Genomic DNA, 55,125 nt, shown 5'->3' on the forward strand with positions numbered 1-55,125 from the left:
CAGCGCGAGCGTCGCGTCGTCGGGCGAGGTGATCACGCTGAGCGGCCCGAGCCGCTGCAGGAACTCGGCCAGCGTATAGGTGCTTTCGCCGGTCTCGTCTTCGCGCAGGCCGTCGCTGATCCAGATCACACTGGCGCTGTCGGGCAGGCGGGCCTGCAGCAGCGCCTGCACCAACGACGCGCGGTCGCTGACCCAGGCTTTGGGCTGCAGCCCGGCAACGATGGGGCGCAATTCGGCGGCCGGCATCAGCAGCGAAGGCTGCATGGCCTCGCCATTGCCTGGCGCGGCGGTGGTGATCAGCACAGCCGGGCGGCCATTGCGCTCGGCGCCTTCCAGCAGTTCGTCCGCCCGGGCGAGTTTCTCGCGCCAGTGGGGCGCACCGGTCCAGCCGTCGTCGATCACGAGTACCAGCGCCTGACCGTCGCGCGGTGCGACTTGCGGATTCAGGATCGGTTCCGCCAGCGCCAGGATCGCCAGAGCTGCAATCAGCAACCGCAGCAACAGCAGCCACCAGGGTGTATGCGCCGGCGTCTCTTCCTTCGGCTTCAGCAGAAGCAGCAGGCGCAGGGGCGGGAAGGTGACCTGTCTGGGCTGCGGCGGCGTGATGCGCAGCAGCCACCACAGCACCGGCAACCCGATCAGCGCGGCGAGCGCCCAGGGTGTGGCAAAAGCGAGTGCGCCGAGCGATAGCATCGTTAGCGACCCGTCGGGATGAGGGCGCGTTCGCCCTGCAGCGACTGGTAGAGCGACAGCAGCGCGGTCTGGGGGGCGCGGTCAGTGCGATGCTTGATGTGGCGCCAGCCCAGCCGGCGGCAGACCTCGGCCAGTTCGGCCTGATGCGCCGCGAAAGTCGTGCGCCAGTCATCGCCCATGGTTTCGGCGCGTGGCACCAGCAGAGGATACTCGCCCTCAAGCCCCAGGAATCGGGTGCGGCCCTTGTAGGGGAAGTCTTCCTCGGCCGGATCGACCAGACGCAGCACGGTGCCTTTCACGCCCATATCCGAGATCTGACGCAGGCGCGCGGCAATTTCGGGTACCGGATAGAGGAAATCGCCCAGCAGCACGACATGCGCGTAGCGCGGCAACGGCTGGATCGGCGGCAGGCTGGCGTCGGCGGTTTCAAAGCGCGAGCGGATCAGGCGTTCGGCGATGCGCTCCAGCACCATGCGGCCGGACGCTGGCCGCTGCGGATGGCCAAGCAGGGCGACACGTTCGCCACCGCGCAGCAGCAGGCTGGCCAGTGCCAGCAGCAGCAGGTCGCCGCGCTCGTCCTTCTGCTCCATGCCGAGGTCGGATTTCCAGCGCATGGACGGCGAGGGGTCGCGCCAGAGCCAGATGCTTTCGGCGGCCTCCCATTCGTTTTCACGGATGAAAGCGGCCTGGCGCTTGGCGGTCTGGCGCCAGTCGATACGGGTCAGCGAGTCGCCCTGGCTGTAGCGGCGGAACTGCCAGAAAGCGTCGCCGGGTCCGACGCGCCGGCGGCCATGCACGCCCTGCTCGACGGTGGCGGCGACGCGCTCGGCAGCCACCAGCAACGGCGGCAGGAATGCGGCGAAGTGTTCGGCGCGCTGGCGCCGTGCGTTGGCTGTGGTTCCGGCCGCTGACGCTACCGCCATACTGCGTCCGCTTACCGCAGCGGTGCGGTCAGCTTGGCGATGACGTCGGTGACGGTGACGCCTTCGGCGCGGGCGGCGAAGGTCAGCGCCATGCGGTGCCGCAGGATCGGGCCGGCCAAAGCCAGCACGTCGTCGATCGAGGGCGCGAGGCGGCCCTGCAGCAACGCGCGGGCGCGCACCGCCAGCATCAGTGCCTGGCTGGCGCGCGGACCGGGGCCCCAGGCCACCAGATCGGCCAGACCCGGCACGTCGCTTTCCTCCGGCCGGCCGGCACGAACCAGATTGAGGATGGCTTCCACCACGCTTTCGCCGACCGGGATGCGGCGCACCAGGCGCTGGGCGGCCATCAGGTCGGCGGCGCTCAGCACGGTCGGGATCGATTCTTCCGTCGCACCGGTGGTGGCGAACAGCATGCGGCGCTCGGCCTCGCGGTCGGGATAACGCACGTCGATCTGCAGCAGGAAGCGGTCGAGCTGGGCTTCCGGCAGCGGATAGGTGCCTTCCTGCTCCAGCGGGTTCTGCGTCGCCAGCACATGGAAGGGTGCCGGCAGTTCGTGGCGCTGTCCCGCCACCGAAACCTGGCGCTCCTGCATGGCCTGCAGCAGCGCCGACTGCGTGCGCGGGCTGGCGCGGTTGATTTCGTCGGCCATCAGCAGCTGGCAGAAGACCGGACCGGGGATGAAGCGGAACGAGCGGCGCCCGGTCTCGCTTTCCTCCAGCACTTCCGAGCCGACGATGTCGGCCGGCATGAGGTCGGGGGTGAACTGTACCCGGCGGGCATCGAGACCCAGCACCTTGGCCAGCGTCTCGACCAGTTTGGTCTTCGCCAGGCCCGGCACGCCGACCAGCAGGGCATGGCCGCCGGCCAGGAGGGTTATCAGGGTTTCTTCGACAACTTCGCCCTGACCGAAGATCACCCGGCCGACCGCATCGCGGGCGGTAACGAGACGGCCGCCGACCCGTTCGATCTCAGGAAGGATATGTTCGGCGGTATCGCTCAAATTGTGCATGGGAATGAGTATATAGTAGAAGCGAAACGAAAGCCCATATGTCTCCTATGTCCGTCACCGCTTCAAAAGGCCCAAGTCTCAAGGATGTGATCGCCCGGTTCGGCGGCGAGGAGGCTTTGCGCAAAAAACCGCCGGTTCATCTCTGGAACCCGCCGTTTTGCGGCCAGACCGACATGCGGATCGCCCGGAACGGGAGCTGGCATTATATGGGCTCGCCGATTCCGCGCCCCGCCATGGTCAAGCTGTTTGCCAGCATATTGCGGCGCGAAGCGGACGACAGTTACGTTCTGGTGACACCGGCGGAGAAATGCGGCATCCGGGTCGACGATGCGCCCTTCGTTGCCGTCGAGGCGACCGTGGCAGGAGAGGGCGCGGCGCGGCTGATCGCCTTCCGGACCAATGTCGACGATGTCGTGCCGCTGGACGGNNCGCGACCGGCTTGAGGCGTTGATCGCGCGACCGGTCTATTATCAGCTTGTCGAGATGGCGGAGGAACGCAGCATCGACGGCAAGGCCATGCTGGGTGTGGAAAGCGCCGGGCAGTTTTTTGTTTTGGGTGAAATGCCGTGAATGTTGCTGCGCCGTTGATTATCGACAGTACGCCGGCGATGGAACGTCTGCGCGCGCATCTGCAGCCGGTGCCGGCCTTCGATGCGATTCCCCGCGACCATGCGGTGGCGCCGAAAGGCGATTTCCAGCTCAATCCCGGCTTCACGCCGTTCCGTGCCGGGCCGCTGATGCCGGCCGCCGTGCTGGTTCCCGTGGTGGCCTATGATGGCGGCGAGCGCGTGATCCTGACCAAGCGCACGGTGCATCTGTCCAATCATGCCGGCCAGATCAGTTTCCCCGGCGGCCGCGTCGATGCCGAGGATCCGGATGTGATTGCGACCGCACTTCGCGAGACGGAAGAGGAGATCGGCCTCGACCGCAGCCATATCAGCGTGCTGGGCGCGCTCGATGCCTATGTCACGGGCACCGGATTCGCTGTCGTGCCGGTGGTCGGCGTGGTGAAGCCCGGCTTCTCCCTGCATCTAGCGCAGCATGAGGTGGCCGAAGTGTTCGAGGTGCCTTTCGACTTCCTGATGGATTCCCGCAATCACCAGCGGCACAAGGGCGTATTCAACGGCGTCGAGCGCCAGTGGTGGGCCATGCCATATCAGGACTATTACATCTGGGGGGCGACGGCCGGAATGCTGCGCAATCTGCACGACCTTTTACACGGCCAGACCGCGGAGCACGCCAATCCATGAGTCGCCTGATCGTTTACCTGCTGCCGTTGATCCTGCCCTTTCTGCTCTATGGCCTGTACATCTGGCATGTGAAGCGCAGCGGCAAGGATGGGCCGGAAGCGACGCCGTGGTTCTGGCTCGCTGCCATCGGGCTGGTCCTGATGATCCTCAGCTTCGTCGTCTACGGCGCCTTCTTCGAGGAGACGCTCGGCGACTACGCCCCGGCGCGATTCGAGAACGGCCGGATCGTCCCAGGCCGCGTCGGCCAATAGTCCGCTAGACTGTCGCTATGACCCAGCCTGACCGAATCATCCCACCCGACTGGATGACGGCCGCGCCGACCCGCAGCCTGCTGGCGGCGCTTGGCGCCGGCGGCGCCTCGGTGCGTTTCGTCGGCGGCTGCGTGCGCGACGCCATCCTGGGCCTGCGGCCTGCGGATATCGATGTTGCCACCCCGGAAACGCCCGATGCGGTGATCCGGCGGCTGGAGAAGGCGAAGCTGAAGGCGGTGCCGACCGGCATCGAGCACGGCACCGTGACGGCCGTCGTGCCGCCCGCCACCTTCCAGGTCACGACGCTGCGCCAGGATGTCGCCACCGATGGCCGCCATGCCACCGTGGCCTTCGGCACCGACTGGGCGGAAGACGCCGCGCGGCGCGATTTCACCATTAATGCACTCTATGCCGACGCCGAAGGCCGGCTGTACGACTTCACCGATGGCCGCGCCGATCTGGCCGCCGGAATCGTGCGTTTCATCGGCGATCCGGCCCAGCGGGTGGCGGAAGACTATCTGCGCGTGCTGCGCTTCTTCCGCTTCCACGCCCGCTTCGGCAAAGGCGCGCCGGATGCGGTGGCGCTGGCGGCCTGTGCCGCCGCGGTCGACCGGCTCGACCGGCTGTCGGGCGAGCGGATTCGCGACGAGCTGCTGAAGATCCTGATCCTGCCCAATGCCGCCGATGCGCTGGCACTGATGCAGCAGAGCGGCGTACTGGCGGCGGTGCTGCCGCAGGCGCAGCTGGATGTGCCGGCGCTGGCACGCCTGATCCGGCTGCAAGCGGCAGTGGCCAATGCCGGCGGTGCGGATCCCGATCTCTGGCCGCGGCTCGCCCTGTTGCTGGATGGCAACACCGGTGCCGATGCCGTTGCCGACCGTCTGAAGCTGTCTAATGCCCAGCGCCTGCGGCTGGACGGCCTGCTGTCGCTGCCCGCTTTCGATGCCGGCCTGCTGCAGGACGAATCAGCTTTCCGCGCCGCGCTCTATCGTCTGGGGGCTGAGCGCTGCCGCGATGGATTGCTGCTCGCAGATGCCCGTCAGGCAGTGGATGAAGGGGCAGCCATCGCGCACGCCGTTGCGGCGACCAACTGGCAGCGACCGGTTTTTCCGTTGCGCGGCGCCGATATCCTCGCGGCCGGTTTCTCGCCGGGTCCGACGGTCAGCGCATTGCTCAACGAGCTGGAATCCTGGTGGGTGGAGGCCGGCTTTGCGCCTGATCGCGAGGCCTGTCTGCAGCGCCTGCGCGAAAGGGTGCAACTCACCGACAGCGACTGAGCGTCGCAGAATCAAATATCTGAATTTTCAGGATTTTTATCGGGGACTGCGGTCGGAAAAGACCTGTTGCGTGTCCCTAAAAGCGCTTGGGCTCCACGTCGGCGCCGTAAACCCGGCGGCCGACGTGGAGCCCAAGACAACTGTACTCTAAAGCTACCGAAGAGACCTTACTTCTTGGCCTTCTTCTTGGCAGCCTTCTTCTTGGCCTTCGGGGCCTTCTTAGCCTTCACAGCCTTCTTCGCCACCTTCTTCTTAGCGGCCTTTTTCTTCGCAGCCATGAGTTTCTCCTCCATGGATTAGAGTGCGGTTTTCACCGCAACGAAGTTTTCAGGAAAATATTTCCCGAACACGTATATCTGTAGCACAACGCAACAGTATTAACCACTAAATCTTGCGCGCGCTTAAAAAATGGTTAAGTGCGCATTCCGTCGGCGATGTGAATCGCACGCGGCGCATGAACGAGAATGCATTGCTGAAGTAAAACGCACGCGATGATTCCGAAAAATGCGACATTAAAAAAAGCCGCATGGAATCTGGTGTTTTTGCACTCACGGCCATTTCACTTCCGGCGGCATCGACATCAGAATCGCTTCTGTGTTGCCGCCAGTTTTCAGACCGAATGTCGTGCCGCGATCGTAGAGTAAATTGAACTCCACATAGCGTCCGCGACGGACCAGCTGATGCTCTCTTTCGGCCTCCGACCACGACTCATTGAGGTGTTTGCGGGCGATTTTTGGGTATGATTCGAGGAACGATTCGCCGACCGATTTTGTGAAGTCGAAGTCGCGCTCCCAATCGCCGCTATCGAGCTGATCGAAGAAGATGCCGCCGACGCCGCGGGGCTCATTGCGATGCGGCAGGTGGAAATACTCGTCGCACCATGTCTTGAAGCGGGGGTAGTAGGCGGGATCGGAACGGTCGCAGGCACCCTTGAGGGCGGCATGGAATGCGGCGGTGTCGGCTTCGTCGGCCACCATCGGCGTCAGATCGGCGCCGCCGCCGAACCACGCCTTGCTGGTGACCAGGAAGCGCGTGTTCATATGCACCGCTGGCACTTTCGGCGATTGCAGATGCGCCACCAGCGAGATGCCGGAGGCCCAGAAACGCCCGTCCGACGCGGCGCCGGGGATCTGCTTGCGGAACTCTTCGCTGAACTCGCCTTCCACCGTCGACACATTCACGCCGACCTTCTCGAAGACGCGGCCGCGCATCACGCTCATCACGCCGCCGCCGCCGCCCGGCCGATCCCAGGCGGTGCGCACGAAGCGTCCGGCGGTACGGTCGCTCAACTGACCGGTCAGATCGTCCTCGAGCTGTTCGAAGGCGGCGCAGATCCGGTCGCGGAGGGATTCAAACCAGACGCGGGCGCGTTGCTGCCGTTCACTGATCAGGGCGTCGGTCATTCTGATACTCCTTCTCTGCCGTACAGGCGGCGTTACTGACGGCGCGGGAATGCATCGCATTGCCGCAGCGCCTCGCCAAGTACGATGGCGGCGGCCGTGGCGACATTGATCGAGCGTAAATCGGGCCGGATCGGGATCAGCAGCCGCGCGTCGGCGGCGGCATGGACGTAATCGGGTGCGCCCCTGGTCTCGCGGCCGAAAAGAAGGATGTCGTCCGGCGCGAAACGGAAATCCGTATAGGGAATGGCCGCCTTGGTGGTCATCAGTACCAGACGGCCACCGCCAAACTGCCCCGCATGACGCTCATCCTGGAAATGCTGCCAGCTGTCATGACGGTGGATCTCGGCATGTTCCAGGTAATCCATGGCGCTGCGCCGGATCGACTGGACCGAGAAGGGGAAGCCGCAGGGCTCGATGACATGCACCGGGGTTTCAAGGCAGGCGCCGAGGCGCAGAATCGTACCGAGGTTCGGCGGTATGTCGGGTTCAAAAAGGGCGAGCCGCATGGCTGTTCAGACGCGCTTGTGAATCGGGTGTTCCGGCAGAGCCGAGAGGGGGTAGTTTTTTCGCGGTTTCCCGAGGCGATTCCAACCACAAGACCCCTGCGGCAACCTGTCGCATCCGTCGGGCTAAGTGCTGGACTTCGCCAACATATAGTGAGAAATATCCCGACACGTTTCCAAGTCTTATTATCTTCGAGGGATCTATGGCAGGGACAGCGACCCAACCGGCCGGTACGACCGAGCCGACCCGGCGCGACTTTATCGTCGTCGCAGCCGGCGCCTTCGCCGCGGTGGGAGCGGCGGCGGCGGTATGGCCGTTCATTCATCAGATGAACCCGTCGGCCGACGTGCTGGCGCTGTCGAGCACCGAGGTCGATCTGAGCCAGATCGCCGCCGGCCAGAGCATCACCATCCTGTGGCGCGGCAAGCCGGTCTTCGTGCGTCACCGCACCGAGGCCGAGATTGCCCAGGCCCAGAAGGACGACACCGCCGCCCTGCCGGATCCGGCCAAGGACGCCGACCGCGTGAAGAAGCCGGAATGGCTGGTGATGATGGGCGTCTGCACCCATCTCGGCTGCGTGCCGCTCGGTCAGCAGGGCGATTTCGGTGGCTGGTTCTGCCCGTGCCACGGCTCGCACTACGACACTTCGGGTCGTATCCGCAAAGGCCCCGCCCCGGCGAACCTGCCGATTCCGCAGTACGCCTTCCTCACCGATACCCGTATCCGTATCGGCTAAGGCTTAAGGACCAGCACCCATGGCTGACAACAATTCCGGCTTTTTTGCCAACCCCGTCGTCAAGTGGATCGAATACCGTCTGCCGGTGTTCTCCACCCTCGACCACATGGTCGGTACGCAGTATCCGACCCCGAAGAACCTGAACTACTGGTGGAACTTCGGTTCGCTGGCCGGTCTGTGCCTGGTGATTCAGATTGTCACCGGCATCGTTCTGGTGATGCATTATACGCCGCACACCCTGATGGCCTTCGACAGCGTCGAGCATATCATGCGCGACGTGAATTATGGCTGGTTGCTGCGCTACATGCATGCCAACGGCGCCTCGATGTTCTTCATCGTGGTCTATATCCATATCTTCCGCGGCTTGTATTTCGGATCCTACAAGGCGCCGCGCGAAATCCTGTGGTTCCTCGGCCTCATCATCTTCCTGCTGATGATGGCAACCGCGTTCATGGGTTATGTGCTTCCCTGGGGCCAGATGAGCTTCTGGGGCGCCACCGTGATCACCAACCTGTTCTCGGCCATTCCGGTGGTCGGCGAGCCGATCGTGACCTGGCTGTGGGGCGGCTTCGCCGTCGACAACCCGACGCTGAACCGCTTCTTCTCGCTGCATTACCTGCTGCCGTTCGTGATCGTCGGCGTGGTGCTGCTGCATATCCTGGCCCTGCACCAGCATGGCTCGAACAACCCGCTGGGCATCGACACCAAGGGCCCGCAGGACCGCATCCCGTTCCACCCGTACTACACCATCAAGGACGCGGTGGGCGTCGGCGCCTTCCTGATCTTCTTCTGCTTCTTCCTGTTCTACGCGCCGAACTTCCTCGGCCATCCCGACAACTACATCCCGGCCAATCCGCTGGTGACGCCCGCGCATATCGTGCCGGAATGGTACTTCCTGCCGTTCTACGCGATCCTGCGTTCGGTGCCTGACAAGCTCGGCGGCGTGCTGCTGATGTTCGGTGCCATCCTGATCCTGTTCCTGCTACCCTGGCTGGATACCAGCAAGGTGCGGTCGGCCAAGTTCCGTCCGATCTACAAGCAGCTGTTCTGGGTGTTCCTGATCGCCTGCGTCGGCCTGACCTATGCCGGCGGCCTGCCGCCGGAAGGCCTGGCACTGGTGATCGGCCGCGTCTGCACCGTCTATTACTTCGCGCACTTCCTCATCCTGATGCCGCTGGTCGGCTGGTTCGAGAAGCCGCTGAAGCTGCCTGCCTCGATCAGCGAGGCCGTGCTCAAGACCGAGCCCGGCGCTGCCGGCAGCAAAGCTTAAGGGGGATCGGACCATGAAAAAGATGACGATGCGTACGATCCTCGCGGCTGCCCTGACCTTCGGTCTTGCCGTGCCGGCTTTCGCCGCGGGCACCGAAGTGACCCCGCCGACGCAGAACTGGAGCTTCAAGGGCGCCTTCGGCACCTTTGATCGCGCCGAGCTGCAGCGCGGCTATCAGGTCTACAAGGAGGTCTGCGCGGCCTGCCACGCCATGAAGTATGTGGCCTTCCGCAATCTGACCGACCTTGGCTTCACCGCTGCCGAAGTGAAGGCACTGGCTGCCACTTTCGAAGTGAATGACGGCCCGAACGACCAGGGCGAGATGTTCAAGCGTCCCGGCCTGCCGCAGGACAAGTTCCCGTCGCCATTCCCGAACGAGAAGGCAGCGCGCGCCTCCAATGGCGGCGCCTATCCGCCGGACCTGTCACTGGTGGCCAAGATGAAGGACCACCATCGCACTGAAGGCAGCGGTGCAGATTACATCCGCGCCCTGCTAGCCGGTTACAAGGATGCGCCGGCCGGTTTCACTGTGGGCGAGGGTCTGAATTACAACGAGTATTTCCCGGGCCATCAGATCGCGATGCCCAAGCCGCTGAACGACGACCAGGTGACCTATGCCGATGGCACCAAGGCCACTGTCGAGCAGATGGCGCATGACGTTTCCGCCTTCCTGATGTGGGCCGCCGAGCCCAAGCTGGAAGATCGCAAGCGCATGGGCTTCAAGGTGATCGTGTTCCTGATCGTGCTGACCGGCCTGTTCTTCATGGCCAAGAAGCGCATCTGGGCCAAGCTGCACTAAGCCGATACGGCTGGAGACACTGAAAAGGCCGCCGGAAACGGCGGCCTTTTTTGTTGCACCTCTGAGATCGGTTTGCTTAAGTCGCGCGCGGCCCAATACCCCTCGGGAAAATGCGCGCTCCTGTCCGAAAGGATCTGTCATGGCCAAGGCGAAAAAAGCGGTGAAGAAGGCAGCGAAGAAGGCGACGCGCAAGGCCGCACCCAAGCGCAAGCGCGCTGGCAAGCCGGCCACCTCCGCCGTTGCAGTTGCCAGGGCCGCCGCAAGATCGGTCTCGGGCAAGTCGTCTGCCGGGATATCGAAGCCCCATGTCGCAAGAGCCGGCGATCCGGTGCGCATCGGCGTGCTGGGTGGCAGTGGCATCTACGGCATGGCTGGCCTGAAGAATACCAAGTGGCGCAAAGTATCGACGCCCTGGGGCGATCCCTCCGACGAGCTGCTGTTCGGCACGCTGGATGGCGCTGAACTGGTCTTCCTGCCGCGCCACGGCCGCGGTCATGTGCATTCGCCGTCGGAAGTGAACTATCGCGCCAATATCGATGCGCTGAAACGCGTCGGCTGCCAGGATGTGATCTCGGTTTCGGCCTGCGGCTCGTTCAAGGAACAGCTGGCGCCCGGCACCTTCGTCATCGTCGACCAGTTCATCGATCGCACCTTTATGCGGCAGAAAAGCTTCTTCAGCACCGGCATGGTGGCGCATGTCTCCTGCGGCCATCCGGTCTGCAGCCGCCTGGGCGACGCGCTGGAAACCGCCGCCAAGGATGCCGGCATCACCGTGCAGCGCGGCGGCACGTATCTCTGCATGGAAGGGCCGCAATTCTCCACCCAGGCCGAAAGCTTCCTCTACAAGAGCTGGGGTTGCGACGTGATCGGCATGACCAATGCGCCGGAAGCCAAACTCGCCCGCGAGGCCGAGCTTTGCTATGCCTCGGTGGCGATGGTCACGGATTACGACTGCTGGCATCCCGACCATGATCATGTCGATGTCGCTGCCGTGATCCGTGTGCTGCTCGGCAATGCCGAGAAGGGGCAGAACCTGGTGGCCAAGGCCGTGCCGCATCTCAAAAGCCGGCCTGGCCACTGCCCGCAGGGTTGCGACCACGTGCTGGACACCGCGCTGATCACCGCGCCGGAAAAGCGCGACCCGAAAGTGCTGAAGAAACTCGATGCGGTCGCCGGCCGCGTGTTGAAGGCCTAATTCGAAAGGATCAACCTGCCATGCAGGGTATCAAGGAAAAGATTCGCGCCATCCCCGACTATCCCAAGCCGGGCATCATGTTCCGCGACATCACCACGCTGCTGCAGGATGCGCGTGGCTTCCGCAAGACCGTGGATGAAATGGTGCAGCCGCTGGCCGGCACCCGCATCGACAAGGTCGTCGGCATCGAGGCGCGGGGCTTCATCCTGGGGGGCGCCATTGCGCATCAGCTGTCGATTGGCTTCGTGCCAGTGCGCAAGCGCGGCAAGCTGCCCTGGAAAACCAGGTCGCAGGAATACCAGCTCGAATACGGCACCGATGCGATGGAAATCCATGTCGATGCGGTTCAGCCGAATGAGAATATCCTGATCGTTGACGACCTGATCGCCACCGGCGGCACGGCGGAAGCCGCGATCAAGCTGATCCGCGCCCATCAGGGCAATGTGATCGGCTGCTCCTTCATCGTCGATCTGCCCGAACTGGGCGGTCGCAAGAAGCTGGAAGCGCTGGGCGTGCAGGTGCTGTCGCTCTGCGAATTCGACGGACACTGAGCCAGAGGAAGCATAGCGTGGCCCATCACATTACCGGCCTGGACCACACCGTTCATGCGGTCACCGATCTTGAGGCGGCCAAAGCGAACTGGCAGCGGTTGGGTTTCACGCTGACGCCGCGCGGTCGCCATATCGGCTGGGCCACCGGCAACTACTGCATCATGTTTCCGCGCAACTACCATGAACTGCTCGGCATTGCCGAGCCCGGCGGCTACACCGCCGGCGTGGAAGACCTGCTGAAAGCCAAAGGCCCCGGCGTGCATAAAGTGGTGCTTGGGATCGATGATGCCGGGGCTGCGGTGCAGGAGCTGAAGGCTTCGGGTCTCAACCCATCCGAGCCGCAGGATCTCAAGCGCGAACTCGAACTGCCCGAAGGTACGGTGCTGCCGGGCTTCAGCCTGGTACATCTGCCGCCGGAGGCGACGCCGCAGCTCTCGATGTTCCTGTGCCAGCATCTGACACCGGAGCTGTTGCGCAAGCCGGACTGGCTGCTGCATCCCAACGGCGCACAGCAGATCGCCAGCGTGATCGTGGCGGTCGATAACCCGCCGGCACTGGAACTGCCCTATGAGACGCTGGTGGGTGCGGGCGCCGCCGTACGGACGGATCGCATGGTGGCGGTGCGGGCGGGCGAGGAGACCGTGCTGTTCGTGACGCCGGACGACCTCGATACCCTGTTCCCGGATATCGACCATCCGGTACGGCCGACGCCCTATGTGGCCGGCCTGCGGTTCCGCGTGCATAACACCGAGGCGGCAGCGGCCTACTTTAAGGCCGCGGGTGTCGAGCATGCCCGCAGCCTGGACGGCACCGTGCTGGTGCCGGCCTCGGTGGCCGATGGCATCTTCCTGGAATTCAGCAACCGGGCTTAATCAGAGAAGCGCTTCGAAGAAGGCCAGCGTGCGGCGGCGTGCGATGACGGCGGCCGTGGCGTTATAGGTCGCGCGCTGGTCGCAGTTGAAGCCGTGATCGGCATCGTAGACATGCGTCGTGATGCCGGGATGCTTCGCCTTCATCTCGTCGGCCAGGCTGGTCGGGATCATTTTGTCCAGCGCACCGAAATGCAGCAGGCAGGCCGCCTTGGGCGCTTCTGCCTTCAGTTCGTCCCAGGGCCCGCCATAATAGCCGACTGAAGCGGTCAGGCCGGGCAGGGAGGTCGCCATCTTCCAGGTCACGCCACCGCCGTAGCAATAACCGGTGCAACCGACGCGGCCGGCGCTGGCGGCCAGCGCGAGCGCCACGGCACAATCCTGCAGCACGGTATCCCAGGCCATCTTGCCGCGAATATCGCGGCCCTTGGCAATATCGTCGGGGCTGTAGCCGAGATCGACATTGGGCTGCACGCGGTCGAACAGTGCCGGCGCCACGGCATAATAGCCGTCGGCAGCGAAGCCGTCGGTCACCGCCTTGATATGGCCGTTCACGCCGAAGATTTCCTGTATCACCACGACACCGCCCTTAGGCGCGCCTTTGGGTTCGGCGACATAGGCCGCAAGGCGATGGCCGTCGGCGGCGGTCAGGCTGGTCATGGCACCCATCTCAATCTCCTTCACAATCATCTGGTCGAGTTTGCGGCCGACCGCTTTTGCCCGGTGTCAGCATAATGACGACGTTCGATTACGGTGGCATGATCGTCATGAAATCGCAATAAAACAGACATAAACGCTGGCGTCTCCGTCCATGGTTCTCGATCCGCTCGTTGCCGGCCTCGTGCTGCTAGCTGCCCTGCTGCATGCCAGCTGGAATGCCCTGGTCAAATCGGGTTCCGACCGGCAGACCAGCATGGCCTTGCTCGGACTGGCCGGCATGCCGGTCGGGCTGCTGCTGGTGCTGATCAGCGGGCCGATGGCGCAGGAGGCCTGGTTGTGGCTGGTGGCTTCGACACTGGTGCATTGCGTCTATTACACCGGTCTGCTCAAGGCCTACCGCTATGGCGACCTCAGTCAGGTCTATCCGATTGCCCGCGGTCTGGGGCCGCTGACCGTGGCGCTGTGCTCGGGTTTCGTTTTTGGCGAGGTGCTGGCGGCGCGGGAACTGACGGGTGTGGGGATCGTCTCGCTTGGCATCGCCAGCCTGGCCTTTGGCGGTCGTCGTACGCCTCTGGAGAACCGGCATGCGCTGGCTTTCGCTATGCTCACCGGTTTCAGCATCGCGGCCTATACCATCATCGATGCGCGCGGCGTGCGGTCTGCCGGGGATCCGATCGCCTATATCGGCTGGCTCAACATCCTCGAAGGGCCCTGGGTGGCGCTTTATGCCTTCGCCACGCGCGGCAGGGCCTTTGCCGTTGCAGCGCGCACCGACTGGAAGCGGGGAATAGCCGGTGGCGTGATCGCCGCCACGGGCTACGGCATCGCCATATGGGCATTCAGCCATAGTGGCGCCGCCCATGTGGCGGCCTTGCGCGAGATCAGCGTGATTTTTGCCGCCATCATCGGCGCGGTGCTGCTGCGCGAAGGCTTCGGCTGGCGCCGCGTCCTAGCTGCCATACTGGTGGCCGGCGGACTGATCCTGATGAACTGGAAAGGCTAGGCCCGGAAAGCGTCAGCTGGCGGGCGGCGTACGGAAACGCATGATGCCGATGCTGGTGTAGTGCATCACCAGTTCGTCATTCTGATTGAATGCCTCGACCAGGAAACGCGCTGAGCCAATGCCCGGCCGGCTGCGCGACGGCGTCTTGTCGATGCAGGTCATGCGGGCGTGGATGGTATCGCCCGGCCGCACCGGCTTGAGCCAGGACAGATCGTCGAAACCCGGCGAGCCGAGGCTGGCTTCCACCTCGATGGCGGAATCGACGATCAAGCGCATCACGGTGGCGGCAGTATGCCAGCCCGACGCGATCAGCCCGCCGAAAGCGGATTTCTTCGCGGCCTCGGGATCGGTGTGGAAAGGCTGCGGATCGAACTGGCGGGCAAAGGCGACGATCACCTGTTCGGTGAAGGTGTGGCTGCCGATCTCGCGCACGGCGCCGGGTTTGATATCTTCGTAATACTGCATGGCGGTATCTCGATCTGGCCTCAGACGGGACGGCGGGCGTACATGCCCTTGGCCTGCATGGTCAGCACGGTTTCACCCTTCTGGTTCTTCATCTCGTAGCGCGAGGTAACCACGCCGCGGTCGGGTTTGGACCGTGAGGATTTCACGTCGAGTATCTCACCGCGAAGATGCAGGGTGTCGCCCGGGAATACCGGCTTGACCCAGCGCAGCTGGTCGACGCCGGGCGACCCCATGCTGGCGTATTTGCCGATCACGTTGTCGACCAGCATGCGCATCATCATGCCGGCGGTATGCCAGCCGGATGCGCAAAGGCCGCCAAACAGCGACTGCCTGGCGGCCTCCTTGTCGAGATGGAAGGGCTGCGGGTCGTAGTCCCGCGCGAAAGCAATGATCTCGTCTTCGCTCACCGTACGGGGCGGGAATTCCATCGTCTGCCCGACGGCGAAATCTTCCAGATATTTCATCAGATCTCTTAGGTGTTAAACCGGAAGTGCATCACATCGCCATCCTGCACGATGTAGTCCTTGCCTTCCAGCCGCAATTTGCCGGCATCGCGTGCGCCGGCCTCGCCCTTGCCGGCGACGTAATCATTGTACGCAATCGTTTCAGCGCGGATGAAGCCCTTCTCGAAATCGGTGTGGATCACGCCAGCGGCTTCCGGTCCGCGTGCGCCTTTGCGCACGGTCCAGGCACGGGCTTCCTTGGGGCCGACGGTGAAGAACGTCAGCAGGTCGAGCAGGCCGTAGCCGGCACGGATCACGCGGGTCAGACCGGTTTCCTTCAGGCCGAGATCGGCCAGGAAGGCGGTCTTTTCCTCGTCGCTGTCCAGCTGCGCCACCTCTGCCTCGATGGCGGCGGAGATCACCACCATGGCGGCGCCCTCGGCATCGGCCTTGGTCTTCACCCGGGTGGAGAAGGCATTCCCTTCGGCAGCCGACGCTTCTTCGACGTTGCAGACATAGAGCACCGGCTTGGCGGTGATCAGCATCAACTCCTTGTAGAACTTCTTCTCATCCTCAGTGGGCGTTACGGTGCGGGCCGGCTTGCCGTCGCGCAGCGCCACCAGCACCTTTTCCATGACGGCCAGACGCTGCTTCTCTTCCTCGTTGCCCTGCTTGGCGCGCTTGGCAGTCTGCTCGACGCGGCGTTCCAGGCTTTCGAGGTCGGACAGCATCAGCTCGGTCTCGACGGTTTCGGCATCGGCAACCGGATCGACCTTGCCTTCGACATGGGTGATGTCGCCGTCTTCAAAGCAGCGCAGCACATGACAGATCGCGTCCACCTCGCGGATATGGGCAAGGAACTGGTTGCCCAGGCCTTCGCCCTTGGAAGCACCGCGCACTAGGCCGGCGATGTCGACGAAGGTCAGCTGCGTGGAGATGATCTTCTGTGAGCCAGCGATCCCGGCCAGCACGTCGAGGCGCTCATCCGGCACGCCGACCAGGCCGGTATTCGGCTCGATGGTGCAGAAGGGATAATTGGCAGCCTGCGCGGCGGCGGTCTGCGTCAGCGCATTGAACAGCGTCGACTTGCCCACATTAGGCAGGCCGACAATGCCGCATTTGAAACCCATGTTAGGCGTCCTTCACGTCTGTCTTGTTGGTCTTGTCGGGCTTCTCTGTCTTCGGTTTCGGCGGTTGCAGGCGCAGCGCCACCTTGGTCATGAAGCCGGTATCGTCGTTCTTCGCCAGATAGCCGGCCTCTGCGGCCATGGCCTCCAGCAGCGGGTCGAGCCACACGTGCTCGTCCGCATGGAAATTCTGCAGCACATAGCCCAGCACCAGATCCTTGCCGGGATGACCGATGCCGATGCGCAGCCGGCGGTAGTTCGGCCCGATGGCGGCATCGAGCGAGCGCAGCCCGTTATGACCGGCATGGCCGCCGCCGGTCTTCATGCGGATTTTGCCCGCCGCAAGGTCGAGCTCGTCATGCGCCACCACCACCTGCGCCGGTGGCAGCTTGTAGAAATGCGCCGCTTCGCCGACCGACTTGCCCGACAGGTTCATGTAGGTTTGCGGCTTGAGCAGCAGCGTCTTGGTGCCGTCCAGCACGCCCTCGGCGATCTCGCCCTGGAAGCGCTTCCTGAACGGCTGGAAATTGTGACGCTCGGCAATGGCGTCGATGGCCATGAAGCCGACATTGTGGCGCTGACGCCGATGTTCGCCGCCCGGGTTTCCGAGTCCGACAAGAAGCAGCATGGCGGTTCAGCCGGTGGTCAGAGAGAAGAGGGCAGGGGGAGGTTGGCGACGCCATTGCGCCGCCAACCCATGTGTAGCCTCTTGGGCGTTACTTCTTGGCGGCCGGCTTGGCCGCAGCAGCGGCCGGAGCCTTGGCACCCGCCGCCGGAGCAGCAGCACCCGCTGCCGGGGCAGCGGCAGCTTCAGCCTTCGGCGCGGCCTCTTCTTCCTTGGTCGGCGCCGCAACGGTGGCGACCGTGAAGTCGCGATCCTGAATCACTGCCTTGATGCCTTCCGGCAGTTTGAAGGCGGAGATGTGGATCGAGTGGCCGATATCCATGCCTTCGAGGCTGATCGAGATGCTCTCCGGGATGTTGTCCGGCCGAACGAAGAACTCGACCTCATGGCGCACGATATTCAGCACGCCGCCCTTCTTCAGGCCCGGCGACTTTTCCTGCTCGAGGAAGTGCACGGGAATGAAGATGCGGATCTTCGAGTCCTTGCCGATGCGCTGGAAGTCGACATGGACCGGCCGGTCGGTAACCGGATCGAGCTGCACGTCGCGAGCCAGCACGCGTTCGGTCTTGCCGCCGATATCGACGGTGAACAGGCGCGAGAAGAAGCTGCCCTTGTGCATCTCCTTCAGCAGTTCGCGGGATTCGACCGAGATGAGTTCCGGGGTCTGCTTTTCGCCATAGATGACCCCCGGCACACGACCCTTCAGTCGCGTTGCACGGGCGGTCCCCTTGCCGGCCCTCGACCTCGCCTCGGCGGCGATGGTGTTTACTTCACGCATGATTGCGCTCCTTGCTTAGATACGGGTCCGGCACCGTGCCAGGCCCGTTTCCGACGCCGGCCTCCAGGGGTGCCGCGCGCCGAAACTTTGAAACTTGTTCAGTCGAACAGACTGGAGACCGAAGCCTCTTCGCTGATCCGACGCATCGCCTCGCCCACCAGCGGCGCGATCGACACCTGGCGGATATTTCGTGCCAGGCGGACCGCTTCGGTCGCCAGGATGGAATCGGTGATGACNNGCGTAAACCGACTTGGCGCCGTGCTTCTTCAGCGCGTCGGCGGCATTGCACAGCGTGCCGGCGGAATCGACGATGTCGTCGACCAGGATGCAGCGGCGGCCTTCGACGTCGCCGATGATGTTCATCACTTCGGACACGCCGGCCTTTTCGCGGCGCTTGTCGACGATGGCGAGATCGGCGTCCAGACGCTTGGCGATGTTGCGGGCGCGCACCACGCCGCCGACGTCAGGCGACACGACCATCAGGTCATCGCCCTGCAGATGCTGCTTGATGTCGGCGGTCAGTACCGGACCGGCCATCAGATTGTCGGTCGGGATATCGAAGAAACCCTGGATCTGGCCGGCATGCAGGTCGAGCGTCAGTACGCGGTTGGCGCCGGCCGCAGTGATCAGGTTGGCGACCAGCTTGGCGGAAATCGGCGTACGCGGACCGGGTTTGCGGTCCTGGCGGGCGTAGCCGAAATAGGGCAGCACGGCAGTGATGCGGCGGGCCGACGAGCGCTTCAGCGCGTCGATGCAAACCAGCAGCTCCATCAGATGGTCGTTTGCCGGATACGAGGTCGACTGGATCACGAACACGTCTTCGCCGCGGACGTTCTCGTGGATTTCCACGAAAACCTCCATGTCGGAGAAGCGGCGCACGCTGGCTTTGGCAAGCGGAACCGACAGATAAGCCGCAATGGCTTCCGCCAGCGGACGATTGGAGTTACCCGCCAAAACCTTCATGACAATGCTCTGTGTGAGGCCGGAATCGTGGGGAGAAAATCGCGCGGACTATAGCCGCCGCCCTGCCCTCTGTAAACCGCGAAAAATCTAATAAATTCAGGATTTTGCGGGTGGAACGGCAGGTCGGCTGCGCTGCTGCCTCTCCAGGATATCGCTGAGCCCCTGCCAGCCACCCTGGGCGATGATGTGGGCGGTGTTTCCCCAGCTGCCGGCGAGCTGTCCGCGGGGGATGCGGTTGGCCTGCTTCACGTCGCCCAACTGGCTGCCATTGGCGCCCAGCAGCATCCATTCGATGGTCACCCGCTCCGAATCCGGGGTGTCTTGCCAGACATTGACCCGGCAGCCGATCACGTAGTCGGCCCCGGTGGCATCCGGCAGCGGCTGGCGACCGCCCAGGATCAGGATTTCGCGCATCGCCTGGCGCAGCGCGCGGTTGCCGTCGCCCGGTGCACCTTCGCACTCCTTCACCGCCAGCATGATCGGCCTGGCGTCAGTCTGCGCCGCCTCGATCACCGTGGCGTTCAGTTTCTGCGCAATCGCCTCGGCCATGGTGGTGGCGGCCTGTTTCATGGCAACGGCGTCATTCGCAGCCAGTCGCGCCGGCGCGACACCGAGGCTGCGGCTTTCACCGGCCTGCAGGCTGCCGTCGGGCGCCCGGTCTTCCCACGACCAGACAGCGTCGCTGCCGCGCGGCTCCAGCCGCACAGTCAGCAACGAGGTCAGCCGGTTGCGCCCGGTGGCGCTGGCCGGCACGTCCTTCTCGTTCAGCGCTTTGGCCAGCGTTTCGGCAAGTGCTGCATCAGGGCCTTGCGGCAAGCCGGCCACCGGAGGAATGAACAGGCTGGCCTCGCCGATCGGGCGGATCAGCGCATCGGTCGCCTTGGCTCGGCTGTCGGCCTGGAATGGCTGCGGCAGCGGCTGGCAGGCGGCAGCAATGCCGGCAACGAGGATCGGAAGGAGGTGCTTAACCGAAAACACAGCTCACCATCAGGCACAGGATTGCAAAAACCACCAGCATGAACAGATGCGGCATCGTGTCGGCGGTCAGGCTGGTCGTGCGATAGCCGAAACCTGACGGCCGTAATCGGCTTCCTTCAGCAGCGTCATGCGACGATAGCTGAAGAAGCGGTTCGGATCGCTGCAGGTATCGAGCCCCAGATTCTCTGCCACCACGCCGGCCCGCCGCAGACGCTGCATCAGATAGGCCGGCAAATCGAATTGCCAATGGCCGTCGCGTTTGCCGGTGGCAAAGAAAGCTGCATTGCCGGTATCAGCGGCAAGGAATTCATCGCGGAAGGGCGCGCTCACCTCGTAAGATAGCTGCGCTATGCACGGCCCGATGGCGGCCCTGATGCGCTCGCGCTTTGCTCCGAGGGCGATCATCGCCTCAATGGTGGCATCCGTCACGCCGGCCAGTGCGCCGCGCCAGCCGGCATGGCAGGCTCCGATCACGCCGGCCTGCGCATCGGCAAACAGCACCGGCGCACAGTCGGCCGAGAGAATCCCGAGCGCGATGCCGCGCCGTTTCGTCACCAGCCCGTCGGCCCTAGGGCGCAGTGTGATGTCGTAATCGTCGCCGACCACGACGACCTCGCGGCCATGCACCTGATAGAGCGAAACCAGCCCGTCCGGTGCATGCAGATTGGTTGCCACGCGACGGCGGTTCTCCTGCACGGCAGCGGTATCGTCCGACGAGCCGGGGCCGCAATTCAGCGATGCATAGAGCCCGGTCGAGACGCCGCCGTGGCGCGTGAAGAAGCCGTGCGGCAGGCCGGACAGGCCGGCGGCCTGCACGGGCGCGATGGCATCGGCAACAAGAGCGGTCATGCAAAGCCTGCGGGTTGCGGAGACTCCGGCGCCGTGAGCACCAGCGCCTTGAACAGGGTGCCCATCGTCTCCGGAGCGGTCAACCGCCGCAGCGCCTGATCGACATCGCCGGCCTGCGCCGAATTGCCCTGCTTCAGCTTGGCTGCGCGCGCCCGTATGCCGAGCCGATTGAGAAACGCACCCTGGCCAATCGGGCCATGCACAACTGCCCCGGCGCGTTTTGCGGCCAGCGCAAAGGAGCCGAAATCGACATGGGCGGTGAGATCGGCAAGGCCGGGACTCTGCAGCGGATCGGCGTAGGTGTGGCGATACACGGCCTGCAGCGTTTCACCGATTCCGGCGCTGGCATAGCCATAGTCGATGAACAGTGCCGCCCCATTCTGGGCTTTCAGCCGCGCCGCGATCTCGACTGCGACGGCGCGTACCGGCGGGCTCGATTCGACGATGGAGCCCGGTGGCGAATCGCGCAGCACCTGCGGTAGCAGCTCGTCGAAGGGCAATGCGCGCGGGTCGAGCATGAAGCACAGTTCGCCGGTGGTGTCGTCCAGTCCGACACAGCGCTCGTGCCACTGATTGTCGTCGCCGCGCTGGAACTGGCGTACCGGCAGTGCATCGAGGAATTCGTTGGCGATCAGCAGCAGTGGGGCGTCTTTCGGGAGCGCAGCGACCTGTTCGTGCCAGACGGCGCCTTCATCAGCGAGCAGAGTCTGCTGCAGCCCGCGCAGTCGCGCGGAAGCTTCCACCAGTACAGGCTGCAGCGCGCGACGGAAGGCGGGCAGGGCGCGGGCGGCGCGCAACGCATCGCGCATCAGCGTGCCGCGGCCGGGCCCAAGTTCGACGAGATAGCATTTCTCCGGTTCGCCCATGCGCTGCCAGTAGTCGGCTGCCCACAGGCCGAGCAACTCGCCGAACATCTGGCTGATCTCGGGCGCGGTGATGAAATCGCCGTGCAGGCCGATGGCTTCCTGGCTGCGGTAGTAGCCGTGTTCGGGATGCAGCAGGCAGTCGGCCATAAAGGCCGTTATCGTGATCGGACCTTCCGCCGCGATGCGGCGGCGCAGGATGTCGAGCAGCGGTGCGGCCTTTACGCCGCTTTCTGCCGGCGTGCCCACCACACCACTCCGATACCGAACAGCACCATCGGCAGCGAGAGCCACTGGCCCATCGTGGTGCCGCCCACGAGATAGCCGATCTGCGCATCCGGCTCGCGGAACAGTTCGCCGACGATGCGCGCAGTGCCATAGCCGATCAGGAACACACCCGACAGCGTGCCGGGCGCGCGGTCGATCACGCGGCTGTTCCAGCGCACGAGGTTGATCAGCAGCAACAGCAGGATGCCTTCCATGAAGGCCTGGTAAAGCTGGCTCGGATGGCGTGGCAGCGGGCCGCCGGTCGGGAAGACCATGGCATAAGCGAAATCTGGCGCGGCGCGGCCCCAGAGTTCACCATTGATGAAATTGGCGATGCGGCCGAAGAACAGCCCGACCGGCGTGACGCAGGCGATCACATCGGTGAAGGCGAGGAACCGGATTCCGCTCAGCCGGCAATAGGCCAGCATGGCGAAGATGACGCCCAGCATGCCGCCGTGGAAGGACATGCCACCCTGCCAGACGGCGAAGATCTCAACCGGATGATGCAGGTAGTAGCCGAAATTGTAGAACAGCACATAGCCGATCCGGCCGCCCAGCACGACGCCGAGCGTGGCCCAGAGCAGGAAGCCGTCCACCTGTTCCGGCGTGATCTCGCTACCGGGACGCTTGGCAATATTCATCGCCCAGCGCCAGCCGATCACCAGGCCGGCAATGTAGGCCAACGCGTACCAGCGCACGGCAAACGGCCCGATCGCCACCGCGACCGGATCGATCACCGGAAAGGCCAGAACGGGTAAGGTGGTGAACAGCATTACTCTTCCGAGGTGTCGCCCGCGCCGCGGGGGCGCAGGGTCGGGAAGGCGATCACTTCGCGGATGGTCTGCGAATTGGTCAGCAGCATCACGATGCGGTCGATGCCGATGCCAAGGCCGCCCATCGGCATCATGCCGGCGGACTGGGCTTTCAGGAAATCCTCGTCGATGCGGTGCGCCTCGTCGTCGCCGCCGTCGCGCTGGCTCTGCTGATCCTCGAAGCGGGCGCGCTGTTCCTGCGGATCAGCCAGCTCGGAGAAGGCATTGGCGATCTCCCAGGTGTTGCAGAAGGTCTCGAAACGCTCGGCGATGGCCGGNNGTCGGCTGGATCAGGTTCGGCTCGACGAAATGCTCGAAGCAGGCTTCCACCACCTTGCCCCAGCTGGCGGTCGGCGCGATCTCGACGCCGGCCTTCTTCGCGGCCTCGCGCGCGGCGGCATCGTCCAGGCCGTCCAGCCCGATCTTGCCGTGCTCTTCGATGAGGCCGAGCATGGTGGCTCGGCGGAACGGCGGCGTGAAATCGATTTCCTGCTCGCCGAACTTCACCTTGGTGCTGCCGGTGGCGGCAATCGCCGCGTTGGCAATGGTGCGCTCGGTGATGTCCATCATGTCCTGATAATCGGCATAGGCCTGATACAGTTCCATGGTGGTGAATTCGGGGTTGTGGCGCGGCGAAATGCCTTCGTTGCGGAAGCAGCGGTTGATCTCGAACACCTTCTCGCTCAGGCCGCCGATCACCAGCCGCTTGAGATGCAGTTCGGGCGCGATGCGCATATAGAGCGGTATATCCAGCGCGTTGTGATGCGTCTCGAACGGCTTGGCGATGGCGCCGCCGGGGATGCTGTGCAGCATCGGCGTCTCGACTTCGAGGAAACCTTCGCCGTTCAGGAACTGGCGGATCGACTGGATCACGCGGAAACGGGCGCGCAGGGTGGCGCGGCTGTCCTCGTTGCCGATCAGGTCGTATTCGCGATGGCGATAGCGCTGCTCGACATTCTTCAGACCGTGCCACTTCTCCGGCGGCGGCTCCAGCGCCTTGGCCAGCACCACGATCTCGTCGTTGTCCACCGTGATCTCGCCGCGCTTGGTGCGACGTACCTTGCCGCGTACGCCGATGATGTCGCCCAGATCCAGCGCCTTCATGACCGGCGCGAAACGGCCCTGCACGTCATCCTTGCCGGTATAGACCTGCAGCTTCACGGTATCGTCGACCAGGTCGATGAACATGCCGCTGTTGCGGATCGCCATCACGCGGCCAGCCACGGCCACGCTCTCCTCGGTCTTTTCCTCGGCCTGAAGATGCGCGAACTGCTCATGCACCGCGGCATTCTTGTGCGACTTGGGGAATTTCGGCGCCAGATAGGGGTCGAGGCCGAGCTGGCGCAGCTGCTGCAGCTTGGCTTCGCGGTTGGCGCGCTCGCCGCTGGCATCGGTAGCAGTGGGTGAAGTCGTGGTCTGATTGGTCACGGCAAATCGCTTGGCAGGACGGTAAATGTTGCGGCCGGAACCTAGCACCCGGCCCCCGGCTTTCCAACCGCTCGGCCCCCGGCCGGACCCCCGCGGCAAACCTTTCTGTGGATCAAACCGAGTCACGGCGGAGTCGGCAGGGAATAGCTGTGGAAAACGCCGGTGGCGCCGCTTGCGGGCGGCGCTGATGCTGGCCATATCGGATAAGGATTTCCCGCTCGGAGTCGCGCCATGCAGACCGACAATCGCCTGCTCGACGATCTCAGCCGCATCGCCACCGGCGCGCTTGGCACCCTGCAGGGTGTGAAGGGCGAGGTGGAGCAGGCATTTCGCCAGCGGCTGGAACGGGCGCTGGCCGATATGGAACTGGTCAGCCGGGAGGAGTTCGAGGCCGTGAAGGCCATGGCCCAGGCGGCGCGTGAAGAGAATATCCGCCTGTCCGAGCGGCTGGCCGCACTCGAATCCCAGCTGAGCAGCGGATTCGCCGATAAGGGCTAACCTGAGTACGGATCAGGCGAATTTCATGAATTTTTCCTAAATCTGTTCTTGCACCACACATGACCCGCGAATACTCTAAATCTATGGTTCGTTCTGTTTTGCGACACCTAAATGTATGGTCTGCCGAGCCAATGGGGGCATTCTCGGCCAAGGCCGCTGCTGTCGCCGTATGGGGCCAAATTCCCAGCCAGATGAGCCATTCCCGGGACATTCAGCCGAAGACCGGCTGCCGCAAGGGGGAGCGTTAACGCATGCGGACTCTGATCGAAAGCGAGACTTACAGTCGCCTCAATCCGCTCGATCTGGTCGAGCAGATCGTCGGCGAGCATGAATGGCCCTTCGACCGCCAGGGCACGGACGAGCTCACCGTCGGCGTTTCCGGCCGCTACTGCGAACATCAAATGTGGTTCTCCTGGCGCGAGGAACTCGGCGCGCTCAGCTTCACCTGCGCCTTCGATATGAAGGTACCGGTCAATCGCCGCCGCGACCTGCATTCGCTGCTGGCTTATGTGAACGAGAAGGCCCTGATCGGCCATTTCGACTACTGGACCGAAGAAGGCATGGTGGTCTTCCGCCAGGCGCTGCTGCTGCGTGGCGGCCTGGGTGCGACGACCGAGCAGATCGAAGACCTGATGGAAATCGGTCTGTCGGAATGCGAGCGGTTCTACCCGGCCTTCCAGTTCCTCGTCTGGGGCGGGCGTACGCCGGAAGACGCCGTCGCCGCTGCCATGTTCGAGTGCCTGGGCGAGGCCTGACGGTCGCCCGCCACACATCTTTCCACTCTCCGAGGGCGGGTAAAGCGCGAATGCTTCCCCGCCCTTATTGTTTCTGTCACAACAGCGCATCATTCCTGTGTTTCAGCGCATGTCGGGAGGCGACATCATGAAGGGCATTCTGTTGGTGGGTTGCGGCAAGATGGGCAGCGCGATGCTGACCGGCTGGCTGCAGCGCGGCGTCGCGGCGGCCGATGTTGTGGTGGTCGAACCCCATCCGGTGCCCGGCCTGCCGGTCGGTGTGCGTCAGGTGAATGATGCTGCGGCGATCCCGGCCGATTTCGCACCGGCGCTGGTGCTGCTGGCGGTGAAGCCGCAGGTGATGGATACAGTTGCGCCGGCCTATGCACGCTATGCCGCGTCAGGCGCCTGCTTCCTTTCGGTGGCCGCCGGCAAAACCATCGCCACGCTGAACCGCCTGCTGGGCGGCTCGGCCGCTATCGTGCGCAGCATTCCCAACACGCCGGCTGCGGTGGGCGAGGGCATTACCATCGCTTGCGCCAATCCGTCCGTGCGGGCCGAGCAGCGCGCCTTGTGCGAGACGTTGCTCTCGGCCATCGGCGAAGTCGGCTGGGTCGAGGAAGAAGGCTTGATCGATGCTGTCACCGCGGTATCGGGCTCGGGTCCGGCCTATGTGTTCTGGCTGACCGAATGCATGGCTGCGGCGGGAGAAGCCGCTGGCCTGCCCGCCGATCTCGCTGCCCGTCTGGCACGCGCCACGGTGAGCGGGTCGGGCATCCTGATGAAGCACAGCCCGGAAAGCCCGACCCAGCTGCGCAAGAATGTCACCAGTCCCAACGGCACCACCCAGGCGGCGCTGGACGTGTTGATGGCGCCCGACGGCGTCGAACCGCTGATGAAAAAGGCGATCGCCGCCGCCGCCCGCCGCTCGCGGGAACTCGCAGGCTGATTCACGCTTGTTCTTCCCGGACCGGATGCCCAGATTAGCCCGGTCCCAGGCGGAGTTGACCCATGGCAAAGACGACGGGCAAGGCAACCAGGAAATCAGCAGCGGCGGCAAAGGCCGGTGCCAAGGGCGAGCGCGCGGCAGCAGATCCTGTTGCCGTGATGCTGGATCTGGTTGCCGAGCAGGGCTGGCGCGCCGTGACGCTGGGACGCATCGCTCAGGCCAGCGGCCTGCCGCTCAGTGCCCTCTACGGCCAGTATGTCTCCAAGACCGATCTGCTGACTGCCTATGTGCGACGTATTGATCTGGCCATGCTGGCGGCACTCGGGGAACCGGGTCCGGCGCCGGCCGACGCGGCGGCGGTGAAAGACCGCCTGTTCGAGGCCGTGATGGCGCGGTTCGATGCGCTCAATCCGCACAAGGCGGCAATCCGCGTCATGATGCGCGAACTGCCGGGCGATCCGCTGGCGCTGGCCTGTTTCCTCCATCGCGGTCTGCGTCAGGGGCTCGACTGGATGCTGGCGGCAGCCGACCTAGACGCGGGCGGCCTTTCCGGCGCCCTTCGCCGGAAACTGCTCGGCGGCATCTATCTCGATACCCTGCGGGTCTGGCTCAAGGACGACGGAACTGACATGGCCACGACCATGGCCCATCTGGACAAGCGGCTGGAACAGGCTCTGGGGCTCCTGACGGGCCGTGGACCGATCTCGCGGCTGCGGGAAAAATCGACGGCAGCGGCTTGAGCTTGGCGTCATCTAAGTTATTGTTTTTAATAATTGTGCGACGCACAATGATGCGTTGACGCCGAGGGCAGTCGCCGATACCTTGCCCGGCGTTCACCTACGACCGACCCCCGGGGAGCCCGCCATGAGCAAGACCACCGAGAATCCGTTCGCCAGTTTCGACCTCAGCAAGATGTTCGCCGACATGAAGCTGCCGGGCCTCGATCCAGCTGCTCTGGCTGCTGCCCAGCAGAAGAATTTCGAAGCGCTGGCTGCCGCTAATAAGCGCGCCTATGAAGGCTACCAGGCGCTGGCCAAGCGCCAGGGCGAGATTTTCAAGGAGAATATGGAAGAACTCGCCAGCATGCTGAAGGGTGCGACCCCGGGCGCGGCTGCCGACCTCAATCCGACCAAGCAGGCCGAAGTGGTGCGCCAGGCCGCCGAGAAGGCGCTGGCCAATCTGCGCGAGCTGTCCGAGATGCTGGCCAAGACCAACACCGAGGCCTTCGATCTGGTCAACAAGCGCCTGCACGAAAACATGGAAGAGATGCGCAAGCATCTTCCGACTGCGAAGTAAGGCCGCCGTCGCTTCGGCGGCGTGGCGAGGATTTGCCAGACGACCGACGGGCGGAGTAAAACTCCGCCCGTTTTTTATTTGCCGGTTTCCGGATTGGGAGGTTGCGCGATGACCGAGATCGCTTACGACGATTTTCAGAAGGTCGATATTCGTGTCGGCACGGTGATGCGCGCCGAACCTTACCCTGAGGCGCGCAAGCCGGCGATCAAGGTCTGGGTCGATTTCGGCTCACCCTTGGGGTGAAGAAATCCTCGGCCCAGCTGACGAAGCACTACACACCCGAAAGGCTGATCGGCCGCCAAGTGATCGCAGTCGTAAATTTTCCGCCGCGTCAGATCGGTACCTTCAAGTCGGAGATACTGGTACTCGGTCTGCCTGACACGGACGATCAGGTCGTGCTGCTGGCGCCCGATCAGGCAGTGCCGAATGGCGGGCGTCTATACTGACGTTGTGTGTATTGACCCAACCTTGGCCTGAGTCGACAATCCCGGCTCAGGAACCAGCTGATGACAAAAACAATTCGTTTCGCACTCTTTATCCAACTTGCAGTTGCCGGGATGTCGCTGGGCCTTGCCGGTCCGGCGGTTGCGCAGGATCACGACTGCGTCGTGCGGCAGTTCATTCTGACCAACCAGGTGATCAACCTCGAACCACAGGGCGTGATCGAAGCGAATTATCCGATGGGTACCGAGCGGGCCTATGGCTTCGCGCGCCTCGATTGCACGCAGGTGCGCAGCGGTGAGACTTTCTGGTTTCACTGGGTGCGCAACGATCAGGAGGTCGGGCGTTCCAAGGCACGCGTCGATGTCAGCCGTAACTGGCGTATCTGGTCGCAGTCGCGCATTTTTCCTGGCGACTGGGTATTGCAGCTGAAGGATAGCGACGGTCGCCTGCAGGCCGAGCGCCGCTTCACCGTTGCCGAGCCGCCCAAGCCTGCCGAAAACTGAACCAGATCGGCAGTCGCCGACCGGTCGTCAGACCGGCAATCTGATCGTCACCATCAGGCCGCCCATCGACGACTGACCCAGCGCAATCTCGCCACCATGCGCCAGCACGGCGTCGCGCGCGATCGTCAGTCCCAGTCCCACATTACCGCTGCCATGCCGGGCCTGATCGAGCCGGTAGAAGGGGCGGAATACCTTGTGCCGCTCTTTTTCCGGCAGGCCGGGGCCATCATCTTCGATACGGATTTCCACCCGATTTGCCATCCGGGTGACGCTCAGCCGCACGGTATGGCCAAAACGCAACGCATTCTCCACCAGGTTTGACAGGGCGCGCTTGAAGCTCAGCCGGCGCAGCGGCAGCGTCAGACTGCCGTCAGCCTCGATCTGCAATTCGCGGCCGCGCCGGCGTACATCGTCGGCCAGTTCACTGATCAGGTTGCCGAGATTGGTCGGCTCGGCCGGTTGCTCGCTCTGACCGCGTGCAAAGGCCAGATAGGCACCGACCATTTTTTCCATCTCGTCGATGTCGCGCTTCAGTTCGTCGACTTCCGCATCGGACGGCATCAATGACAGCTGCAGTTTCATACGGGTCAGCGGTGTGCGCAGATCGTGGCTCACACCGGCCAGCATCTCGGTGCGTTCGCGGATATGGCGTCGGATGCGGTCGCGCATGGCCAGGAAAGCACGGGCGGCGGCCCGCACTTCCTCGGCACCGGCCGGGCGGAAGTCGGCGATTTCGCGGCCTTTACCGAAAGCATCGGCCGCTTCGGCCAGGCGGCGGATCGGCTTGATCTGGTTGCGCAGGAACAACACTGCGATGCCGAGCAGCACGATGGACGCGGCCGTCATCCAGGCCATGAAGGCATATGTGCTGGTCGAGAAGATACGGTTCTCGGGAGCCGACACGGTCATCAGCGCATCGGGGAGTTTGACGTAGATCACCACGGTGCGATCGCTGCGTTGGGTGTCGATCATATAGGGCTGCGAAACACGTTCGCCGAGCGCCTGGATCAGCATACGGTCGAGGATCGAATAGCGCCGTGGCGGCGGGATGTTGGCGGGAAAATCTGCGCCGGGCTCGAAGCTGATGTCGAGTTCCAGCGACTGGTCCATACGACGCATCAGATCGGACAAGACCGTGGGATCACTGTTGCTCTCCCGCGTCGCGATAACCACGGCGATCTCGCCGGCCAGGCCGAGGCCGAGGCGGCGCGTTACTGCATCCCAGTGGCGTTCGTAGAAGACGTAAGTCAGCAGCGCCTGCAGCACCACGACCGGAGCGACCAGCAGCACCAGCCAGCGCCCGAACAGGCTGCGCGGCAGAAGGCGCTTGAGCGCGGTCATGCGCAGTTATTCAGTCCAGAGCACATAGCCTTCGCCCCAGACGGTTTGCAGGAAGCGCGGATTGCGCGGATCGGCTTCGATCTTGCGACGCAGGCGGGTGATCTGCACGTCGACCGCCCGGCTCTCACCGGTGGTGGCCGGATCGGCCAGCGCCGCGCGCGGCACCGTCTGGCCCGGGCTGCGCGCCAGAATGCGCAGCAGCTGCGCTTCGCCGGTGGTCAGCGGCACCAGCTCGTCGCCGCGTTTCAGCTCGCCGCGCACGGCATCGAAGCTGAACTCGCCGAAACGCGTCGCGATACTGGGCGCGACGGGGGCGGGGCGGGCGGCACGCTTCAGGATCGCATTGATGCGCAGTGTCAGTTCGCGCGGCTCGAAGGGCTTCGGTAGATAATCATCGGCGCCGGTTTCCAGGCCCTTGATGCGGTCTTCCGCCTCGCCGCGCGCGGTCAGCAGGATCACCGGCACGACATTGCCGCGCTTGCGTAGGTCGGCCACAAAATCGAAGCCGTTCTGTCCCGGCATCATGACATCGACGATCAGCAGGTCGAAGCTGATCGAGGTGAGCTTGTCGGCGGCGTCGGCGGCATCTTCCGCGCTGGTGACGCGATAATTCTGGCCGTTGAGGTAGCGCGCCAGCAGGGTGCGGATGCGCTCGTCGTCGTCTACGACGAGGATATGCGGTTCGCCGAGGTCCATCGTGGGTCTGCCTTCAGCGCCGCTGGATCGCGCGCAGGATCGCCGGGCGTTCCTGCGCATCGATCAGGCCGGACAGCACCTTGCGATAGCCGGCGACCGCTTCGGCGCCGGCTTCGCGATAGGCCTCGGCCACCTTGGCCTGCTGCACGGTGGCGATCTGGCGCTCCAGATGCTTGCCCTGGTCGGTCAGGAACAACTGGCGCTGCCGGCGGTCGCGCGTGCCCTGCTGCTGGCGCACGAAGCCGCCTTCGATCAGGGCTGACAGAACGCGCGACAGGCTCTGCTTGGTGATGCGCAGGATCGCCAGCAATTCGGCCACGGTGATGCCGGGATTGCCGCTGATGAAATGCAGCGCCCGGTGATGGGCCCGGCCGAAGCCATAGCGTTCCAGGATCTCGTCCGGGCCGCGGGTAAAGTCGCGATAGGCGTAGAACAACAATTCGATGGCCTGGCGAAGCTCGTCTTCGCGGAGGAACAGGGGATTGGCCAGCGATTTCAGGTCGGTCATGATCGTCTATATGGACCAAAGGGATAGCGGGCTTCAAGCCAACTAGTACAATATCGGCCATATTTACCGCGAACGGGCGGGATATTCGCCGTCGCGAAAACTATGGCAGTAGTGTTGACATATTTTGATCATATTGTTACTTATGTCCCCATCTAAAGGTAATAATAATACCTGTCGCCCTTTCGCCGAGGAGAAGTCTCATGTCCCTGCTTCCGTATGATGACCGCGATGGTCTGATCTGGCTCGATGGCAAGATGGTCCCGTTCCGGGATGCCAAGCTGCATGTGCTGACCCATGGCCTGCATTACGCTTCTGCCGTATTCGAAGGCGAGCGCGCCTATGACGGCGAGGTCTTTCATCTGACCGAACACAGCCAGCGCCTGATCGATTCGGCCAAGCTGCTGGATTTCACGATCCCCTATTCGGTGGACGAGATCGACCGTGCCACCCGCGAGACCGTGGCCGCCAACAAGATGCCGAACTGCTACATCCGTCCGATCGCCTGGCGCGGCTCGGAGATGATGGGCGTTTCGGCGCAGCAGAACAAAATCCATGTCGCCATCGCGGTGTGGGAATGGCCGAGCTACTTCTCGCCGGAAGCCAAGATGAAGGGCCTGCGTCTGCAAATCAGCGACTGGCGCCGCCCGGCACCGAACACGGCGCCGACCAAGGCAAAGGCAGTCGGCCTGTACATGATCTGCACGCTGTCCAAGCACAAGGCCGAACGTGAAGGCTACCAGGATGCGCTGATGCTCGACTGGCGCGGCCAGATCGCCGAAGCGACCGGCGCCAATATCTTCTTCGCCAAGGACGGCAAGCTGCATACGCCGACGCCGGACTGCTTCCTGGACGGCATCACCCGCCGTGCCGTGATTGCGATGGCCAAGGGCCGCGGCATCGAGGTGATCGAGCGTCCGATCCAGCCGGAGGAAATGGCCGGCTTCGACGAATGCTTCCTGACCGGCACGGCGGCGGAAGTGACGCCGGTGTCGGAGATCGGCCCTTACAAGTTCACGCCGGGCAAGATCTGCCAGACGCTGCTGGGCGAATTCGACGTCGCCACGCGCGCAAAAAAGGCGGCCTAAGCCGCCTCCACTTCCCGCCCTCAACGAACGGCCACGTGCTCAGCGCGTGGCCGTTTGCACGACCGGGCAATAGTAATCGTACTGGAAACCGCAGATCTGCTCGTCGCGCTGGATACGCTCGCCGACCAGGCCGCCCAGCAGCATGTCGATGGCTGTCCCGTCGCTGGAGAGCGGCAGCAGCAGCGTCTCGAAGCCGAGCATGCGGCCGCTCGGTGCCACCGTGTATTTGCCGGCGGCATAAGCGGGGCCGCGGCTGTCGAGTGGAATGCTGAAGAAGTTTTCCACCACCACGGCATTTGCGCCGAACAGGTTCTCGTCGACCTGACGGTTGGTGGTCTCGCGGCCCATAGATCCGACGATGCCGGTGCCGACGAGGCGGAACTGGAAGCGTGGATTGCCCGACTGCACGTTGATCAGGGCGACGAAAGGCAGGAAAGGCACCATCTCGTCGGGCTGCAGGTCGGCCCGGGCCGGCAGGCGGCCGAGATAGTTTTCTTTCGCTTCCCAGTAGCCCAGCAGATTGCGCAGCGATTTGCTGCGGATCCGGTCCGGTGCGACCGAAGAGATCACCTCGGTTTGGGGAACATTCGGCTCTGACGACGACATGCTGGGATGATGAACTCGCGAGCGGTGAAACAGAAGAAACTGGACCTTGTCAGGCTATGCTACAGGGCCCGCCTGCGGCAAGGACATGCCACACGTAATAGCAGCAGTAAACCGCAAATTCGAACGCCCAGGCAAACAGCGCCGCTGTCTCAAGTACTACTGTATGTCAGCGATTCCAGCGAGATGCGGCTTCGTCGTCGCTGGCTTTCGCCTCCACCCAACGGCGCTGGCCGCCATGCTCTTCCAGCTTCCAGAAGGGGGCCCTGGTCTTCAGCCAGTCGACCAGGAATGCACTGGCCTCGAAGGCGGCCTGCCGATGGGCAGAAGCCGTGACGACCAGAACAATCCGGTCGCCTGGCAAAAGTTCGCCGTAGCGGTGAATCACAAGGCAGTCATCCAGCGGCCAGCGCCGGCGCGCCTCGGCGACGATGGCTTCCAGCTGGCGCTGGGTCATGCCCGGATATTGCTCCAGCGTCATCCGCTGCACGCCCCGGGCGTCGCTCTGGGTATCGTTTCTGGCGTCGGCGAAGTCGCGCACCAGGCCGGTGAAGGTGACGACGGCACCGATCTGCGTCTGGCCCGCGGCCACGCGTTCCAGTTCGGCGGCAGTGTCGAAATCCTCGCGTTGTACCCTGACAGTCATGGCACGCTTCCGCGCATCAGCCGCCGGTGACCGGCGGGAAAAAAGCGATCTCGTCGCCCGGCCGCACGGCATCGCTCGGCTGGGCATAATCCTGGTTCACGGCGACGCGAACCATGGCCGCATTCGCCAGCGCCGCCTCGTGCTGTTCGCTGCGACCGCGCAGCCAGACGACCAGATCGGCCACCGTGCGGACCTCCGTCGGCGGCGACACGGTTTCCTCTGCCATGCCGACTCTTTCGCGCAGCAGGGCGAAATACAATACGCGCATTCAGTCCCCTCCCTTGGACGGAGTGCGATTGTCGGCCGCCATATGGCGCAGGCCGGTCTGCAGGTAGTCCCAGCCGGTATAGAGCGTCAGCACGGCGGCAATCCACAGGCCGATCTCGCCGAGCAGGCGGGTATGCAGGAAGGCCGGGCCATAGTCGCCGACGATGAGGATGCCGAGCGCGATCAGTTGCATCGTGGTCTTCCACTTGGCGAGTTTCGAGACCGGCACCTTCACGCGCAGCTCGGCGAGGAATTCACGCAAGCCGGTCACGGTGATTTCACGGCACATGATCACCACAGCGGCAAGGCAGGTGATGCGGTCGATGCGCTCGAAGGCAATCAGCATGAGGATGACGGCCGCCACCAGAAGCTTGTCGGCGACCGGATCGAGGAAGCGGCCGAGGTCGGACATCTGGCCCCACTTACGCGCCAGATAACCATCGAACCAGTCTGTGATACCGGCAGCGACGAAGAGGCCGAGCGGGACCCAGGCACTCCAGATGCCCGGCAGGAAGAACGCCGCGCAAATGGCCGGAATCGCCAGGATGCGCGATACGGTCAGGATGTTCGGTAGGCTGTTCAGCATGATGGAGAAGCTATCGCATGAGGCTGGACGGGNNACAGCTTCGCTGATGCCGGGCACGGCTTCCAGATCGGTCAGGCCGGCACGCGACACCGCCTTGGCCGAGCCGAAATGCAGCAGCAGAGCCTTCTTGCGGGCCGCCCCGATTCCCGCGATCTCGTCGAGCGGCGAGCGGATCTGGTCCTTGGCACGCTTGGTACGGTGCGTGCCGATGGCAAAGCGGTGTGCTTCGTCGCGCAGCCGTTGTAGGAAAAACAACACAGGGTGGCGCGGTTCCAGCATGAAGGGCTCGCGGCCGGGCAGGAAGAACTGCTCGCGTCCGGCATTGCGTTCCGGTCCCTTGGCGATGCCGACCACCGGCACATCCTCGACGCCTAGTTCCTGCATCACCTGCATGACGGCCGCGAGCTGACCCTTGCCGCCGTCGATCAGCAGCAGATCGGGCCAGTCGGCGGCATTCTCGTCTTCGGCATCCTCTTTCAGCAGGCGCTGGAAGCGGCGGGTCAGCACCTCGCGCATCATGCCGTAGTCGTCGCCGGGCTCGATATCCTCGCCCTTGATGTTGAATTTGCGATAGGCGTTCTTGCGCAGGCCTTCCGGCCCGGCAACGATCATGCCGCCCACTGCGTGACGCCCCATGATGTGGCTGTTGTCGTAAACCTCGATCCGCTGCGGTGGCGCATCGAGGCCGAACAGGTCGGCCACGCCCTGCAGAAGCTGCTGTTGCGATGCGGCCTCGGCCAGCCGGCGGCGCAGGGCGTCGCGCGCGTTGGTCACCGCATAGTCGACAAGATCGCGCTTGGTGCCGCGCTGCGGCACATGCAGTTCCACCCTGTGACCGCTGTTCTTGCCCAGCGCTTCCTCGATCAGATCGCTATTCTCAACCGGGTCGCTCAGTAGGATCAGGCGCGGTGCCTCGCGCTGGGCATAAAATTGCCCGATGAAGGCATCCAGCACCTCGCTGATCTCGACATCGCGGGTATGGGCGGGGAAATACGAACGGTTGCCGAAATTCTGCCCGGCGCGGAAGAAGAATATCTGGATGCAGACCAGTCCGCCCTCGGCATGTACGGCGATGACATCGGCATTCTCGATGTCGGTGATGTTGATGTCCTGCTTCTGGGTGATATGCGCCAGCGCACGGATGCGGTCGCGCAGTTCGGCGGCGGTTTCGTAGTCCCGCTCGTCAGCAGCGGCTTGCATGCGACCCTGCCAGATATCCAGTACCTGGCGGTTCTTGCCCGACAGGAAGCCTTTCGCCTCGTCCACCACCTTCAAGTAGTCGGGTTCGCTGATACGGCCGACGCAGGGGGCGGTGCAGCGCTTGATCTGGTATTGCAGACAGGGCCGGCTGCGCCCGGCAAATTCGCTGTCGCTGCAGCTGCGCAACGGGAATGCCCGCGACATGGCGTTCAAGGTCACATGCACGGCGCCGGTGGAGGCGAAGGGGCCGAAATAATCGCCCGGGACGTCGCGTGCGCCGCGATGCTTGGTGATCGCCGGATAGGGATGGTCGTGTGCCACCAGGATATAGGGGAAGGATTTGTCGTCCTTCAGCAGCACGTTGAAGGGTGGCTGCACCTGCTTGACCAGGTTGGCTTCCAGCAGCAGCGCTTCCGCCTCGGTATGGGTGGTGGTGACTTCGACCGCACAGACCTGCCGCACCATGCGCTGGATGCGGACCGTCAGACCCTGCAACTTTGTGTAGGAGGTGACGCGCTTGCGCAGCGACCGGGCCTTGCCGATGTAGAGGACGTCGCCGCGCGCATCGAGCATGCGATACACGCCGGGCCCCATCGGCAGCGTCGCAAGATGACGCTGGATCACCGCCGCGCCAATTTCAGCAGGCAGCAGCCCTGTCTGTGGCTCGACGGTGGGGTCTTCACTCATACGCATCACCATACTGACAAAAACCTAATGATTGCACGGTGTTGACAAAAGCATCCCAAGGCTGTGGATAACTGTGTGGGGAAACATTGGCTGAATCGCCGCGTTGTAGCGGGCCGAAAATCAATACACCTCTGCGTAGTGCGCGGCGGTTTTGGGTAATGAACTGACAGATAAAGGGAAAGTCGGGTTATCCACAGAGCAGTGCATTATCAATCCGGTGCTGCGAGTCGCTCCGACTCGGCTGTTGACCCTGTGTACAACCTCGGCGGCAACAGGAAACAGCCTGCAAAGTCAAGCGCTAGTTCGATCGCCCCGAGGGGCGAGGCGTCAGCCCCGGCGGCGTTCGATTTCGACGCCCACGCCGGCGGCTTCGGCAATCGCATCCGGCTTTTCCACCCGCACGCGGGCGCGCAATACGCGCGGATCGCTCAGGCACAGGCCGGCCAGCTTTTCGGCCAGCGTCTCCACGAGGCCGACATGACCTTCGGCCAGCAACGCCTTGGTCCGCTGCACCAGGTTGTCGTAGCAGACCACCTCGCCATAGGAGCGCGGCGGCGCACCCGGCGTCTCGGCCACCCAGAGATCCAGATTGATCAGGATTTTCTGCGGCTTGTCGTCTTCACCGGCATAGACGCCGATCAGGGCGTCCAGCAGCAGGTCGCGCACGAAGACCCGCCGGGCCGGCTGGCTGGCCTCGGCAATTGCGGGAACCGGGATTTCGGCCCAGGCGGCGCGGGCGCGATCATGGATTGTCATGTCAGTCCTCCAGCGCTATCCGGGCGGCGGGCAGGGGTCCGCCGGGCTGCTGCCAAGGCAGATGCTGGCCGCCGTCCAGGGCGATCATCTGGCCCGTCACGGCCGGAGCGTCAAGCAGGAAACCGATGGCTGCGGCAATCTCGCCCGGCTCCGCCCCGCGCTTCAGCGGCGTGCTGTCCCACTGCTTGCGGAACTGCTCCTCGGTCTGGTGCGGGCTGGGCAGCACCGGGCCCGGCCCGATGGCATTGACCCGGATCCGGGGCGCCAGCGCCATGGCCAGCGTCTGGGTCAGGGTCCACAACCCGGCCTTGGAGACTGTGTAGGAGGCGAAATGCGGCGTCAGGCGCCAGACCCGCATGTCGACCATGTTGATGATATTGCCGGGCGTACCGTCAGGCAGCTGCGCGGCGAAAGCCTGGCTCAGGAAGAAGGGCGCTTTCAGGTTGGTGTCGAGATGGCGTTCCCAGCTCTCCTCGGTGGCGGTCTCGATATGGTCGTAATCGAACAGCGAGGCGCTGTTTACCAGCAGTGACAACGGCCCGAGCGCGCTGGAGGCCTGCGCCACCAGCCCGCTGACGGCGGCATGATCGGCCAGATCGGCCTGCACGATGGCCGCATGGCCGCCTGCCTGGGTAATTTCGCGCACCACAGCGTCAGCCTCGTCGCGCGAGCGGTTGCAATGCACGGCGACGCGATAGCCGCGGCCGGCGAGGTGCAGCGCGATGGCGCGGCCGATGCGGCGGCCGGCGCCGGTGACCAGGGCAGTCGGAGCCTGAGCAGAAACGGTCATCAGCGTTTGCTTCCACGATAGGCGCGGCGCGATCCAGCGCGACCGGCAGTGGAGCGCCCGGCCGGACGCGGCACCGTGGCGGCATCTTCCGAGAAGCCGGCCGGCTTGCGATTCTGGATACTGATTTCCAGCTCGTTCATCTCCAGCCGCTTGATCTCGTCGCGCAGACGGGCAGCTTCCTCGAATTCGAGATTGCCGGCCGCGTCCTGCATGCGCTTCTCAAGGTCATCGAGGTGTGCCTTCAGGTTGTTGCCGACCAGATGGCCGCCGCTGGCGGCACCGGCATCGACGGTGAAGTGATCCTGCTCATACACCGACTGCAGGATATCGCCGATCTGCTTCTTCACGCTTTCCGGCGTGATGCCATTCTCTTCGTTATAGGCCTGCTGCTTGGTGCGGCGGCGCGCAGTCTCATCCAGCGCGCGCTGCATGCTGTTGGTGATCTTGTCGGCATAGAGGATGGCGCGGCCCTCGACGTTACGCGCAGCGCGACCGATGGTCTGGATCAGCGAGGTTTCCGAGCGCAGGAAGCCCTCCTTGTCGGCATCCAGGATCGCCACCAGTGCACATTCGGGAATATCCAGGCCCTCGCGCAGCAGGTTGATGCCGATCAGGATGTCGAACACGCCCAACCGCAGGTCGCGCAGAATTTCGATACGCTCCAGCGTTTCGATGTCGGAATGCAGGTAGCGCACCTTGAGGCCGACTTCGGTCATGTATTCGGTGAGGTCTTCCGCCATGCGCTTGGTCAGGGTGGTGACCAGCACGCGATGGCCCTTTTTTACCATCTCCTTGCATTCGGCCAGCAGATCGTCGACCTGATGCTCGACCGGGCGGATTTCGGTCACGGGATCGATCAGGCCGGTCGGGCGGATCACCTGCTCGGAGAAGACGCCGCCGGTGCGTTCCATTTCCCATTTGCCCGGTGTGGCCGAGACGAACACGCTCTGCGGCCGCAGCTGCTCCCATTCCTTGAAACGCAGCGGCCGGTTGTCGATGCAGGACGGCAGGCGGAAGCCGTATTCGGCCAGCGTGGCCTTGCGCCGGAAGTCGCCGCGGAACATGCCGCCGATCTGCGGCACCGTGACATGGCTTTCATCGACGAACAGCAGCGCGTTGTCGGGCAGGTATTCGAACAGGGTCGGCGGCGGTGCGCCGGGCCCGCGACCGGTGAGATAGCGGGAATAATTCTCGATGCCGGCGCAGGCGCCGGTCGCCACCATCATCTCGAGGTCGAAGCTGGTGCGCTGCTCCAGCCGCTGGGCTTCCACCAGCCGGCCCATCTTCATCAGCTGGTCGAGCCGCAGCCGCAGGTCGACCTTGATCTGCTCGATGGCCTGGTTCAGCGTCGGCTTCGGCGTCACATAGTGGCTGTTGGCATACAGCTTCACAGCTTCGACAGTGTCGGTCTTGTGGCCGGTCAGCGGATCGAATTCGACGATGCTTTCCAGCTCGTCGCCGAACAGCGACAGGCGCCAGGCGCGGTCTTCCATATGCGAGGGGAAGATTTCCACGCCATCGCCGCGCACGCGGAAGGCGCCGCGTGCGAAGGCCGTGTCATTGCGGCGGTATTGCAGTTCCACCAGCCGGCGCAGCAGCGTGTCGCGGTCGATGCGGTCGCCGGCCTTCAGGCTCAGCGTCATTTCCGAATAGGTTTCGACCGAGCCGATACCGTAGATGCAGGACACCGAGGCGACGATGATCACGTCGTCGCGTTCGAGCAACGCGCGCGTCGCCGAATGGCGCATGCGGTCGATCTGCTCGTTCACCGACGAGTCTTTCTCGATGTAGGTGTCGCTGCGCGGCACATAGGCTTCGGGCTGGTAGTAGTCGTAATACGAGACGAAGTATTCCACCGCGTTGTTGGGGAAGAAGGACTTCATTTCTCCATAAAGCTGCGCTGCCAGCGTTTTGTTCGGCGCCAGGATCAGGGCCGGGCGTTTCGACCTGGCGATGATCTGCGCCATGGTGAAGGTCTTGCCCGAACCGGTGACCCCGAGCAGCACCTGATCGCGCTCCTGGTTCATCACGCCTTCGGTCAGTTCGGCGATGGCGGTCGGCTGGTCGCCCTTGGGGACATAGGGGGCCTGCAGGTCATAGGCGATACCGCCCTCGCTCTTGTCGGGGCGCGGCGGGCGGTGCGGCACGAAATCCGGGAAATTCGCATCGGCGAAACGGTCCGGATCCTCGATCTGGCGTTCCATGCTCTGAATGACGGGGGGCTGGCTCATGGCTGCCAATATGGGGCGGGATGCGCCTGTCGCCAAGGCGCCGAGGGGCCGGGAATCGGCGCTGAAACCCATCGGATGCCCTGCTGCTGCCACAGTCTGGCAAGACCTTCCGGGCCGTTTGGCCCTCGGGTATACAAGGGCCCGAGGAGATTTCATCCATGACCGTTATCGTTACCGGCGGCGCCGGCTTCATCGGCTCTGCCCTGGTCCGCCGGCTCAATGCGCAGAAGCGCCGGGTCGTCACCATCGACAAGCTGACCTATGCCGGCAACCCGGACAATATTGCGAAGCTGCCGCATCCCGAACTGCACAGTTTCGAGCAGGTGGACATCTGCGACCGCGCAGCCATCAAGCGCATCTATGCCGAGGTGCAGCCGCAGGCGGTCTATCACCTGGCGGCAGAAAGCCATGTCGACCGCTCGATCGACAGCCCGGCGCCGTTCATCGAGACCAATGTGAACGGCAGCCTGGTGCTGCTGGAGGCGGCGCTGGATCACTGGCGCGGTCTGGACGCCACCGCGAAGACCCAGTTCCGCCATCTGCAGGTCTCGACCGACGAAGTCTACGGCGAACTCGGCGCGACCGGGTTCTTCGACGAGAACAGCTCCTACAAACCGAATTCGCCCTATGCCGCCAGCAAGGCCTCGTCCGACCATCTGGCGCGCGCCTTCGGCCGCACCTACGGCCTGCCGGTGATGGTCACCAACTGCGGCAACAACTATGGCCCCTACCAGTTTCCGGAAAAGCTGATCCCGCTCACCGTGCTGAATGCGCTGGAGGGCAAGACCCTGCCGATCTACGGCAAGGGCGAACAGGTGCGCGACTGGATCCATGTCGAGGATCATGCCGCCGCCCTGCAGATGGCGATGGAAAAGGGCCGGGCCGGCGAGACCTATCTGATCGGCTCGCGCGGCGAACAGCGCAACATCGACCTGGTGCACAAGCTTTGCGCCGCGCTGGACGGTCTGGTGCCGCGGCAGGACGGCAGGAGCTATGCGACCCAGATCGCCTTCGTCACCGACCGGCCGGGCCATGACGCCCGCTACGCCATCGACCCGTCCAAGGCCGAACGCGAGTTGGGCTGGAAGCCGGCGCATACGCTGGAGGCCGGCCTTCAGGCGACGCTGCAGTGGTATCTCGACAATTCGGCCTGGTGCCGCCGCGCCACGCAGGCCTACGACCGGGGCCGCATCGGTCTTGGCTAAGCCCGTTACGTCCCATTTCGAGGCCAGTTTCGTCCCGTTGGGAGCCTATTCCGGCCTGTTTGAGCCAGTTAGCGCCTGTTAGAGCCAGCTCCGGCCAGTTTCGTCCTGTTTCATCCCGCATAAGCCCTTGGCATTGCGTACCAAGTCGTTGATTTTCTGATCCACGATGTCCAACAGCGAGGCATTTCCAGCCATGAGATTGTCTCCGTGCATGGCTGGGTATGCGAACAAATGTTCTCTTAATAGGAATAATATCATTTAAGCCAGCAGATTTCAAGGTCATGCTGGAGACTCCGTCGGATCGAACCTGGAAACGAAAACGGCCCGCCGAAGCGGGCCGTCTGCGTCAGGAGCGCGGTTGGGGTGGCTCAGGCCTTGTTGGCGCGCTTTGTCCACCAGTCCTGGATTTCGCCGACGATGCCTTTGCGGAAGGCCATCACCACCACGACAAAGATGAAGCCCTGAATCACCAGCACCCATTCGCCGAAGCCGGCGAGATAGTTCTGCATGGTGATAATCACCGCAGCGCCGACGACCGGGCCGAAGATCGTCCCCATGCCACCGACCAGCGTCATCAGCACGACTTCGCCCGACATCTGCCAGGTCACGTCGGTCAGTGAGGCCAGCTGGAAGACCAGCGCCTTGGTGGCACCGGCGAGGCCGGCCAGCGCGGCCGACAGCACGAAGGCCATCAGCTTGTAATGATCGACGCGGTAGCCGAGCGAGATGGCGCGCGGCTCGTTCTCGCGGATCGCCTTCAGCACCTGGCCGAAGGGCGAGTTCACGGTGCGCCAGATCAGCAGGAAGGCACCGGCAAAGATCGCCAGCACGACATAGTAGAAGGTCAGGTCGTCCTGGATGTTGATCAGGCCGAGGAAATGGCCGCGCGGGATGGCCTGGATGCCGTCCTCGCCGCCGGTGAATTTGGCCTGCAGGCAGTAGAAGAACACCATCTGCGACAGCGCCAGCGTGACCATGGCGAAGTAGATACCCTGGCGGCGGATGGCCAGCAGGCCGGTAACGAGGCCGAGCACGGCGCCGCAGGCGGTGCCGTACAGGATGCCGAGTTCGGGCGAGAAGCCCCAGGCCTTGACCGAGTAGCCGCCGACATAGGCGGCCAGGCCGAAGAACATGGCATGGCCGAAGGACAGCAGACCGACATAGCCGATCAGCAGGTTGAAGGCGCAGGCGAAGAGTGCGAAGCACAGCACCTTCATCAGGAAGACCGGGTAGATCGCAATCGGCGCCACCAGGCCGATGCCGATCAACACGGCAAACGCGATCAGTTCGCGGTTTTTAGCGCCAGCGGATTTCGATGTGACAGTGGCAGTAACGGCAGTGCTCATGGCCTTGTCCTTACTTGGGCGTGCCGAACAGACCGGCAGGCTTCACCATCAGCACAATGGCCATGACGATGAAGATCACGGTGTTGGAGGCTTCCGGATAGAAGACCTTGGTCAGGCCTTCGATGATGCCGAGCCCGAAGCCGGTGATGATTGCGCCAAGGATCGAGCCCATACCGCCGATCACCACCACGGCGAACACGATGATGATCAGGTTGGAGCCCATCAGCGGGCTGACGTTATAGGCGGGCGCGGCCAGCACGCCGGCCAGCGCAGCGAGGCCGACGCCGAAGCCGTAGGTCAGCGTGATCATGCGCGGCACGTTGATGCCGAAGGCCTGCACCAGATCGGGGCGTTCGGTGGCGGCGCGCAGGTAGGAGCCCAGTTTGGTGCGCTCGATCATGAACCAGGTGCCGAAGCAGATCACCAGCGAGGCGACCACAATCCAGGCACGGTAATTGGGCAGGAACATGAAGCTGAGGCGCGTGCCGCCCGGCAGCGGATTGGAATAGGGCAGGCCCGAGGAGCCGAACTGCTTGCGGAAGAAACCCTCGATCATCAGCGCCAGGCCGAAGGTGAGCAGCAGGCCGTAGAGGTGGTCGAGGTGATAGAGGCGCTTGAGCAGCAGCTTCTCCATCACGATGCCGGTGACGCCCACGATGATCGGCGCCAGCACCAGCGCCCCCCAGTAGGGAATGCCGGCCCATTCAAGCAGCATCCAGGCAGCGAAGGCACCCATCATATACTGGGCGCCATGAGTGAAATTGATGACGTTGAGCAGGCCGAAGATCACGGCCAGGCCGAGACTCATCATCGCATAGAAGGCACCATTGATCAGCCCCAGCAGCAGCTGGCCGAACAATGCCTGCGGCGGAATGCCGATTAACTCAAACAACATGCGATAATCCCCCGGAAGTAAATCGAAATGGTGCCGGCCGGTTGCCCGGCCGGCACCTCAGCTCAGGAGCCGATTAGCTCTTCACCAGCTCGCAGCCGCCGTCCTTGAGCGGACGGAAGGCTTCGGCAGCCGGGATGGTCTTCTTGACGGTGACGTAATCCCACGGCTTCTTGGACTCAGCCGGCTTCTTCACCTCGACCAGGTACATGTCGTGCATGTGGCGGCCGTCCTCGCGGATGGTGCCCTTGCCGAACAGCTTGTCTTCGGTCGGCATGCTCTTCATCTTGGCCACGACCTTGGCGCCATCGGCGTCAGACTTCATGGCTTCCACGGCCTTCAAGTAATGGATGACCGACGAGTAGATGCCGGCCTGCACCATGGTCGGATGCTTGCCGCCATTGGCAGCCGCAAACTCCTTGGCGAAGGCGCGGTTCGCGTCGTTCATGTCCCAGTACCAGGCGGTGGTGAAGTTCAGGCCCTGGGCGGTCTTGAGGCCCAGCGCATGAACGTCGGTGATGAACATCAGCATGCCCGCAAGCTTCTGACCGCCTTCGACGATGCCGAATTCAGCCGCCTGCTTGATCGAGTTGATGGTGTCGCCGCCGGCATTGGCGAGACCGACGATCTGCGCCTTCGAGGACTGCGCCTGCAGCAGGAAGGACGAGAAGTCGTTGGTCGACAGCGGGTGACGGACGGCGCCGACCACCGTGCCGCCATTCTTCTTCACGACGTCGCCGGTATCCTTCTCCAGCGCATGGCCGAAGGCATAGTCGGCGGTCAGGAAGTACCAGCTCTTGCCGCCGGTCTGCACGATGGCCTTGCCGGTGCCGTTGGCCAGCGCCCAGGTGTCGTAAGTCCAGTGGATGAAGTTGGCGTTGCAGGCCTTGCCGGTCAGGTCCGAGCTGGCCGGACCGGAGCCGAGGAACACCTTGTTCTTTTCCTTGGCGATCTGGGTGATGGCGAGCGCGACCGACGAGGTCGGCACGTCAACGATGACATCGACGCCATCGACGTCATACCACTGGCGGGCGATGTTCGAGCCGACGTCCGGCTTGTTCTGGTGGTCGGCGAAAACGACTTCCACCTTCAGGCCCTTCTTGGCGGCGCCGTAATCCTCGACCGCCTTCTTGGCAGCCCAGGTGCCGCCCGGACCGGACACGTCGGCATACAGGCCGGACTGGTCGTTCATGACGCCGATCTTGATCGTGCCATTGGTGTACTGCGCGTGGGCGCTACCCGCCGCGAGCAATACGGCCGTCGAGACGGCCAGAGTGTTCAAACGCATCGTTCCCTCCTTGGTTGAACCTGCCTGTTAAACGCCGAGATATGTCTCGAGCTTCTTTGTGCTTGTTGCGATCTGGTCATTGGCGATCATGTCGACCACCTTGCCATGCTCGACGATGTAGTGACGGTCGGCCACGGTGCTGGCGAAGCGGAAATTCTGTTCGACCAGCAGGATCGTATAGCCCTTTTCCTTGAGCAGCCGGATCATCGCACCGATCTGCTGCACGATCACAGGCGCCAGGCCTTCGGTCGGCTCATCCAGCAACAGGAGTGTCGCGCCGGTGCGCAGGATGCGGCCGATCGCCAGCATCTGCTGCTCGCCGCCAGACAGCTTGGTGCCCTGGCTTTTGAGGCGTTCCTTCAGGTTCGGGAAGATCTGGTAGATCTCTTCCAGGCTCATGCCGCCGCCCTTCACCACCGGCGGCAGCGTCAGGTTCTCGTAGACGTTCAAGCTGGAAAAGATGCCGCGCTCTTCGGGGCAGAAGGCCAGCCCCATCTTGGCGATCTTGTTCGACGGCAGCTGAATCAGTTCATCGCTGCCGAATTTCACCGACCCCTTGCGGTTCGGGATCATGCCCATGACCGCTTTCATGGTGGTGGTCTTGCCGGCGCCATTGCGGCCGAGCAGGGTGACGACCTCACCCTTTTTCACGTCGAACTGCATGCCGTGCAGGATATGGCTCTCGCCATACCAGGCATTCAGATCAGAAACGGCCAACTCAGTACCATTATGCATGGCCGGTCCCCATATAAGCTTCAATCACTTCCGGATTCTTCGACACCGTCTCGTAGTTGCCCTCGGCGAGGATTTCGCCACGGCGCAGCACGGTGATCGTATCGGACAATTTGGCGACGACGCTCAGATTATGCTCGACCATCAGTACGGTGCGGTTCTTCGCCACTGTTTTGATCAGGTCGGAAATCTTGTCGATATCCTCATGGCCCATACCGGCCATCGGCTCGTCCAGCAGCATCATTTCCGGCTCGAGCGCCAGCGTGGTGGCGATTTCCAGGGCGCGTTTGCGCCCGTATGGCAACTCCACCGCGGTATGCTTGCGGTATTCGATCAGGCCAACCGCTTTCAGCAGTTCCTCGGCGCGCTCGTTCAGCACATTCAGGCTGGTTTCCGGGCGCCAGAAATGGAAGCTGGTGCCCAGCGGGCGCTGCAGCGCCACGCGCACGTTTTCCAGCAGCGACAGATGCGGGAAAACCGCAGAAATCTGGAAAGAGCGCACCATGCCGCTGCGCGCGATATCGGCCGGCTTCTGGCTGGTGATGTCGCGGCCGTTATAGGTGATCTTGCCGCGGCTCGGGCTGAGGAATTTGGTCAGCAGGTTGAAGCAGGTGGTCTTGCCTGCACCATTGGGACCAATCAGTGCATGGATCGTGTGGCGCCGGACATTCAGATTGACGTCCTTCACCGCAATGAAGCCGGCGAATTCCTTGGTCAGACCTTCGGTCGTGAGAATATAGTCGTCGGCCATTATTTTCCCGAACGCTCGTTAATTTTTGCTCCCTGACGCCCGATGTTCTGGACGCGGTGCAAATCAAACGGGATTCGGGTGGGCTTGTAAATAGCCCTAGACCTACAATGTGTTGCGACAGGTTTAAGTAGATTTTGCCTAACTACGGGGCAGTTCGGTTGCGACGGTATCCGGCGACGCCGGACTGCCTGCCGTCTGGGTTGCTATTCTGGCCCGACGGGCAATCTGATGCTCGCGATAGGACAGGTAGGTGGCGCTGGCGAAGATGACGGTGCCGCCGATCCAGGTCCACATATCGGGCATCTGGCCGAAAAACAAAAAGCCGATGATCGAGGCCCAGATCAGCTTGGTGAAATCCAGCGGCATCAGCGCCGTGGTGTCGCCGTGGCGGAAAGCCTCGGTGAACAGCATATGGCCGGCCGAGCCGCAGGCACCGATCAGGAACATGATGCCGAGCTGCTCCCAGGTCGGCCACTGCCAGACGAACAGGGCGGCGACCAGCGTGATCGGCATCAGGAAGACCACCATGTAGGTGGCGATGGTCAGGCTGGAATCGGTGCGCGCCAGAATCTTGATGTCGAGCATCGAGCCGGCCCAGAGCACGGTTGAGCCGATCACCAGCATCGGACCAAGCCCGATCGGCACCATGCCAGGACGCAGCACCACGAGTGCGCCCAGGAATCCGATCGCCAGAGCGACCATACGGCGAACATGAATCCTCTCGTGCAGCACCAGCACCGCGCCGATCGTCATGAACAGCGGCGCGGTATAGGAAAGGGCCGTCGCCTCGGCCAGCGGCGTGATCGCCAGCGCCGTGAAGAACATCATCATCGATGTACTGTTCAGCGCGCCGCGCAGCGCATGCAAATGCAGCTTGGTGGTTTTGAAGGCGACGAAGCGGCTGCGGACGATTGCCGGCAGCAACACGAGGAAGCCAAAGAGATTGCGGAAAAACGCCACTTCGATCGGCGGCACCTCTTGCGAGGCTTTGGCGACCAAGGCATGCATGACGCAGAAACAGAGGGCTGAACCCGCCATCATCAGCATCGCCTTGGGGGGAGCTGAGACGGAACCAGCAGCGGGGATTTCGGACATCGGACCAGTGTTTCGCTAAAATCGTACCATTCCAGTTTGCCGGGCACAGGAACATTGCAAAAATTGCAACTCTCTCATGCGCTGCCCATCCAGGAGATTCTGGCCGAGGTTCGCGCGAACCTTTCACGGACCAGCAATCTCGTCGTGCAGGCGCCGCCGGGGTCGGGCAAGACAACGCTGCTGCCGCTCTCCCTGCTCGATGAAGCCTGGGCTGGTGCCGGTCGCATCATCGTGCTGGAACCGCGCCGGCTGGCGGCTCGCATGGCAGCCAGGCGCATGGCCGATCTGCTGGGCGAGGCCGTCGGCGAAACGGTCGGCTATCGCGTCCGGCTCGACACCAAAGTTGGCCCGAAGACCCGTATCGAACTCAATACCGATGGTGTGTTCCTGCGCCGGTTGCAGCGCGATCCCGAACTGCAGGGCGTCAGCGCGGTGCTGTTCGACGAATGCCATGAACGCGGCCTCGATTCCGACGCCAGCCTGGCGCTCTGCCTGGAAGCGCAGGCCGCGCTGCGGCCCGATCTGCGGCTGATCGCCATGTCGGCCACGCTGGATGCCGCGCCATTTGCGGCGCTGATGGGCAACTGTCCGGTGACGACCGGCGCCGGTCAAAGCTACCCGGTCGAAACCCACTGGCGCCCGGTCTCGCCGCAGGCCCGGCTCGATGCTGCAGTGGCGGAGCAGATTCAGGACGCGTTGCCGGAAACCGAGGGCGATCTGCTGGTCTTCCTGCCGGGTGTGGCCGAGATCCGGCATGTCGAGCGCCTGCTGGCCGAGGCAAGGCTCGCGCCGAATGTCAGCGTGCTGCCGCTCTACGGCGATCTGCCCGGTCCGCAACAGGACCAGGCGCTGCAACCCAGCCCGCCCGGCCGCCGCAAGATCGTGCTGTCCACGTCGATTGCCGAGAGCTCGCTCACCATCGAGGGCGTGCGCGTGGTGGTCGACAGCGGCTATATGCGCCAGCCGCGCTTCTCGCCCAGCACCGGCATGGCAAAGCTGGAAACCATCCGCGTCAGTCAGGCCTCGGCCGACCAGCGCCGCGGCCGTGCGGGGCGTCTCGGCCCCGGTATCTGCTATCGGCTCTGGGCCGAAGCCGCGCATGGCGGACTGACGAAATTCACCGCGCCGGAAATCGCCGTCACCGACCTGACGCCGCTGGCGCTCGACCTTGCCGCCTGGGGCGTGCGTGACGCCAAAGCCTTGCCCTGGCTCGATCCGCCGCCGGATGGCGCGATGGCCTATGCACAGGATCTGCTGCGCGAGTTGGAGGCGGTCGATGAGGCGGGCGTGATCACGCCGCATGGCAAGGCAATGGCGGAGTTGCCGCTGCATCCGCGGCTGGCGCATATGGTGATCCGCGGTCATGCCCAGGATCTGGGCGGCCTGGCCTGCGCGCTGGCGGCGTTGCTGGGTGAGCGCGACATCGCGCGCGTGCCGCGCAGTACCGCACAAGGGGCGATCCGCGATGCCGATCTGCGCTGGCGGCTGGAAATCGTCGCCGGAGAATCCGAGCGCCATAGCGCCCCGCATGGCTTGCAGGTCGATATGAATGCCGTGCGGCAGATCCGCCAGCTGGCGCGCGACTGGCGGCGGCAGATCGGCGCCGCGCCGCATCAGGGTCCGGTCGACGATGCCGGTCTGCTGGTGGCGCTCGCCTATCCCGACCGGGTCGCGAAAAAGCGCGGTGGTGGCGGCAGCTTCCTGCTCAGCAACGGCCGCGGCGCCAGGCTCGATCCACTCGATGCGCTTAGCCGCGAGGAGTATCTGGCAGTGGCCGAAGTGGATGGCGCGCAGGCCGATGCGCGCGTCTTTCTGGCCGCGCCGATCGACGAGGCGACCATCGAAGCCCAGTTCGGTGCGGCAATTGCCGCGCGCGATGCCGTTGAATGGGATGACCGCAGCGGCGCCGTGCTGGCGCGGCGGCAGCGCCGGCTGGGCGCTCTGGTGTTGCGCGAAAAACCGCTGCCCAATCCGCCCGTCGAAGCCATTCGCGAAGCATTGCTTGAGGCCATCGCCAAACGCGGCCTCGACGTGTTGCCCTGGACACCCGGCCTGCGGCAATGGCAGGCCCGCGTGGCCCTGCTGCGCCAGCATCTCTCCGAGGCCACCGACTGGCCCGATATGAGCGATGCCGCCTTGATCGCGCGGCTTGCAGACTGGCTTGGTCCGTACCTCGACGGTGTCGCAAAACTTTCGCAGTTATCCGGTATCGATCTGCATGCGGCGCTGACCCATCAGCTCGACTACGCGCAGCAGAAGCGGCTGGAGGCCGAAGCGCCGACACATTGGCAGGTGCCGTCGGGTTCCAGCATTCCGCTCGACTATGTGCGGGGCGAGGTGCCGGTGCTGCCGGTGCGGCTGCAGGAGATGTTCGGTTATGCCGATACCCCGGCCATTGCGGGCGGTCGCGTGAAACTGGTGCTACATCTGCTCTCGCCGGCCCGCCGGCCGTTGCAAGTGACTAGCGATCTCGCCGGTTTCTGGCAAACGAGCTATCGCGCAGTGCGGGCAGAGATGCGGGGACAATACCCGAAACACGACTGGCCGGAAAATCCGCTTGCCGCGACGCCGACAGCGCGGGCAAAACCACGGATGCGATGATCAAATCGTTCTGGTGCTTGATTGTGCGCAGGCGCGCTCCGTAGGATCGAGTATGCAGATCGGCCGTCGTCAGGAAGTGCGTATCTTGTACGGCGATCCCGCCCACGGGTCGCGTGCATTGTATCGGCAGGCCATGATCGGCGCGGGTTTCAACAACCTGCGCGAATTCGACACGCTTGAAGGCTTCATCGATCTTGTCGCCGTCGCGCAGCCCGACCTGATCCTGATGGATATCGGTCTGCCGGGCGGCGATGTCGCGCAGCTCGTTTCCGGCCTGCGGCATGGACGGCTCGGCATCAATCCCTATCTGCCGGTGATCCTCACCACCTGGGAGGCCGAACGTTCGGTGGTGCGGCGGCTGGCCGATTCAGGACCGGACGACCTGCTGGTCAAGCCGCTGTCGACCAAGTCCTTGCTCGACCGGCTGGAAGCGGTCGCCATGAACCGCAAGCCCTTCGTGGTGACATCCGATTACATCGGGCCGGATCGCCGCCGCGTCGAAGCACGGCGCGAAAGCAATGTGCCGCTGTTCGACGTGCCCAATCCGATGCGTGCCAAGCTGACCGGCGAGGGTTTCGACGCCCGCATGCTGCAGCAGGCCGTGATGGCCATGAACGAACAGGTCAATCGCCAGCGTTTGCAGGCCTCGGCCTTCCGGATCGCTTTCGTTGCCGCGCAGATCGTGCCGCTCTACAAGGCGCAGACGATGCCGGATGCTCATACGCTGACCATGCTGCGCGACCTGATCGCATCCACTGAGGATATCAGGCAGCGCATCGTCGATACCGATCTGGCGCATGTCGGCCAGCTCTGCGAGCGGCTGCTGATTCCGGCGCGACAGATGTATGAGCGCGGTGAGGATTTCGTCTTCACCCAGGACTGGCAGAAATCCTTCGATCTGCTGAAAACCCTGGGCGATGCGGTGCTGGCGTTCTTCAATCCCGACCGGGATACCGCCGCCCTGGCCGGCGAAGTCGCCCTTGCGATCGACCGCTTCCAGGCGCGCCGGGCAGCGCAGGAAGCCGGACAGTTGCCGCAGGCCTGATCGTCAGGCGACCGTCAGGTCGCGGCTGGCCTTGTAGAGGCCGCCATTGTCGTCGGTCCAGGTGAAGTCCAGGCGGCCGCTCTGGGTGCATTTCAGGAAAAACGACACATACGGATTGGCGGAGACTGCCGGTTCCAGCCGGGCCTCGAAGACCTGCCTGCCATTCAGCGTCACCGTCATCCGGTTGACGATCATGCGCGGGATGATTCTGCCGCCATCATCCTTGCGCTGGCCCGATTCCATCGGATGCGAGATCATCGTCTTGATTTCGATCACGTCGCCACGCTGGATGCCCTGGGGTATCCGGATGCGCGGCCTGATGTCTGTACTCATGCCATCTGCTCCGCGCTCAGTTGCAGCCGCCGATGGTGACCTTGACCTCGCGGGTCGCCACCCAGGCCGAGCCGTCGCTCAGTTCGGCCACCGCGATCACGGTCTGCGATTCCGCCAGGCGCATGCGCAGATGCACTTCCGCCTTGCCGTTGTCGGGGCCGAGCAGGAAGCTGGCAACGCCGGGCAGGGGATTACGCTCGGAGATGATATGGATGGCCCGCACGTGGTCGGTCGGGGTCATCGGGCTGTCGACCGCAACGGCGATCGGCACGCTGTTGCCATTCTCCGCGATCTCGGGAATGTCGATCCGCACCTTGCCGGCTTTGGGCGCGACCTTGACGAGCTCGCTGAGCAGCCTGCGCGCGGTGTCGGGTGTGGCTTCGGCGGCAGCAGGCGCGAATATGCAGGCGGTACCGATGGCAGCGACGGCCTGGCGGCGGCTCAGGCCGTGCTCACGCCTGGCCAGGTGAAGAGGTTCGCTCATGGCAGTGTCTTTCATGCTCCGGCGGCAAGCCTGCCGGCTGCGGGAGGGAAAGTCCATTGCCGGGGCGGCGCTAACGGATTTCTCGTTCTCTGCAGGCATAAAAAACGGCCCGGATCGCTCCGGGCCGTTCGCCTGCGCGTGCAGGGCGCGATCAGTGGTGGATATGCAGCGTCTCGTCCAGGCCGGTCGCGGCCAGCACCTGGAAGCCGCCGTCATAGACCATCTCGATGCCGACATAGACGATGATGGCGACGCCGATATAGCCAAGGATGCGGTACCTGTCGAGCAGGCCGGCAATCGCCTTGGAGGCGACGGCGGTCAGCGCGATCGACAGGACCAGGCCGAAGGCGAGGATATAGGGATACTGGCGCGCGGCACCCGCGACCGCCAACACGTTGTCGAGCGACATCGAGACATCGGCGATGACGATCTGCAGGATCGCATCGCGCATCGACTTCGGCGCCTCCTTGCCTTCGCCGCCGCCCTCGGCGTTATGGGCGCGCAGTTCCTTGAACATCTTGAAGGCGACCCAGAGCAGCAGCAGGCCGCCGAGCAGGATCAGGCCGATGATTGCCATCAGTTCGACCGCCACGGCGGTGAAGGCGAGGCGCAGCACGGTGGCGCCGATAATGCCCCAGAAGATGCCCTTGTTACGCTGCTCGGGTGCCAGGCCGGCAACGGCGAGGCCGATGACGATCGCATTGTCGCCCGACAACACGATGTTGATCATGATGACCTGGAAGAAAGCACTGACTTCGGCAGCGGACAGCGAGAAGCCGAACAGAGAAAAATCCATTGCAACGAACCTTATAGACGGAGAATAAAGATCACGGCGTTTCGGGGCGCGCACTCTAGGGGCAAACACAGATATGCGGTATCTGGTGCGCTTATTTGTTTATGTAAATTTTATTAGTTATGATTTTTTTATACGCAGTGCGGCATGGCTTGGCGGCTGCCGGCGGCTTTGTTACCTATCCGTCATCCCTTTCCAGTATCGTTGGCCATGACCATGGATTCAGCTTTGTTTACATTGGTTTCCGGTAGCAGTCCGCTGCTGGTGAACATTCCTCATGCCGGTCTCGGCCTGAATCCCGGTCTGGCCGGCCGCCTGACACCGTCAGCAGCTCGCCTGGCCGATACCGACTGGCATGTGGAGAAGCTGTATGGCTTCGCGCCCGCACTTGGTGTCGGCCTGATGGCGGCGACTCATTCGCGCTATGTTGTCGACCTGAATCGCGATCCGGACGGCAAGCCGCTCTATCCCGGCGCCGACAATACCGAACTCTGTCCTACGCGCGGCTTCGATGGCGAACCGCTGTATCGCGAGGGCGCGGCGCCGGATGCCGCCGAAGTGGCCCGCCGTGCCGATGCCTACTGGCGGCCATATCATGCCCGGCTGGCGGCTGAACTCGATGCGATCCGCAGCCGCCATGGCTATGCCATCCTGCTCGACGGCCACAGCATCATCAGCGAGGCGCCGCGCTTTTTCGAGGGCAGGCTGCCCGACCTCAATCTCGGCACCGATGAAGGCCGCAGCTGCGATCCGGGACTGGCTGCCGCAGCCTATGGCGTGCTCAGTGGCGCGCGCGGCTTCACGAGTATTCATAATGGCCGCTTCAAGGGCGGCTATATCACACGGCATTACGGCCGCCCTGCCGAACGCGTACATGGCCTGCAACTGGAGATCGCACAAAGCTGTTATATGGACGAGCGCAATCTCGAACACTGGGATGCGCAACGGGCGGCGCCGCTGACCGCGGTGCTGCGGCAGCTGGTGGAGACGTTGCTGCACTGGACTCCGGCCCGGACGAACGGGCCATGAGCGATCAGCCGGCCGGCACGCTGCGGACCATGCGCTATCCGGTGATGCGCTGGCTGGCGCTGACGCTGATTCTCGGCATGCCGCTGGCCGGCGTGATCGGCATCGCCTGGATGAGCGACGCTGTATCGACACGGGCGGCCTGGGCGATCGCGCTGCCGATCCTCGGCATCATCGCGCTGTTTTCCGCCTGGCACACCCTGGCGGCCTGGCGCGTGCTGCGCAGCACCGACGAGATCGCCGGCATGGGGCAGCGCACCACCGGCAGCGACTGGGATGCGCTCACCATGATCGGCGAACTCGGCGTCACGATGGAGCGCCTGCGTCAGACGTTGCTGGATGAAAAAGGCCAGGTGGCGCTGCAGACCACCACGGCAGATGCAATCCTGAATGCGCTGCCCGATCCGGTTCTGCTGCTGGATGGCCAGCGTACGATTGCACGAGCCAATTTCGCCGCGCGCAAATTTTTCGGCAACGACATCGTCGGCAACGACCTGACCGTGGCGCTGCGCCATCCGACCGTGCTGGATGCCGCCGACAGCGTGCTGAGCGGCGAGACCGGTATGGCGGCGGCAGACCTGAATCTGCCGGTGCCGGACGGCCGCAGCTTCTCGGTCCGCGTCGTGGCCCTGCCGGCGGCGCGCGAAGACACCGCGGCGGTGCTGGCGCTGCACGATCTCACCTCGCTGCGCAAGGCCGAGAAAATGCGCGCCGATTTCGTCGCCAATGCCAGCCACGAATTGCGCACGCCGCTGGCGTCTCTGGTCGGTTTCATCGAGACGCTGCTCGGCCCGGCCAAGGACGACGAGCCGGCCCGCATCCGTTTCCTCGGGATCATGCGCGACCAGGCCGGTCGCATGTCGCGCCTGATCCAGGATCTGCTGTCGCTGTCGCAGATCGAGATGCGCGAGCATGACCAGCCGTCCGAGGTGCTGGCGCTGGCCCCGCTGCTGCGCGACGTAGCCGCGGCACTGGAACCGCAGGCCAAAGCCAAGCAGATGCAGATCAGGCTGGATCTGAACGACGCCGTGGCGCCGGTGGCGGGCGCACGCGACGAACTGATGCAGGTGTTCCAGAACCTGATCGACAACGCGATCAAATATGGCCGGGCGGAGACGCAGGTTGAAGTCCGGCTGGGCGAACGGGATGGCGGCTGGATCGAAGTCGGCATCCGCGACCATGGCGACGGCATCCCCCGCGAACACCTGCCGCGCCTCACCGAGCGATTCTACCGCGTCGACTCGGCGCGCAGCCGCGATCTCGGCGGAACGGGACTTGGCCTTGCGATTGTGAAGCACATTATCAAGCGCCACCGCGGTCGGCTTGTCATCGAATCCGAGATGGGAAAAGGCAGCGAATTCATGGTCCGGATGCCCGGGGCAGATCTGTCCCGATAGGCAGGCGGAATTCCGTGAGAAATAGGAGGGAGAAAAAGTTCGCCCTCTACAAATGCTGATAAGGTCCGGGTATCAATTTCTAAATATAAATCGGATTTAAGTATTTATAGAGAAATATATACATGAGAATTGAAGTATTAATGATTGGTATAATCTGAGAATGTAATAAATATCCCAATTATATTCATATTTATTTCTATAGAATTTATAGAGCAGTGGAATAATTATTACTATTTTCTTTTCGGATATTTTCTTTCGATCACAGTGTGACAAAGCTTCACTGTGGCGATTCTCGCAAGTGTCATATTCCTGCAAACTAAGGGTC

58 protein-coding genes and 4 pseudogenes are annotated in these 55,125 nt (G+C 63.6%); 24 read left to right on the forward strand and 38 right to left on the reverse strand.

Annotation, left to right across the window (positions count from 1 at the left end; genetic code table 11):
- The 3 genes from CTR53_RS17750 to CTR53_RS17760 all read right to left on the reverse strand — a co-directional run.
- On the reverse strand, positions 1–693 hold a 693-nt coding region (locus CTR53_RS17750), incomplete at its 3' end, for a BatA domain-containing protein (RefSeq protein WP_290816606.1).
- A gap of 2 nt (positions 694–695) precedes the next feature.
- Positions 696–1,616: a DUF58 domain-containing protein gene (locus CTR53_RS17755; protein ID WP_290816609.1), complete on the reverse strand. Its 921-nt coding sequence runs from the start codon at positions 1,614–1,616 to the stop codon at positions 696–698.
- Positions 1,617–1,627: 11 nt separating this feature from the next.
- Positions 1,628–2,626: a MoxR family ATPase gene (locus CTR53_RS17760; RefSeq protein WP_290816612.1), complete on the reverse strand. Its 999-nt coding sequence runs from the start codon at positions 2,624–2,626 to the stop codon at positions 1,628–1,630.
- Positions 2,627–2,799: 173 nt separating this feature from the next.
- On the opposite strand from CTR53_RS17760, the pseudogene CTR53_RS17765 reads away from it, so the two are divergent.
- The 4 genes and pseudogenes from CTR53_RS17765 (at position 2,800) to CTR53_RS17780 (ending at position 5,404) form a co-directional block, all read left to right on the forward strand.
- Positions 2,800–3,196 (forward strand): annotated as a pseudogene (locus tag CTR53_RS17765) (DUF1285 domain-containing protein).
- Entirely contained in the window at positions 3,193–3,876 is a 684-nt protein-coding gene (locus CTR53_RS17770) for a CoA pyrophosphatase (RefSeq protein ID WP_290816615.1), read from the forward strand. The pseudogene CTR53_RS17765 and the gene CTR53_RS17770 overlap by 4 nt, the downstream one beginning before the upstream one ends.
- Complete coding sequence (locus CTR53_RS17775) at positions 3,873–4,127, forward strand: DUF6111 family protein (protein WP_290816618.1); 255 nt, start codon at positions 3,873–3,875, stop codon at positions 4,125–4,127. The genes CTR53_RS17770 and CTR53_RS17775 overlap by 4 nt, the downstream gene beginning before the upstream one ends.
- Positions 4,128–4,144: 17 nt before the next feature.
- Positions 4,145–5,404 carry a CCA tRNA nucleotidyltransferase gene (locus tag CTR53_RS17780; RefSeq protein ID WP_290816621.1) on the forward strand — a complete coding sequence of 420 codons (1,260 nt, stop codon included), beginning with the start codon at positions 4,145–4,147 and terminating at the stop codon, positions 5,402–5,404.
- A 548-nt stretch (positions 5,405–5,952) separates the two neighbouring features.
- On the opposite strand, the gene hemF is transcribed toward CTR53_RS17780, so the two are convergent.
- Positions 5,953–6,807: an oxygen-dependent coproporphyrinogen oxidase gene (gene hemF, locus CTR53_RS17785; RefSeq protein WP_290816624.1), complete on the reverse strand. Its 855-nt coding sequence runs from the start codon at positions 6,805–6,807 to the stop codon at positions 5,953–5,955.
- A 32-nt stretch (positions 6,808–6,839) separates the two neighbouring features.
- Positions 6,840–7,313 carry a tRNA (cytidine(34)-2'-O)-methyltransferase gene (locus CTR53_RS17790; RefSeq protein ID WP_290816627.1) on the reverse strand — a complete coding sequence of 158 codons (474 nt, stop codon included), beginning with the start codon at positions 7,311–7,313 and terminating at the stop codon, positions 6,840–6,842.
- A 200-nt stretch (positions 7,314–7,513) separates the two neighbouring features.
- Here CTR53_RS17790 and petA point away from each other — a divergent pair, with 200 nt between their 5' ends.
- The 6 genes from petA to CTR53_RS17820 all read left to right on the forward strand — a co-directional run bounded on the left by petA (position 7,514) and on the right by CTR53_RS17820 (position 12,734).
- On the forward strand, positions 7,514–8,047 hold the full coding sequence (gene petA, locus CTR53_RS17795; RefSeq protein ID WP_290816629.1) for a ubiquinol-cytochrome c reductase iron-sulfur subunit: 534 nt from the start codon (positions 7,514–7,516) through the stop codon (positions 8,045–8,047).
- Positions 8,048–8,066: 19 nt separating this feature from the next.
- Positions 8,067–9,317, forward strand: a complete 1,251-nt coding sequence (locus tag CTR53_RS17800) for a cytochrome b/b6 (RefSeq protein WP_290816633.1) — start codon at positions 8,067–8,069, stop codon at positions 9,315–9,317.
- Between the two features lie 13 nt (positions 9,318–9,330).
- A complete protein-coding gene (locus CTR53_RS17805; RefSeq protein WP_290816636.1) occupies positions 9,331–10,116 on the forward strand; it encodes a cytochrome c1 in 786 nt (261 codons plus the stop codon).
- A gap of 139 nt (positions 10,117–10,255) precedes the next feature.
- Positions 10,256–11,311 (forward strand): S-methyl-5'-thioadenosine phosphorylase, encoded by a 1,056-nt coding sequence (locus CTR53_RS17810; protein ID WP_290816639.1) that lies wholly within the window; start codon positions 10,256–10,258, stop codon positions 11,309–11,311.
- A gap of 20 nt (positions 11,312–11,331) precedes the next feature.
- Positions 11,332–11,862 carry an adenine phosphoribosyltransferase gene (locus CTR53_RS17815; RefSeq protein ID WP_290816642.1) on the forward strand — a complete coding sequence of 177 codons (531 nt, stop codon included), beginning with the start codon at positions 11,332–11,334 and terminating at the stop codon, positions 11,860–11,862.
- A 17-nt stretch (positions 11,863–11,879) separates the two neighbouring features.
- A complete protein-coding gene (locus CTR53_RS17820) occupies positions 11,880–12,734 on the forward strand; it encodes a VOC family protein (RefSeq protein ID WP_290816645.1) in 855 nt (284 codons plus the stop codon).
- Here the strand turns inward: CTR53_RS17820 and CTR53_RS17825 are convergent, their stop codons facing one another.
- Positions 12,735–13,400 (reverse strand): dienelactone hydrolase family protein, encoded by a 666-nt coding sequence (locus CTR53_RS17825; protein ID WP_290816648.1) that lies wholly within the window; start codon positions 13,398–13,400, stop codon positions 12,735–12,737. It abuts the gene before it with no gap.
- A gap of 142 nt (positions 13,401–13,542) precedes the next feature.
- On the opposite strand from CTR53_RS17825, the gene CTR53_RS17830 reads away from it, so the two are divergent.
- Positions 13,543–14,394, forward strand: a complete 852-nt coding sequence (locus CTR53_RS17830; protein WP_290816651.1) for a DMT family transporter — start codon at positions 13,543–13,545, stop codon at positions 14,392–14,394.
- Between the two features lie 12 nt (positions 14,395–14,406).
- On the opposite strand, the gene CTR53_RS17835 is transcribed toward CTR53_RS17830, so the two are convergent.
- The 12 genes and pseudogenes from CTR53_RS17835 to CTR53_RS17890 all read right to left on the reverse strand — a co-directional run bounded on the left by CTR53_RS17835 (position 14,407) and on the right by CTR53_RS17890 (position 23,992).
- The gene (locus tag CTR53_RS17835; protein WP_290816654.1) at positions 14,407–14,859 is read right to left on the reverse strand and encodes a MaoC family dehydratase; all 453 of its coding nucleotides are present in this window, start codon (positions 14,857–14,859) and stop codon (positions 14,407–14,409) included.
- Between the two features lie 20 nt (positions 14,860–14,879).
- Positions 14,880–15,323: a MaoC family dehydratase gene (locus CTR53_RS17840; protein WP_290816657.1), complete on the reverse strand. Its 444-nt coding sequence runs from the start codon at positions 15,321–15,323 to the stop codon at positions 14,880–14,882.
- 8 nt (positions 15,324–15,331) lie between these two features.
- Positions 15,332–16,432: a redox-regulated ATPase YchF gene (ychF, locus tag CTR53_RS17845; RefSeq protein WP_290816660.1), complete on the reverse strand. Its 1,101-nt coding sequence runs from the start codon at positions 16,430–16,432 to the stop codon at positions 15,332–15,334.
- A 1-nt stretch (position 16,433) separates the two neighbouring features.
- Positions 16,434–17,057, reverse strand: coding sequence for an aminoacyl-tRNA hydrolase (pth, locus tag CTR53_RS17850; RefSeq protein ID WP_290816663.1), 624 nt, complete (start codon positions 17,055–17,057; stop codon positions 16,434–16,436).
- A gap of 88 nt (positions 17,058–17,145) precedes the next feature.
- On the reverse strand, positions 17,146–17,832 hold the full coding sequence (locus CTR53_RS17855; protein ID WP_290816668.1) for a 50S ribosomal protein L25/general stress protein Ctc: 687 nt from the start codon (positions 17,830–17,832) through the stop codon (positions 17,146–17,148).
- Between the two features lie 98 nt (positions 17,833–17,930).
- Positions 17,931–18,795, reverse strand: a pseudogene (locus CTR53_RS17860) (ribose-phosphate pyrophosphokinase).
- A gap of 96 nt (positions 18,796–18,891) precedes the next feature.
- Positions 18,892–19,773 carry a hypothetical protein gene (locus CTR53_RS17865; RefSeq protein WP_290816671.1) on the reverse strand — a complete coding sequence of 294 codons (882 nt, stop codon included), beginning with the start codon at positions 19,771–19,773 and terminating at the stop codon, positions 18,892–18,894.
- Between the two features lie 66 nt (positions 19,774–19,839).
- A complete protein-coding gene (gene pgeF, locus CTR53_RS17870; protein ID WP_290816674.1) occupies positions 19,840–20,622 on the reverse strand; it encodes a peptidoglycan editing factor PgeF in 783 nt (260 codons plus the stop codon).
- Positions 20,619–21,734 (reverse strand): SAM-dependent methyltransferase, encoded by a 1,116-nt coding sequence (locus CTR53_RS17875; protein WP_290816677.1) that lies wholly within the window; start codon positions 21,732–21,734, stop codon positions 20,619–20,621. The genes pgeF and CTR53_RS17875 overlap by 4 nt, the downstream gene beginning before the upstream one ends.
- Positions 21,707–22,525 carry a prolipoprotein diacylglyceryl transferase gene (gene lgt, locus CTR53_RS17880; protein ID WP_290816683.1) on the reverse strand — a complete coding sequence of 273 codons (819 nt, stop codon included), beginning with the start codon at positions 22,523–22,525 and terminating at the stop codon, positions 21,707–21,709. The genes CTR53_RS17875 and lgt overlap by 28 nt, the downstream gene beginning before the upstream one ends.
- On the reverse strand, positions 22,525–22,836 hold the full coding sequence (locus CTR53_RS17885; protein ID WP_367158999.1) for an amino acid--tRNA ligase-related protein: 312 nt from the start codon (positions 22,834–22,836) through the stop codon (positions 22,525–22,527). The genes lgt and CTR53_RS17885 overlap by 1 nt, the downstream gene beginning before the upstream one ends.
- Entirely contained in the window at positions 22,769–23,992 is a 1,224-nt protein-coding gene (locus CTR53_RS17890; protein WP_290816687.1) for an amino acid--tRNA ligase-related protein, read from the reverse strand. Before CTR53_RS17890 ends, CTR53_RS17885 begins: the two co-directional genes overlap by 68 nt.
- 231 nt (positions 23,993–24,223) lie before the next feature.
- Between CTR53_RS17890 and CTR53_RS17895 the strand changes: the two genes are divergently transcribed.
- The 7 genes and pseudogenes from CTR53_RS17895 to CTR53_RS17925 all read left to right on the forward strand — a co-directional run bounded on the left by CTR53_RS17895 (position 24,224) and on the right by CTR53_RS17925 (position 28,416).
- On the forward strand, positions 24,224–24,490 hold the full coding sequence (locus CTR53_RS17895) for an accessory factor UbiK family protein (protein ID WP_290816690.1): 267 nt from the start codon (positions 24,224–24,226) through the stop codon (positions 24,488–24,490).
- 251 nt (positions 24,491–24,741) lie between these two features.
- Complete coding sequence (locus CTR53_RS17900; RefSeq protein WP_290816691.1) at positions 24,742–25,245, forward strand: YbjN domain-containing protein; 504 nt, start codon at positions 24,742–24,744, stop codon at positions 25,243–25,245.
- 127 nt (positions 25,246–25,372) lie between these two features.
- Complete coding sequence (proC, locus tag CTR53_RS17905) at positions 25,373–26,173, forward strand: pyrroline-5-carboxylate reductase (protein WP_290816693.1); 801 nt, start codon at positions 25,373–25,375, stop codon at positions 26,171–26,173.
- A gap of 62 nt (positions 26,174–26,235) precedes the next feature.
- Positions 26,236–26,913 carry a TetR/AcrR family transcriptional regulator gene (locus CTR53_RS17910; protein WP_290816695.1) on the forward strand — a complete coding sequence of 226 codons (678 nt, stop codon included), beginning with the start codon at positions 26,236–26,238 and terminating at the stop codon, positions 26,911–26,913.
- A gap of 124 nt (positions 26,914–27,037) precedes the next feature.
- Positions 27,038–27,469, forward strand: coding sequence for a phasin family protein (locus CTR53_RS17915; protein ID WP_290816697.1), 432 nt, complete (start codon positions 27,038–27,040; stop codon positions 27,467–27,469).
- A 108-nt stretch (positions 27,470–27,577) separates the two neighbouring features.
- Positions 27,578–27,915 (forward strand): annotated as a pseudogene (locus CTR53_RS17920) (tRNA-binding protein).
- Between the two features lie 60 nt (positions 27,916–27,975).
- A complete protein-coding gene (locus CTR53_RS17925; RefSeq protein ID WP_290816700.1) occupies positions 27,976–28,416 on the forward strand; it encodes a DUF2914 domain-containing protein in 441 nt (146 codons plus the stop codon).
- A gap of 27 nt (positions 28,417–28,443) precedes the next feature.
- Here CTR53_RS17925 and CTR53_RS17930 read toward each other — a convergent pair whose 3' ends face one another.
- The 3 genes from CTR53_RS17930 to CTR53_RS17940 are packed head-to-tail and all read right to left on the reverse strand — an operon-like array spanning position 28,444 to position 30,961.
- Positions 28,444–29,757 carry an ATP-binding protein gene (locus CTR53_RS17930; protein ID WP_290816702.1) on the reverse strand — a complete coding sequence of 438 codons (1,314 nt, stop codon included), beginning with the start codon at positions 29,755–29,757 and terminating at the stop codon, positions 28,444–28,446.
- A gap of 6 nt (positions 29,758–29,763) precedes the next feature.
- Positions 29,764–30,453, reverse strand: coding sequence for a response regulator (locus tag CTR53_RS17935; RefSeq protein WP_290816704.1), 690 nt, complete (start codon positions 30,451–30,453; stop codon positions 29,764–29,766).
- A 13-nt stretch (positions 30,454–30,466) separates the two neighbouring features.
- Complete coding sequence (locus CTR53_RS17940) at positions 30,467–30,961, reverse strand: MarR family transcriptional regulator (RefSeq protein ID WP_290816706.1); 495 nt, start codon at positions 30,959–30,961, stop codon at positions 30,467–30,469.
- A gap of 200 nt (positions 30,962–31,161) precedes the next feature.
- Between CTR53_RS17940 and CTR53_RS17945 the strand changes: the two genes are divergently transcribed.
- Positions 31,162–32,046 (forward strand): branched-chain amino acid aminotransferase, encoded by an 885-nt coding sequence (locus CTR53_RS17945; protein ID WP_290816708.1) that lies wholly within the window; start codon positions 31,162–31,164, stop codon positions 32,044–32,046.
- A 39-nt stretch (positions 32,047–32,085) separates the two neighbouring features.
- Here CTR53_RS17945 and CTR53_RS17950 read toward each other — a convergent pair whose 3' ends face one another.
- From CTR53_RS17950 to uvrB, 8 genes and pseudogenes are all read right to left on the reverse strand, one after another.
- Positions 32,086–32,652 carry a PAS domain-containing protein gene (locus CTR53_RS17950; protein ID WP_290816710.1) on the reverse strand — a complete coding sequence of 189 codons (567 nt, stop codon included), beginning with the start codon at positions 32,650–32,652 and terminating at the stop codon, positions 32,086–32,088.
- A gap of 166 nt (positions 32,653–32,818) precedes the next feature.
- The gene (locus CTR53_RS17955) at positions 32,819–33,295 is read right to left on the reverse strand and encodes a molybdenum cofactor biosynthesis protein MoaE (protein ID WP_290816713.1); all 477 of its coding nucleotides are present in this window, start codon (positions 33,293–33,295) and stop codon (positions 32,819–32,821) included.
- Between the two features lie 16 nt (positions 33,296–33,311).
- Positions 33,312–33,563, reverse strand: coding sequence for a molybdopterin converting factor subunit 1 (gene moaD / locus CTR53_RS17960; protein WP_290816715.1), 252 nt, complete (start codon positions 33,561–33,563; stop codon positions 33,312–33,314).
- Positions 33,564–34,148, reverse strand: a complete 585-nt coding sequence (gene pgsA, locus CTR53_RS17965; RefSeq protein WP_290816761.1) for a CDP-diacylglycerol--glycerol-3-phosphate 3-phosphatidyltransferase — start codon at positions 34,146–34,148, stop codon at positions 33,564–33,566.
- Positions 34,149–34,175: 27 nt separating this feature from the next.
- Positions 34,176–36,047 (reverse strand): annotated as a pseudogene (gene uvrC / locus CTR53_RS17970) (excinuclease ABC subunit UvrC); the annotation flags it as partial.
- Between the two features lie 315 nt (positions 36,048–36,362).
- Positions 36,363–36,791, reverse strand: a complete 429-nt coding sequence (gene folB / locus CTR53_RS17975) for a dihydroneopterin aldolase (RefSeq protein ID WP_290816717.1) — start codon at positions 36,789–36,791, stop codon at positions 36,363–36,365.
- Between the two features lies 1 nt (position 36,792).
- Positions 36,793–37,581, reverse strand: coding sequence for an SDR family oxidoreductase (locus tag CTR53_RS17980; RefSeq protein WP_290816719.1), 789 nt, complete (start codon positions 37,579–37,581; stop codon positions 36,793–36,795).
- Positions 37,581–39,812 (reverse strand): excinuclease ABC subunit UvrB, encoded by a 2,232-nt coding sequence (uvrB, locus tag CTR53_RS17985; protein ID WP_367158997.1) that lies wholly within the window; start codon positions 39,810–39,812, stop codon positions 37,581–37,583. Before uvrB ends, CTR53_RS17980 begins: the two co-directional genes overlap by 1 nt.
- A 158-nt stretch (positions 39,813–39,970) precedes the next feature.
- On the opposite strand from uvrB, the gene rfbB reads away from it, so the two are divergent.
- Complete coding sequence (gene rfbB, locus CTR53_RS17990; RefSeq protein ID WP_290816725.1) at positions 39,971–41,017, forward strand: dTDP-glucose 4,6-dehydratase; 1,047 nt, start codon at positions 39,971–39,973, stop codon at positions 41,015–41,017.
- Between the two features lie 368 nt (positions 41,018–41,385).
- Here rfbB and CTR53_RS17995 read toward each other — a convergent pair whose 3' ends face one another.
- From CTR53_RS17995 to CTR53_RS18020, 6 genes are all read right to left on the reverse strand, one after another.
- Positions 41,386–42,363, reverse strand: coding sequence for a branched-chain amino acid ABC transporter permease (locus CTR53_RS17995; RefSeq protein ID WP_290816728.1), 978 nt, complete (start codon positions 42,361–42,363; stop codon positions 41,386–41,388).
- A 10-nt stretch (positions 42,364–42,373) separates the two neighbouring features.
- A complete protein-coding gene (locus tag CTR53_RS18000; RefSeq protein WP_367158998.1) occupies positions 42,374–43,258 on the reverse strand; it encodes a branched-chain amino acid ABC transporter permease in 885 nt (294 codons plus the stop codon).
- Positions 43,259–43,331: 73 nt separating this feature from the next.
- Entirely contained in the window at positions 43,332–44,543 is a 1,212-nt protein-coding gene (locus CTR53_RS18005) for an ABC transporter substrate-binding protein (protein WP_290816731.1), read from the reverse strand.
- A gap of 27 nt (positions 44,544–44,570) precedes the next feature.
- Positions 44,571–45,206 carry an ABC transporter ATP-binding protein gene (locus CTR53_RS18010; RefSeq protein WP_290816767.1) on the reverse strand — a complete coding sequence of 212 codons (636 nt, stop codon included), beginning with the start codon at positions 45,204–45,206 and terminating at the stop codon, positions 44,571–44,573.
- A 64-nt stretch (positions 45,207–45,270) separates the two neighbouring features.
- Positions 45,271–46,029 (reverse strand): ABC transporter ATP-binding protein, encoded by a 759-nt coding sequence (locus CTR53_RS18015; RefSeq protein WP_367159000.1) that lies wholly within the window; start codon positions 46,027–46,029, stop codon positions 45,271–45,273.
- A 135-nt stretch (positions 46,030–46,164) separates the two neighbouring features.
- Positions 46,165–47,067, reverse strand: coding sequence for an EamA family transporter (locus CTR53_RS18020; RefSeq protein ID WP_290816737.1), 903 nt, complete (start codon positions 47,065–47,067; stop codon positions 46,165–46,167).
- A 117-nt stretch (positions 47,068–47,184) separates the two neighbouring features.
- On the opposite strand from CTR53_RS18020, the gene hrpB reads away from it, so the two are divergent.
- Positions 47,185–49,722 (forward strand): ATP-dependent helicase HrpB, encoded by a 2,538-nt coding sequence (gene hrpB / locus CTR53_RS18025; protein ID WP_290816740.1) that lies wholly within the window; start codon positions 47,185–47,187, stop codon positions 49,720–49,722.
- A 52-nt stretch (positions 49,723–49,774) separates the two neighbouring features.
- Positions 49,775–50,767: a response regulator gene (locus CTR53_RS18030; protein ID WP_290816743.1), complete on the forward strand. Its 993-nt coding sequence runs from the start codon at positions 49,775–49,777 to the stop codon at positions 50,765–50,767.
- Positions 50,768–50,770: 3 nt separating this feature from the next.
- Here CTR53_RS18030 and soxZ read toward each other — a convergent pair whose 3' ends face one another.
- From soxZ to CTR53_RS18045, 3 genes are all read right to left on the reverse strand, one after another.
- A complete protein-coding gene (gene soxZ / locus CTR53_RS18035) occupies positions 50,771–51,100 on the reverse strand; it encodes a thiosulfate oxidation carrier complex protein SoxZ (RefSeq protein WP_290816746.1) in 330 nt (109 codons plus the stop codon).
- Between the two features lie 16 nt (positions 51,101–51,116).
- The gene (locus CTR53_RS18040; protein ID WP_290816749.1) at positions 51,117–51,584 is read right to left on the reverse strand and encodes a thiosulfate oxidation carrier protein SoxY; all 468 of its coding nucleotides are present in this window, start codon (positions 51,582–51,584) and stop codon (positions 51,117–51,119) included.
- Between the two features lie 151 nt (positions 51,585–51,735).
- Positions 51,736–52,380: a TerC family protein gene (locus CTR53_RS18045; protein WP_290816752.1), complete on the reverse strand. Its 645-nt coding sequence runs from the start codon at positions 52,378–52,380 to the stop codon at positions 51,736–51,738.
- A gap of 213 nt (positions 52,381–52,593) precedes the next feature.
- Between CTR53_RS18045 and hutG the strand changes: the two genes are divergently transcribed.
- Positions 52,594–53,406 carry an N-formylglutamate deformylase gene (hutG, locus tag CTR53_RS18050; protein ID WP_290816770.1) on the forward strand — a complete coding sequence of 271 codons (813 nt, stop codon included), beginning with the start codon at positions 52,594–52,596 and terminating at the stop codon, positions 53,404–53,406.
- Complete coding sequence (locus CTR53_RS18055; RefSeq protein ID WP_290816755.1) at positions 53,403–54,800, forward strand: ATP-binding protein; 1,398 nt, start codon at positions 53,403–53,405, stop codon at positions 54,798–54,800. Before hutG ends, CTR53_RS18055 begins: the two co-directional genes overlap by 4 nt.
- Positions 54,801–55,125 lie beyond the last annotated feature (325 nt).

Source organism: Ferrovibrio sp., from assembly GCF_002796975.1.
Taxonomy (GTDB): domain Bacteria; phylum Pseudomonadota; class Alphaproteobacteria; order Ferrovibrionales; family Ferrovibrionaceae; genus Ferrovibrio.

Bases quoted from the DNA above. Each gene is read 5' to 3' on its own strand.
- CTR53_RS18005 (WP_290816731.1), bottom strand. From the start codon at position 44,543: ATGCGTTTGAACACTCTGGCCGTCTCGACGGCCGTATTGCTCGCGGCG.
- CTR53_RS17810 (WP_290816639.1), top strand. From the start codon at position 10,256: ATGGCCAAGGCGAAAAAAGCGGTGAAGAAGGCAGCGAAGAAGGCGACG.
- proC (WP_290816693.1), top strand. From the start codon at position 25,373: ATGAAGGGCATTCTGTTGGTGGGTTGCGGCAAGATGGGCAGCGCGATG.
- CTR53_RS18010 (WP_290816767.1), bottom strand. From the start codon at position 45,206: ATGCAGTTCGACGTGAAAAAGGGTGAGGTCGTCACCCTGCTCGGCCGC.
- CTR53_RS17945 (WP_290816708.1), top strand. From the start codon at position 31,162: ATGTCCCTGCTTCCGTATGATGACCGCGATGGTCTGATCTGGCTCGAT.
- uvrB (WP_367158997.1), bottom strand. From the start codon at position 39,812: ATGAGCCAGCCCCCCGTCATTCAGAGCATGGAACGCCAGATCGAGGAT.
- CTR53_RS18045 (WP_290816752.1), bottom strand. From the start codon at position 52,380: ATGGATTTTTCTCTGTTCGGCTTCTCGCTGTCCGCTGCCGAAGTCAGT.
- CTR53_RS18055 (WP_290816755.1), top strand. From the start codon at position 53,403: ATGAGCGATCAGCCGGCCGGCACGCTGCGGACCATGCGCTATCCGGTG.
- CTR53_RS17950 (WP_290816710.1), bottom strand. From the start codon at position 32,652: ATGTCGTCGTCAGAGCCGAATGTTCCCCAAACCGAGGTGATCTCTTCG.
- CTR53_RS17755 (WP_290816609.1), bottom strand. From the start codon at position 1,616: ATGGCGGTAGCGTCAGCGGCCGGAACCACAGCCAACGCACGGCGCCAG.
- lgt (WP_290816683.1), bottom strand. From the start codon at position 22,525: ATGCTGTTCACCACCTTACCCGTTCTGGCCTTTCCGGTGATCGATCCG.
- pgsA (WP_290816761.1), bottom strand. From the start codon at position 34,148: ATGCTGAACAGCCTACCGAACATCCTGACCGTATCGCGCATCCTGGCG.
- CTR53_RS18040 (WP_290816749.1), bottom strand. From the start codon at position 51,584: ATGAGCGAACCTCTTCACCTGGCCAGGCGTGAGCACGGCCTGAGCCGC.
- CTR53_RS17835 (WP_290816654.1), bottom strand. From the start codon at position 14,859: ATGCAGTATTACGAAGATATCAAACCCGGCGCCGTGCGCGAGATCGGC.
- pth (WP_290816663.1), bottom strand. From the start codon at position 17,057: ATGCTGCTTCTTGTCGGACTCGGAAACCCGGGCGGCGAACATCGGCGT.
- pgeF (WP_290816674.1), bottom strand. From the start codon at position 20,622: ATGACCGCTCTTGTTGCCGATGCCATCGCGCCCGTGCAGGCCGCCGGC.
- CTR53_RS17940 (WP_290816706.1), bottom strand. From the start codon at position 30,961: ATGACCGACCTGAAATCGCTGGCCAATCCCCTGTTCCTCCGCGAAGAC.
- CTR53_RS17760 (WP_290816612.1), bottom strand. From the start codon at position 2,626: ATGCACAATTTGAGCGATACCGCCGAACATATCCTTCCTGAGATCGAA.
- CTR53_RS17805 (WP_290816636.1), top strand. From the start codon at position 9,331: ATGAAAAAGATGACGATGCGTACGATCCTCGCGGCTGCCCTGACCTTC.
- CTR53_RS17935 (WP_290816704.1), bottom strand. From the start codon at position 30,453: ATGGACCTCGGCGAACCGCATATCCTCGTCGTAGACGACGACGAGCGC.
- CTR53_RS17780 (WP_290816621.1), top strand. From the start codon at position 4,145: ATGACCCAGCCTGACCGAATCATCCCACCCGACTGGATGACGGCCGCG.
- hutG (WP_290816770.1), top strand. From the start codon at position 52,594: ATGGATTCAGCTTTGTTTACATTGGTTTCCGGTAGCAGTCCGCTGCTG.
- soxZ (WP_290816746.1), bottom strand. From the start codon at position 51,100: ATGAGTACAGACATCAGGCCGCGCATCCGGATACCCCAGGGCATCCAG.
- CTR53_RS17955 (WP_290816713.1), bottom strand. From the start codon at position 33,295: ATGACTGTCAGGGTACAACGCGAGGATTTCGACACTGCCGCCGAACTG.
- CTR53_RS17775 (WP_290816618.1), top strand. From the start codon at position 3,873: ATGAGTCGCCTGATCGTTTACCTGCTGCCGTTGATCCTGCCCTTTCTG.
- petA (WP_290816629.1), top strand. From the start codon at position 7,514: ATGGCAGGGACAGCGACCCAACCGGCCGGTACGACCGAGCCGACCCGG.
- CTR53_RS17900 (WP_290816691.1), top strand. From the start codon at position 24,742: ATGCGGACTCTGATCGAAAGCGAGACTTACAGTCGCCTCAATCCGCTC.
- CTR53_RS18000 (WP_367158998.1), bottom strand. From the start codon at position 43,258: ATGTTGTTTGAGTTAATCGGCATTCCGCCGCAGGCATTGTTCGGCCAG.
- CTR53_RS17815 (WP_290816642.1), top strand. From the start codon at position 11,332: ATGCAGGGTATCAAGGAAAAGATTCGCGCCATCCCCGACTATCCCAAG.
- CTR53_RS17915 (WP_290816697.1), top strand. From the start codon at position 27,038: ATGAGCAAGACCACCGAGAATCCGTTCGCCAGTTTCGACCTCAGCAAG.
- CTR53_RS17790 (WP_290816627.1), bottom strand. From the start codon at position 7,313: ATGCGGCTCGCCCTTTTTGAACCCGACATACCGCCGAACCTCGGTACG.
- CTR53_RS17855 (WP_290816668.1), bottom strand. From the start codon at position 17,832: ATGCGTGAAGTAAACACCATCGCCGCCGAGGCGAGGTCGAGGGCCGGC.
- moaD (WP_290816715.1), bottom strand. From the start codon at position 33,563: ATGCGCGTATTGTATTTCGCCCTGCTGCGCGAAAGAGTCGGCATGGCA.
- CTR53_RS17925 (WP_290816700.1), top strand. From the start codon at position 27,976: ATGACAAAAACAATTCGTTTCGCACTCTTTATCCAACTTGCAGTTGCC.
- folB (WP_290816717.1), bottom strand. From the start codon at position 36,791: ATGACAATCCATGATCGCGCCCGCGCCGCCTGGGCCGAAATCCCGGTT.
- CTR53_RS17980 (WP_290816719.1), bottom strand. From the start codon at position 37,581: ATGACCGTTTCTGCTCAGGCTCCGACTGCCCTGGTCACCGGCGCCGGC.
- CTR53_RS17995 (WP_290816728.1), bottom strand. From the start codon at position 42,363: ATGAGCACTGCCGTTACTGCCACTGTCACATCGAAATCCGCTGGCGCT.
- CTR53_RS17930 (WP_290816702.1), bottom strand. From the start codon at position 29,757: ATGACCGCGCTCAAGCGCCTTCTGCCGCGCAGCCTGTTCGGGCGCTGG.
- rfbB (WP_290816725.1), top strand. From the start codon at position 39,971: ATGACCGTTATCGTTACCGGCGGCGCCGGCTTCATCGGCTCTGCCCTG.
- CTR53_RS17840 (WP_290816657.1), bottom strand. From the start codon at position 15,323: ATGAAATATCTGGAAGATTTCGCCGTCGGGCAGACGATGGAATTCCCG.
- CTR53_RS17910 (WP_290816695.1), top strand. From the start codon at position 26,236: ATGGCAAAGACGACGGGCAAGGCAACCAGGAAATCAGCAGCGGCGGCA.
- CTR53_RS17895 (WP_290816690.1), top strand. From the start codon at position 24,224: ATGCAGACCGACAATCGCCTGCTCGACGATCTCAGCCGCATCGCCACC.
- CTR53_RS18030 (WP_290816743.1), top strand. From the start codon at position 49,775: ATGCAGATCGGCCGTCGTCAGGAAGTGCGTATCTTGTACGGCGATCCC.
- CTR53_RS17825 (WP_290816648.1), bottom strand. From the start codon at position 13,400: ATGGGTGCCATGACCAGCCTGACCGCCGCCGACGGCCATCGCCTTGCG.
- hemF (WP_290816624.1), bottom strand. From the start codon at position 6,807: ATGACCGACGCCCTGATCAGTGAACGGCAGCAACGCGCCCGCGTCTGG.
- ychF (WP_290816660.1), bottom strand. From the start codon at position 16,432: ATGGGTTTCAAATGCGGCATTGTCGGCCTGCCTAATGTGGGCAAGTCG.
- CTR53_RS17800 (WP_290816633.1), top strand. From the start codon at position 8,067: ATGGCTGACAACAATTCCGGCTTTTTTGCCAACCCCGTCGTCAAGTGG.
- CTR53_RS18020 (WP_290816737.1), bottom strand. From the start codon at position 47,067: ATGATGGCGGGTTCAGCCCTCTGTTTCTGCGTCATGCATGCCTTGGTC.
- CTR53_RS17830 (WP_290816651.1), top strand. From the start codon at position 13,543: ATGGTTCTCGATCCGCTCGTTGCCGGCCTCGTGCTGCTAGCTGCCCTG.